Origin of the sequence: Jannaschia sp. S6380 (assembly GCF_023015695.1) — a bacterium.
Lineage (GTDB): Bacteria > Pseudomonadota > Alphaproteobacteria > Rhodobacterales > Rhodobacteraceae > Jannaschia.
Genome location: NZ_JALKAS010000002.1, coordinates 893474 through 947194, shown reverse-complemented (window position 1 = coordinate 947194; position 53721 = coordinate 893474). Strand labels below are relative to the sequence as shown.

Annotated in this window: 63 protein-coding genes and 2 tRNA genes (2 of these 65 only partly in view); 25 read left to right on the top strand and 40 right to left on the bottom strand. The window is 66.5% G+C overall.

Annotation, left to right across the window (positions count from 1 at the left end; all coding sequences use genetic code 11):
* The 3 genes in view from MWU52_RS17800 to MWU52_RS17790 are tightly spaced (at most 3 nt apart) and all read right to left on the bottom strand, a layout consistent with a single transcriptional unit that may run on beyond the window.
* Positions 1–44, bottom strand: partial view of a M48 family metallopeptidase gene (locus MWU52_RS17800; protein WP_246954568.1) — the 5' end (the start) only. 1081 nt of this gene lie to the left of the window's left edge; 44 of the gene's 1125 nt are visible here — the first part of the coding sequence; the start codon lies at positions 42–44; its stop codon lies off the left edge, out of view.
* Entirely contained in the window at positions 41–1222 is a 1182-nt protein-coding gene (locus MWU52_RS17795; protein WP_246954565.1) for a DUF898 family protein, read from the bottom strand. The genes MWU52_RS17800 and MWU52_RS17795 overlap by 4 nt, the downstream gene beginning before the upstream one ends.
* A 3-nt stretch (positions 1223–1225) precedes the next feature.
* Positions 1226–3532, bottom strand: a complete 2307-nt coding sequence (locus MWU52_RS17790) for a DNA topoisomerase IV subunit A (RefSeq protein WP_246954562.1) — start codon at positions 3530–3532, stop codon at positions 1226–1228.
* Between the two features lie 183 nt (positions 3533–3715).
* Between MWU52_RS17790 and MWU52_RS17785 the strand changes: the two genes are divergently transcribed.
* From MWU52_RS17785 to MWU52_RS17760, 6 genes are all read left to right on the top strand, one after another.
* Positions 3716–4261 carry an SH3 domain-containing protein gene (locus tag MWU52_RS17785; RefSeq protein ID WP_246954559.1) on the top strand — a complete coding sequence of 182 codons (546 nt, stop codon included), beginning with the start codon at positions 3716–3718 and terminating at the stop codon, positions 4259–4261.
* A gap of 52 nt (positions 4262–4313) precedes the next feature.
* The gene (locus MWU52_RS17780; protein WP_246954557.1) at positions 4314–5135 is read left to right on the top strand and encodes an SDR family NAD(P)-dependent oxidoreductase; all 822 of its coding nucleotides are present in this window, start codon (positions 4314–4316) and stop codon (positions 5133–5135) included.
* Positions 5136–5179: 44 nt separating this feature from the next.
* The gene (locus MWU52_RS17775) at positions 5180–5383 is read left to right on the top strand and encodes a twin transmembrane helix small protein (protein WP_246954554.1); all 204 of its coding nucleotides are present in this window, start codon (positions 5180–5182) and stop codon (positions 5381–5383) included.
* A 3-nt stretch (positions 5384–5386) separates the two neighbouring features.
* Positions 5387–5977, top strand: coding sequence for a cob(I)yrinic acid a,c-diamide adenosyltransferase (locus tag MWU52_RS17770; protein WP_246954551.1), 591 nt, complete (start codon positions 5387–5389; stop codon positions 5975–5977).
* A 111-nt stretch (positions 5978–6088) separates the two neighbouring features.
* Positions 6089–6847: an electron transfer flavoprotein subunit beta/FixA family protein gene (locus MWU52_RS17765; protein WP_246954548.1), complete on the top strand. Its 759-nt coding sequence runs from the start codon at positions 6089–6091 to the stop codon at positions 6845–6847.
* Positions 6847–7773 (top strand): FAD-binding protein, encoded by a 927-nt coding sequence (locus tag MWU52_RS17760; RefSeq protein ID WP_246954545.1) that lies wholly within the window; start codon positions 6847–6849, stop codon positions 7771–7773. The genes MWU52_RS17765 and MWU52_RS17760 overlap by 1 nt, the downstream gene beginning before the upstream one ends.
* Positions 7774–7877: 104 nt before the next feature.
* Here the strand turns inward: MWU52_RS17760 and MWU52_RS17755 are convergent, their stop codons facing one another.
* Positions 7878–8696, bottom strand: a complete 819-nt coding sequence (locus tag MWU52_RS17755; RefSeq protein WP_246954542.1) for a DUF6473 family protein — start codon at positions 8694–8696, stop codon at positions 7878–7880.
* Between the two features lie 160 nt (positions 8697–8856).
* On the opposite strand from MWU52_RS17755, the gene MWU52_RS17750 reads away from it, so the two are divergent.
* A complete protein-coding gene (locus tag MWU52_RS17750) occupies positions 8857–9732 on the top strand; it encodes a 3-hydroxybutyryl-CoA dehydrogenase (protein ID WP_246954539.1) in 876 nt (291 codons plus the stop codon).
* Here the strand turns inward: MWU52_RS17750 and MWU52_RS17745 are convergent.
* The 7 genes from MWU52_RS17745 to MWU52_RS17715 form a co-directional block, all read right to left on the bottom strand.
* Entirely contained in the window at positions 9729–10592 is an 864-nt protein-coding gene (locus MWU52_RS17745; protein ID WP_246954535.1) for a lysophospholipid acyltransferase family protein, read from the bottom strand. The two genes, MWU52_RS17750 and MWU52_RS17745, sit on opposite strands and share 4 nt — an antisense overlap.
* Positions 10589–10858 (bottom strand): HPr family phosphocarrier protein, encoded by a 270-nt coding sequence (locus MWU52_RS17740; protein ID WP_246954533.1) that lies wholly within the window; start codon positions 10856–10858, stop codon positions 10589–10591. Before MWU52_RS17740 ends, MWU52_RS17745 begins: the two co-directional genes overlap by 4 nt.
* A 26-nt stretch (positions 10859–10884) precedes the next feature.
* Positions 10885–11277: a PTS fructose transporter subunit IIA gene (locus MWU52_RS17735; protein ID WP_246954531.1), complete on the bottom strand. Its 393-nt coding sequence runs from the start codon at positions 11275–11277 to the stop codon at positions 10885–10887.
* On the bottom strand, positions 11274–12194 hold the full coding sequence (gene rapZ, locus MWU52_RS17730) for an RNase adapter RapZ (RefSeq protein ID WP_246954529.1): 921 nt from the start codon (positions 12192–12194) through the stop codon (positions 11274–11276). The genes MWU52_RS17735 and rapZ overlap by 4 nt, the downstream gene beginning before the upstream one ends.
* Before the next feature lie 79 nt (positions 12195–12273).
* The gene (locus tag MWU52_RS17725; RefSeq protein WP_246954526.1) at positions 12274–12702 is read right to left on the bottom strand and encodes a serine kinase; all 429 of its coding nucleotides are present in this window, start codon (positions 12700–12702) and stop codon (positions 12274–12276) included.
* A gap of 45 nt (positions 12703–12747) precedes the next feature.
* Positions 12748–14496 carry a sensor histidine kinase gene (locus MWU52_RS17720; RefSeq protein WP_246954524.1) on the bottom strand — a complete coding sequence of 583 codons (1749 nt, stop codon included), beginning with the start codon at positions 14494–14496 and terminating at the stop codon, positions 12748–12750.
* 11 nt (positions 14497–14507) lie between these two features.
* On the bottom strand, positions 14508–15209 hold the full coding sequence (locus MWU52_RS17715; protein ID WP_246954522.1) for a response regulator transcription factor: 702 nt from the start codon (positions 15207–15209) through the stop codon (positions 14508–14510).
* 297 nt (positions 15210–15506) lie between these two features.
* On the opposite strand from MWU52_RS17715, the gene MWU52_RS17710 reads away from it, so the two are divergent.
* The gene (locus MWU52_RS17710; protein WP_246954519.1) at positions 15507–17102 is read left to right on the top strand and encodes a phosphoenolpyruvate carboxykinase; all 1596 of its coding nucleotides are present in this window, start codon (positions 15507–15509) and stop codon (positions 17100–17102) included.
* On the top strand, positions 17087–17605 hold the full coding sequence (locus MWU52_RS17705) for a DUF3859 domain-containing protein (protein ID WP_246954517.1): 519 nt from the start codon (positions 17087–17089) through the stop codon (positions 17603–17605). Before MWU52_RS17710 ends, MWU52_RS17705 begins: the two co-directional genes overlap by 16 nt.
* On the opposite strand, the gene MWU52_RS17700 is transcribed toward MWU52_RS17705, so the two are convergent.
* Positions 17602–18360 (bottom strand): sulfite exporter TauE/SafE family protein, encoded by a 759-nt coding sequence (locus MWU52_RS17700; RefSeq protein ID WP_246954514.1) that lies wholly within the window; start codon positions 18358–18360, stop codon positions 17602–17604. The genes MWU52_RS17705 and MWU52_RS17700 overlap by 4 nt on opposite strands.
* A 133-nt stretch (positions 18361–18493) precedes the next feature.
* Between MWU52_RS17700 and MWU52_RS17695 the strand changes: the two genes are divergently transcribed.
* Entirely contained in the window at positions 18494–20179 is a 1686-nt protein-coding gene (locus MWU52_RS17695; protein ID WP_246954512.1) for an acyl-CoA dehydrogenase family protein, read from the top strand.
* Positions 20180–20184: 5 nt separating this feature from the next.
* The gene (locus MWU52_RS17690; protein ID WP_246954510.1) at positions 20185–20586 is read left to right on the top strand and encodes an META domain-containing protein; all 402 of its coding nucleotides are present in this window, start codon (positions 20185–20187) and stop codon (positions 20584–20586) included.
* 10 nt (positions 20587–20596) lie between these two features.
* Here the strand turns inward: MWU52_RS17690 and recO are convergent, their stop codons facing one another.
* The 11 genes from recO to folK form a co-directional block, all read right to left on the bottom strand.
* Entirely contained in the window at positions 20597–21319 is a 723-nt protein-coding gene (gene recO, locus MWU52_RS17685) for a DNA repair protein RecO (protein WP_246954509.1), read from the bottom strand.
* On the bottom strand, positions 21319–21648 hold the full coding sequence (locus MWU52_RS17680; protein WP_246954507.1) for a DUF1491 family protein: 330 nt from the start codon (positions 21646–21648) through the stop codon (positions 21319–21321). The genes recO and MWU52_RS17680 overlap by 1 nt, the downstream gene beginning before the upstream one ends.
* Positions 21645–22565, bottom strand: coding sequence for a GTPase Era (era, locus tag MWU52_RS17675; RefSeq protein WP_246954505.1), 921 nt, complete (start codon positions 22563–22565; stop codon positions 21645–21647). Before era ends, MWU52_RS17680 begins: the two co-directional genes overlap by 4 nt.
* A complete protein-coding gene (gene rnc / locus MWU52_RS17670) occupies positions 22558–23241 on the bottom strand; it encodes a ribonuclease III (RefSeq protein ID WP_246954502.1) in 684 nt (227 codons plus the stop codon). The genes era and rnc overlap by 8 nt, the downstream gene beginning before the upstream one ends.
* Positions 23238–24023 (bottom strand): signal peptidase I, encoded by a 786-nt coding sequence (lepB, locus tag MWU52_RS17665; RefSeq protein WP_246954499.1) that lies wholly within the window; start codon positions 24021–24023, stop codon positions 23238–23240. The genes rnc and lepB overlap by 4 nt, the downstream gene beginning before the upstream one ends.
* A gap of 84 nt (positions 24024–24107) precedes the next feature.
* Positions 24108–24518, bottom strand: a complete 411-nt coding sequence (acpS, locus tag MWU52_RS17660) for a holo-ACP synthase (RefSeq protein WP_246954673.1) — start codon at positions 24516–24518, stop codon at positions 24108–24110.
* A 40-nt stretch (positions 24519–24558) separates the two neighbouring features.
* Complete coding sequence (locus tag MWU52_RS17655) at positions 24559–25305, bottom strand: pyridoxine 5'-phosphate synthase (protein WP_246954497.1); 747 nt, start codon at positions 25303–25305, stop codon at positions 24559–24561.
* Positions 25298–25996, bottom strand: a complete 699-nt coding sequence (locus tag MWU52_RS17650) for a DUF2062 domain-containing protein (protein WP_246954495.1) — start codon at positions 25994–25996, stop codon at positions 25298–25300. The genes MWU52_RS17655 and MWU52_RS17650 overlap by 8 nt, the downstream gene beginning before the upstream one ends.
* A gap of 18 nt (positions 25997–26014) precedes the next feature.
* A complete protein-coding gene (locus MWU52_RS17645; protein ID WP_246954493.1) occupies positions 26015–28150 on the bottom strand; it encodes a bifunctional (p)ppGpp synthetase/guanosine-3',5'-bis(diphosphate) 3'-pyrophosphohydrolase in 2136 nt (711 codons plus the stop codon).
* Between the two features lie 19 nt (positions 28151–28169).
* Positions 28170–28523 carry a DNA-directed RNA polymerase subunit omega gene (rpoZ, locus tag MWU52_RS17640; protein ID WP_246954491.1) on the bottom strand — a complete coding sequence of 118 codons (354 nt, stop codon included), beginning with the start codon at positions 28521–28523 and terminating at the stop codon, positions 28170–28172.
* Between the two features lie 33 nt (positions 28524–28556).
* Complete coding sequence (gene folK / locus MWU52_RS17635) at positions 28557–29144, bottom strand: 2-amino-4-hydroxy-6-hydroxymethyldihydropteridine diphosphokinase (protein WP_246954488.1); 588 nt, start codon at positions 29142–29144, stop codon at positions 28557–28559.
* 121 nt (positions 29145–29265) lie between these two features.
* On the opposite strand from folK, the gene MWU52_RS17630 reads away from it, so the two are divergent.
* Positions 29266–29826, top strand: coding sequence for an NYN domain-containing protein (locus MWU52_RS17630; RefSeq protein WP_246954485.1), 561 nt, complete (start codon positions 29266–29268; stop codon positions 29824–29826).
* 2 nt (positions 29827–29828) lie between these two features.
* On the opposite strand, the gene MWU52_RS17625 is transcribed toward MWU52_RS17630, so the two are convergent.
* From MWU52_RS17625 to def (MWU52_RS17585), 9 genes are all read right to left on the bottom strand, one after another.
* Positions 29829–30452, bottom strand: coding sequence for a trimeric intracellular cation channel family protein (locus tag MWU52_RS17625; protein ID WP_246954483.1), 624 nt, complete (start codon positions 30450–30452; stop codon positions 29829–29831).
* Entirely contained in the window at positions 30449–30907 is a 459-nt protein-coding gene (gene rnhA, locus MWU52_RS17620; protein ID WP_246954671.1) for a ribonuclease HI, read from the bottom strand. The genes MWU52_RS17625 and rnhA overlap by 4 nt, the downstream gene beginning before the upstream one ends.
* Positions 30904–31359 carry a DUF3429 domain-containing protein gene (locus MWU52_RS17615; RefSeq protein WP_246954481.1) on the bottom strand — a complete coding sequence of 152 codons (456 nt, stop codon included), beginning with the start codon at positions 31357–31359 and terminating at the stop codon, positions 30904–30906. Before MWU52_RS17615 ends, rnhA begins: the two co-directional genes overlap by 4 nt.
* A 260-nt stretch (positions 31360–31619) precedes the next feature.
* Complete coding sequence (gene ispH / locus MWU52_RS17610; protein ID WP_246954480.1) at positions 31620–32570, bottom strand: 4-hydroxy-3-methylbut-2-enyl diphosphate reductase; 951 nt, start codon at positions 32568–32570, stop codon at positions 31620–31622.
* Positions 32571–32640: 70 nt separating this feature from the next.
* The gene (locus MWU52_RS17605; protein ID WP_246954477.1) at positions 32641–32877 is read right to left on the bottom strand and encodes a hypothetical protein; all 237 of its coding nucleotides are present in this window, start codon (positions 32875–32877) and stop codon (positions 32641–32643) included.
* A 3-nt stretch (positions 32878–32880) separates the two neighbouring features.
* Positions 32881–33795, bottom strand: a complete 915-nt coding sequence (fmt, locus tag MWU52_RS17600) for a methionyl-tRNA formyltransferase (protein ID WP_246954475.1) — start codon at positions 33793–33795, stop codon at positions 32881–32883.
* Positions 33786–34277 carry a peptide deformylase gene (def, locus tag MWU52_RS17595; protein WP_246954473.1) on the bottom strand — a complete coding sequence of 164 codons (492 nt, stop codon included), beginning with the start codon at positions 34275–34277 and terminating at the stop codon, positions 33786–33788. The genes fmt and def (MWU52_RS17595) overlap by 10 nt, the downstream gene beginning before the upstream one ends.
* On the bottom strand, positions 34274–34717 hold the full coding sequence (gene def, locus MWU52_RS17590; RefSeq protein WP_246954471.1) for a peptide deformylase: 444 nt from the start codon (positions 34715–34717) through the stop codon (positions 34274–34276). Before def (MWU52_RS17590) ends, def (MWU52_RS17595) begins: the two co-directional genes overlap by 4 nt.
* A 66-nt stretch (positions 34718–34783) precedes the next feature.
* Positions 34784–35302 carry a peptide deformylase gene (gene def, locus MWU52_RS17585; protein ID WP_246954469.1) on the bottom strand — a complete coding sequence of 173 codons (519 nt, stop codon included), beginning with the start codon at positions 35300–35302 and terminating at the stop codon, positions 34784–34786.
* Positions 35303–35385: 83 nt separating this feature from the next.
* Between def (MWU52_RS17585) and MWU52_RS17580 the strand changes: the two genes are divergently transcribed.
* Positions 35386–36570 (top strand): PatB family C-S lyase, encoded by a 1185-nt coding sequence (locus MWU52_RS17580; RefSeq protein ID WP_246954467.1) that lies wholly within the window; start codon positions 35386–35388, stop codon positions 36568–36570.
* A 94-nt stretch (positions 36571–36664) separates the two neighbouring features.
* Positions 36665–38728: a calcium-binding protein gene (locus tag MWU52_RS17575; protein WP_246954465.1), complete on the top strand. Its 2064-nt coding sequence runs from the start codon at positions 36665–36667 to the stop codon at positions 38726–38728.
* A 21-nt stretch (positions 38729–38749) separates the two neighbouring features.
* On the opposite strand, the gene MWU52_RS17570 is transcribed toward MWU52_RS17575, so the two are convergent.
* Together MWU52_RS17570 and MWU52_RS17565 are read right to left on the bottom strand one after the other, a co-directional pair.
* A tRNA-His gene (locus MWU52_RS17570) sits at positions 38750–38826 on the bottom strand.
* A gap of 81 nt (positions 38827–38907) precedes the next feature.
* Entirely contained in the window at positions 38908–39396 is a 489-nt protein-coding gene (locus MWU52_RS17565; protein ID WP_246954462.1) for a GNAT family N-acetyltransferase, read from the bottom strand.
* 47 nt (positions 39397–39443) lie between these two features.
* Here MWU52_RS17565 and MWU52_RS17560 point away from each other — a divergent pair, with 47 nt between their 5' ends.
* Positions 39444–39629 (top strand): DUF6324 family protein, encoded by a 186-nt coding sequence (locus tag MWU52_RS17560; RefSeq protein ID WP_246954459.1) that lies wholly within the window; start codon positions 39444–39446, stop codon positions 39627–39629.
* Here the strand turns inward: MWU52_RS17560 and MWU52_RS17555 are convergent.
* Both MWU52_RS17555 and MWU52_RS17550 read right to left on the bottom strand, forming a co-directional pair.
* Positions 39626–40078: an MmcB family DNA repair protein gene (locus MWU52_RS17555; protein ID WP_246954456.1), complete on the bottom strand. Its 453-nt coding sequence runs from the start codon at positions 40076–40078 to the stop codon at positions 39626–39628. The two genes, MWU52_RS17560 and MWU52_RS17555, sit on opposite strands and share 4 nt — an antisense overlap.
* 324 nt (positions 40079–40402) lie before the next feature.
* Complete coding sequence (locus tag MWU52_RS17550) at positions 40403–40993, bottom strand: 2-hydroxychromene-2-carboxylate isomerase (RefSeq protein ID WP_246954453.1); 591 nt, start codon at positions 40991–40993, stop codon at positions 40403–40405.
* An 88-nt stretch (positions 40994–41081) separates the two neighbouring features.
* On the opposite strand from MWU52_RS17550, the gene MWU52_RS17545 reads away from it, so the two are divergent.
* Together MWU52_RS17545 and MWU52_RS17540 are read left to right on the top strand one after the other, a co-directional pair.
* On the top strand, positions 41082–42107 hold the full coding sequence (locus tag MWU52_RS17545) for a ribose-phosphate pyrophosphokinase (RefSeq protein WP_246954450.1): 1026 nt from the start codon (positions 41082–41084) through the stop codon (positions 42105–42107).
* On the top strand, positions 42100–43218 hold the full coding sequence (locus tag MWU52_RS17540) for a class I SAM-dependent RNA methyltransferase (protein ID WP_246954446.1): 1119 nt from the start codon (positions 42100–42102) through the stop codon (positions 43216–43218). Before MWU52_RS17545 ends, MWU52_RS17540 begins: the two co-directional genes overlap by 8 nt.
* 21 nt (positions 43219–43239) lie before the next feature.
* Here the strand turns inward: MWU52_RS17540 and MWU52_RS17535 are convergent.
* Positions 43240–43316, bottom strand: a tRNA-Arg gene (locus tag MWU52_RS17535).
* Between the two features lie 136 nt (positions 43317–43452).
* Here MWU52_RS17535 and MWU52_RS17530 point away from each other — a divergent pair.
* Positions 43453–44622, top strand: coding sequence for an aminoacetone oxidase family FAD-binding enzyme (locus MWU52_RS17530; RefSeq protein ID WP_246954444.1), 1170 nt, complete (start codon positions 43453–43455; stop codon positions 44620–44622).
* Positions 44623–44833: 211 nt separating this feature from the next.
* Here MWU52_RS17530 and MWU52_RS17525 read toward each other — a convergent pair whose 3' ends face one another.
* The 3 genes from MWU52_RS17525 to MWU52_RS17515 form a co-directional block, all read right to left on the bottom strand.
* Positions 44834–46216 carry a HAMP domain-containing sensor histidine kinase gene (locus MWU52_RS17525; protein WP_246954442.1) on the bottom strand — a complete coding sequence of 461 codons (1383 nt, stop codon included), beginning with the start codon at positions 46214–46216 and terminating at the stop codon, positions 44834–44836.
* A gap of 70 nt (positions 46217–46286) precedes the next feature.
* The gene (locus MWU52_RS17520; RefSeq protein WP_246954668.1) at positions 46287–47699 is read right to left on the bottom strand and encodes an FAD-dependent oxidoreductase; all 1413 of its coding nucleotides are present in this window, start codon (positions 47697–47699) and stop codon (positions 46287–46289) included.
* Positions 47700–47754: 55 nt separating this feature from the next.
* The gene (locus MWU52_RS17515) at positions 47755–48492 is read right to left on the bottom strand and encodes a TVP38/TMEM64 family protein (RefSeq protein WP_246954440.1); all 738 of its coding nucleotides are present in this window, start codon (positions 48490–48492) and stop codon (positions 47755–47757) included.
* A gap of 273 nt (positions 48493–48765) precedes the next feature.
* Here MWU52_RS17515 and rpmH point away from each other — a divergent pair, with 273 nt between their 5' ends.
* The 7 genes from rpmH to yidC form a co-directional block, all read left to right on the top strand.
* Positions 48766–48900, top strand: a complete 135-nt coding sequence (rpmH, locus tag MWU52_RS17510) for a 50S ribosomal protein L34 (protein WP_050929300.1) — start codon at positions 48766–48768, stop codon at positions 48898–48900.
* Positions 48901–48923: 23 nt separating this feature from the next.
* Positions 48924–49286 carry a ribonuclease P protein component gene (locus MWU52_RS17505; RefSeq protein ID WP_246954438.1) on the top strand — a complete coding sequence of 121 codons (363 nt, stop codon included), beginning with the start codon at positions 48924–48926 and terminating at the stop codon, positions 49284–49286.
* On the top strand, positions 49283–49504 hold the full coding sequence (gene yidD / locus MWU52_RS17500) for a membrane protein insertion efficiency factor YidD (RefSeq protein ID WP_246954436.1): 222 nt from the start codon (positions 49283–49285) through the stop codon (positions 49502–49504). Before MWU52_RS17505 ends, yidD begins: the two co-directional genes overlap by 4 nt.
* Positions 49505–49813: 309 nt before the next feature.
* Positions 49814–50035, top strand: a complete 222-nt coding sequence (locus MWU52_RS17495) for a hypothetical protein (protein WP_246954434.1) — start codon at positions 49814–49816, stop codon at positions 50033–50035.
* Positions 50036–50116: 81 nt separating this feature from the next.
* Positions 50117–50977 (top strand): tRNA 2-thiocytidine(32) synthetase TtcA, encoded by an 861-nt coding sequence (gene ttcA, locus MWU52_RS17490; RefSeq protein WP_246954432.1) that lies wholly within the window; start codon positions 50117–50119, stop codon positions 50975–50977.
* Between the two features lie 73 nt (positions 50978–51050).
* The gene (locus tag MWU52_RS17485; protein ID WP_246954430.1) at positions 51051–52667 is read left to right on the top strand and encodes a bifunctional diguanylate cyclase/phosphodiesterase; all 1617 of its coding nucleotides are present in this window, start codon (positions 51051–51053) and stop codon (positions 52665–52667) included.
* A 134-nt stretch (positions 52668–52801) separates the two neighbouring features.
* Positions 52802–53721, top strand: the 5' portion of a protein-coding gene (yidC, locus tag MWU52_RS17480) for a membrane protein insertase YidC (RefSeq protein WP_246954428.1). It continues 946 nt past the right edge of the window; 920 of the gene's 1866 nt are visible here — the first part of the coding sequence; its start codon is at positions 52802–52804; its stop codon lies beyond the right edge, outside the window.

Below are 53721 nucleotides of genomic sequence, written 5' to 3'. Positions count from 1 at the left end.
TCGAAATAATCCGCCCAGATCTGCGGCGAGGATGAGAAGGTCATATGCCGGATCCCATGTCGAACAGGTTCGCGAAGCCGTCCGCATCGGCCATATGGGCCGACGCGCCGCGCCGGACCTGCGCCACCTCGATCGAGTTGCCGATCACCAGTGTGTCGGCGACGTGGCGAAACAGCGGGAAGCTGACCATCGCGATCCGCAGGGCGCCGCGCAGAACGAAGAAGGTCAGGTAGAACAATGCGCCGCCGGCCGCGACGACGTAGGGCGACAGCGATTCCAGCGACTGAAGGTCGAACTGCGCCTGCGCCCCGCGCGCGAAAAAGCCGAAACCGAACAGACCGACGATCCCGATGCCGACGAACAGCATCGCCATGAGGATCCATCCGACCAGATGGATCCCGATGACCGAACGGGTTCGCGGCTCGACACGCAGGCTCATGTGATCGCCCAGCCGTAGACCGGAGGCCAGGATCTGGAACGATGCGACCCGCCAGTTGATCCAGCCAAAGAATAACAGCAGCAACATCGGCAACAGGATCAGGACGGTCGTCAGATCGTTCGTCGCAATCAGGCCCCAGATGCTCAGTCCCGATACGGCGGCCCCGATCAGCACCGGAACGAAAGGCGCATAGAGGGCGCCGGCGCCAACCGCGAGGCGGAACCGGCTTTCGCCGTAGAACGTCCGCTCCGCGCGGTATTTCCAGAGGCGATGCGTCCGCACCGGGAGCAGGATCCCGCAGGTCAGGATCGTGGCGATGGACCAGAACGCCGCGCGGGCCGCATACCCCCAGGCCCCAGCTTCCATCGAGAAGGCCACGCCCCGCCAACGCGTATGGTTAAGAAGGTATCGTTGTCCGCGATACTTCGCGATCCAGTAGACCGGCACCAGAAGGAGGAGGGCAGCCCCGGTCCCCGCCCCCGGCCCGCCCGTGAGGTTCAGCGAGGCAAAAATCAGCAGCATGACGATCAGGCCCAGATAGACCCCGACGATCACCGCCGCGATGACGAAGCCCATCAGCTTCTCGAGCGGTCGGCCCGCATATTCGAACGGCACGCCGCCGATCCGAAGCGAGGACCAGAGCCACCGGCGAATGCGCGTCCGCGCCCAGAAGCTGTAGAGCCCCAACGTCGCGACCGTCAGCACCGTCGTCTTGACGACGAGGCCGAGGAGGTTTCCACGCGTGCCCGCCATTTCTCCCGAAAGGGTATCGGGGGCGATCATGCGTCAGGCAAACCGGTTGTTCCGCGGAAAGCCGCGAGGCGCCATGCGCCCAGCCTGCGCCCGTGCGCCCAACCACTCCGACAGGTCAGGTTCGTGCCGGACCCGACCGGCCGGGTCGGACCATTTCAGCCCTTCAGCCAGAGTGAGGACCGTGACGTCGGACAGGCCGCCATCCTTGAACTTCTGCAATCGCACGCCCTTGCCGCGCGGCATCTCGGGCAGGTCGGCCAGCGGGAAGACCAGCATCTTGCGGTTGTCACCGATGCAGGCGACGTGGTCGCCTTCGGCGGTGACGGGGCGCAGCGCGCCAACGCCCGGCTTGCAGTTCAACACCTGCTTGCCCGCGCGGCGCATCGCGACCATCTCCTCCTCCGGGCAGACGAATCCGTCCCCCGCGGTCGACGCTAGCAGCAGATTGCGGCCGGGTCGGTGGATCAGGATATCGACGATATCGGTCTCGTTGGGCAGGTCGATCATCAGGCGCAAAGGCTCGCCCATGCCGCGTCCACCCGGCAGCGCACTCGCCTGCAGCGTGAAGGCGCGCCCGTCGCTGCCCCACACGATCAGCTTGTCGGTCGTCTCGGCATGGAAGCGGAAGGCCGGGCCGTCGCCGTCCTTGAACTTCAGCTCCTTGTCGAGCGGCTGATGCCCCGAGAGCGCCCGGACCCATCCCATGCGCGAGCAGACGACGGTGATCGGCTCCCGCTCGATCATCGCCTCCAGCGGCACATCCGCCACCTCGACCGCCTCGGCGAAGTCGCTGCGACGACGGCCCAGTTCGGTGGCCTTTCCGAACTGCTTGCGCGCCTCGCGCAGCTCGTCGGCGATCGTCTTCCACTGGATCGTCTCGCTCTCCAGCAGGTCCTGCAGACCCGCGCGCTCCTCCATCAGGGCGTCGCGTTCGCGCAGCAGGGCCATCTCCTCCAGCCGGCGCAGCGCGCGCAGGCGCATGTTCAGGATCGCCTCGGCCTGGACCTCGGACAGGGTCGGCTGGCGATCCGTCGGCAAGGGCGAGCGATAATCGGAATCGTCCTTGGCGCGGACGTAGCCCTCGCCCCAGGGCTCGTGGATCAGCGCCTCCTTCGGGGCGTCGTCGTAACGGATGATGTCGATCACACGGTCCAGGTTCAGAAAGGCGATGACGAAGCCTTCCAGAACCTCCAACCGGTGGTCGATCTTCTGCATTCGATGCCGCGAACGGCGCAGCAGCACATCGCGACGATGGTCGAGAAACGCCTGCAACACCTCGCGCAGCGAACAGACCTTCGGCGTCACCCCGTCGATCAGCACGTTCATGTTCAGCGAGAACCGCGTCTCCAACTCCGACAAGCGGTAGAGCGTGTTCATCAGCACGTCTGGATCGACGTTCCGCGACTTCGGCTCCAGCACGATGCGGATGTCGTCGGCGCTCTCGTCGCGGATGTCGGCCAGGATGGGGACGCGTTTCGTCGTTACCAGTTCGGCCAGCTTTTCGATCAGCTTGCCCTTCTGCACCTGGTAGGAGATCTCGGTGACGATGATCTGCCACTGGCCCTTGCCCAGATCCTCGACATGGTGACGCGCCCGCAGGCGGAAGGCGCCGCGACCGGTGCGGTAGGCCTCCAGGATATTCTCGCGCGGCTCCACGATAATGCCGCCAGTCGGGAAGTCGGGGCCGGGGATATGCTCGATCAGGGTTTCATCGCGCGCGTTCGGCGCCTTGATCAGATGCAGACAGGCCGCGATCAACTCATCGAGGTTGTGCGGCGGGATGTTCGTGGCCATTCCCACGGCGATACCGGCGGCACCGTTGGCCAGCAGGTTCGGAAACGCCGCGGGCAGGACGACGGGTTCGCGCAACGTTCCGTCGTAATTGTCACGCCAGTCGACCGCATCCTCGTCGAGGCCCACCAGCAGGGCTTCGGCCGCGGCGGTCATCCGCGCCTCGGTGTATCGGCTCGCGGCGGGGTTGTCGCCGTCGATGTTGCCGAAGTTCCCCTGGCCGTCGACCAGCGGGTAACGGACCGCGAAATCCTGGGCGAGACGCGCCATGGCATCGTAGATCGCGGCGTCGCCATGGGGGTGGTAGTTGCCCATCACGTCGCCCGAGATCTTGGCCGACTTGCGAAAGCCGCCACCGGACGAAAGCCGCAGTTCCCGCATGGCGTAGAGGATCCGTCGATGCACCGGTTTCAGCCCGTCGCGCGCATCCGGCAGCGCGCGATGCATGATCGTCGACAGCGCGTAGGTCAGGTACCGGTCACCGATCGCCCGCCGCAGCGGTTCGGAGACGACCTCTTCGGGGGTGGGCGTGTCGTTCGGGTCACTCATGGCGACCGATCTATCCAGCCCGACTCCGCCGCACAAGCGGACCCGGACGACCCCGCGGATCGAGAATGCGCTATGGCAGATGGGTCACGCGTGTTAACCTTGACGTAGCGTCCGCGGAACCCCGGCCAGGGTCATCGTGTTGTCGGACGAGTTGTTTTCGCGGGTCTTGGGGGACCGACGACCATGATCAAGCTTGTTTTCACGCTGGCCGCCGCGCTCTACGCCGGATTCGTGATCTGGGGCCACCCAACGGATGTCGTCGCGCCGGAGAAACAGGGCGCCGTGTCCATTGCCGCCGACGCCGCGGAGTTCGACCGCCCCGTCATCCTCCAGAACGCCAGTTCACCCGAGCCCCACGTCACCCGTGCCGTCGCGTCCGAGGCACTCGTGCCCGATGCCGCCGCGATCGCGGCCTCTGCCCCGGCCCCCGCCGGCAGCTTTCCCGAACCGCGTCTGATCGGCGAACCGCTCGTGGTCAGCCTCGTCGAACCCCGTGACGCCCCGGAGGCGACGGCAGAGCCGACCGCCGAGCGCATGCTGCGCGTGACCGGGTCGCGGGTGAACATGCGCGCGGGCCCGTCGACCGCGAACCGCGTCGTGGACAGCCTCCCCCAGGGCACATTGGCGGAACCGCTCGGGCCGCCCGAGGGTGGCTGGCAGGAGATCCGCGACATCGCGACGGGTCGGACGGGGTTCATGTCCGCCCGTTTCCTGGAGCCCGCCGTCTGACGATCGAAAGGGGGGGCTTGCGCCCGCCCCGTTGCCTGTTAACGCAGGCGCCATGGTGCGTACGATCCTGATCACCGGGTGTTCCAGCGGCATCGGCCGCGACGCCGCTCTCACGATGCGGGACCGTGGTTGGCGGGTCTTCGCAGCCTGCCGCCGCGCGACCGATTGCGACGGATTGCACGCCCTCGGGTTGGAAAGCCCCCGGATCGACTATGAGGACCCGCAGTCGATCGAGGCCGGGTTGGGCGAAGTTCTCGAATCGACGGGCGGCCGTCTGGACGCCCTGTTCAACAATGGGGCCTACGCGATCCCGGGACTGGTCGAAGACCTGCCGACCGACGCCCTGCGTACGATATTCGAGGCCAACGTCTTCGGCTGGCACGACCTGACCCGCCGGGTGATACCGGTCATGCGGCGCGCCGGGTCGGGACGCATCGTGCAGAACTCCTCGGTCCTCGGCTTCGCCGCCGCCCCCTGGCGCGGTGCCTACAACGCCACGAAATTCGCGGTCGAGGGGCTCACGGACACGCTTCGCATGGAACTGCGCGGCACCGGCATCGATGCGATCCTGATCGAGCCCGGCCCCATCACGTCCCGCTTCCGCGCGAACGCGCGCGCGCAGTTCGAGCGTTGGATCGACTGGCGCGGCGCGGCGCGCCGTACGGAATACGAGGCGATGATGGGCCGTCTCTACGAAGATCGAACCGCCCGTTTCGAGTTGCCGCCCGCCGCCGTGACCCGCGCCCTGATCCATGCGGTCGAGGCCCGGCATCCCAGGGCGCGATACCGCGTGACCGTGCCGACGACGTTGGCCATGATCCTGAAACGCGCGGCGCCGACGCGGATGGTAGACAGGATCGTCTCGAATTCCTGACGCGGGATGTTATGTCCCGACCCGACCCGTGAGGAGGAATGCGGATGCGAGACGACCCCCTGTTCTACGTCGTGGCCGGCGCTTGCCTGCTCGTCCTGCTGATCCTGCTGACGGGGATCGGCGGGTTCGCCAAGGGCGGCGACTTCAATCGCAAGCATGCCAACCGCTTGATGCGCTGGCGCATCTATGCCCAGCTCGCGGCCGTGATCCTGCTGATCGGCTTCGTCTGGATCCGTTCGAAAGGCTGAACCATGGTCGTACTGTCCAAGATCTACACCCGAACCGGTGATGCGGGGACCACCGCGCTGGGCGACGGGACCCGAGTGCCCAAGACATCGGCACGCGTCGCCGCCTACGGAACCGTGGACGAGGCGAATGCGACGATCGGCATGGCGCGTCTGCACGCCGAGGGGGAGATCGGCGCGCAGTTGGCCGTCATCCAGAACGATCTGTTCGATCTGGGCGCCGACCTGTGCCGCCCCGGCCAGGACAAGGATGCCGAGGCGGAATACCCGCCGCTGCGGATGACGGCGGACCAGGTGGACCGGCTGGAGCGCGAGATCGACGCGATGAACGCCGCGCTCGAGCCGCTGCGCAGCTTCGTCCTGCCGGGGGGGACGCCGCTCGCCGCGCATCTGCACCTGTGCCGGACCGTCACACGGCGCGCGGAACGACTGTCGGTCGAACTCGCCGGGCAGGAGAATGTGAACCCAGCCGCGATCAAGTATCTCAACCGCCTGTCCGACTGGTTCTTCGTGGCATCCCGGATCGCCAACGACGACGGACGCGCCGATGTGCAATGGGTTCCGGGCGCCAGCCGTGCATTCCGGGATGCCGAATGACGTGAACGTCAGAACGGTGCGTCACATCGTGCCGACCTGTCGTTTTCGACCTGTCCCGGCCCAGAAGCATCCGATAGACCCCGGGGAAAGCTGTCCAAGGAGGAGCAACCGATGAAAATCCTCGTGCCCGTCAAGCGGGTGATCGATTACAACGTCAAGGTGCGCGTCAAGGCGGACGGGTCGGGTGTTGACTTGGCGAATGTGAAGATGTCGATGAACCCGTTCGACGAGATCGCGGTCGAGGAGGCCATCCGCCTCAAGGAGGCCGGGACTGCCGAAGAGGTCGTCGCGGTGTCGATCGGCGTGAAACAGGCGCAGGAAACGCTACGCACGGCGCTGGCGATGGGCGCGGATCGCGCGATCCTCGTCGTGGCCGCCGACGACGTCCACCAGGATATCGAGCCGCTGGCCGTTGCGAAGGTCCTTAAAGCCGTCATCGACGAGGAGGAACCCGGCCTGGTGATGGCCGGCAAGCAAGCCATCGACAATGATATGAACGCGACCGGTCAGATGCTATCGGCGCTGCTGGGCTGGTCGCAGGCCACCTTTGCGTCCGAGGTGAAGATCGAGGGTGACCATGCCGTCGTCACCCGCGAGGTCGATGGTGGATTGCAGACGATCAAGGTCAAGATGCCGACCATCGTCACCGTCGATCTGCGACTGAACGAGCCGCGATATGCTTCGCTGCCGAACATCATGAAGGCCAAGAAGAAGCCGCTGGAGGAGAAGACCCCCGCCGATTACGGCGTGGATGTCGCACCGCGGCTTGAGATCGTGAAGACCGCCGAACCGGAGGCTCGAAAGGCCGGCGAAATGGTTCAGTCGGTCGATGAACTGGTGTCGAAACTCAAGGAAGCGGGGGCGGTCTGATGGCGGTTCTTCTGATCGGCGAAGTCACCAATGGCGAACTTAACGTCGATGCGACGTCCAAGGCGCTGACGGCCGCAAAGCAATTGGGTGACGTAACGGTGCTCTGCGCGGGCGCGTCGGCCGCTGCGGCGGGCAAGGCCGCGGCCAAACTGGAAGGCGTGGCCAAGGTCCTTGTGGCCGAGGATGCGTCGCTCGGCCATCGCTTGGCCGAACCGACCGCGGCACTGGTCGTGTCGATGGCGGGGGATTACAGCCATATCGTCGCGCCCTCGACAACGGATGCGAAGAACGTGATGCCCCGCATCGCAGCGCTTCTGGATGTCATGATCCTGTCCGATGTCACGGCGGTGGTCGATGCCGACACGTTCGAGCGTCCGATCTATGCCGGCAACGCGGTGCAAACCATCAAGTCGTCGGACGCGACCAAGGTCATGACGATCCGGACATCCACCTTCGATGCGGCCCCCGAGGGCGGCGCCGCCCCCGTCGAAACGGTGAGTGCTGTCGCCGATCCCGGCCTGTCGGAATGGGTCGAGGACAAGGTGGCGGAGAGCGATCGGCCGGAGCTGACCTCGGCCGGGACCGTCGTCTCGGGTGGGCGGGGCCTCGGTTCCGAGGAGGACTTCGCCCTGATCGAGAAGCTGGCCGACAAACTTGGCGCCGCCGTCGGCGCCTCGCGCGCGGCGGTCGACTCGGGTTATGCGCCGAACGACTGGCAGGTCGGGCAGACCGGCAAGGTCGTCGCGCCGGACCTGTATCTGGCCGTGGGAATCTCGGGCGCGATCCAACACCTGGCGGGGATGAAGGATTCCAAGATCATCGTCGCGATCAACAAGGACGAGGAAGCCCCGATTTTTCAGGTCGCCGACTATGGCCTGGTCGCCGACCTTTTCACCGCCGTGCCGGAACTGATCGAGAAGCTCTGACGGCCAGTTCGACGACATCGCTTTCGACGCATCCAAGCGCGGCCGCCGGTCTGTCCGGCGGCCGCATTCCGTTCATGCGCTGCGGCATGACGCAGAACCCGGGGTCAGGCCGCGACATCGCTCGCCCTAGCGACCTCGGGTATCAGAAGTTCGGCCAGATGTTCGTGCACGGGGGCCGGCAGGCAATGAGACGCCACTTCGCGGTCGGTTTCGGGGAAGACCATCCCTTCCAGCCGGAAACGTCGCGACATTTCGCCGACATCGCAGCGCACGATGCGGTCGGCACCATGCCCGACCTCGTCCAGCATTTCGGGCGTCACGAACAAGGGCTCCGCCCCCAGCCCCCGACCCGCATGGCTTTCGAGCGAGAGCAGGATCCGGCGCCCCGGAATACGCGAGAGCATCGTCCGCATCCGGGCCGTCCATGCCTCGACCAACTCGGAGCGAAGGGCCGCGAAACGGTCCGGGCAGCGCGAATGCAGGGCCATCAGCATGTGACGCGTGAAGGTGAAATCGCTGAAATCGACGTCTCGATACAACATCCGAAGCGCGTCCGAAGGGCGCAAGAACCGGTCGTTTCGGCGGGGGTGCACGGTATAGAACCGGTTCGACATGTTCTGCGCACCAAGTGCCTGTATTACCACGGCATGCGCCCCCGAGATGACTTGCATCAGCGCGTCGTCGCTCAGGAACACGTCCAGTCCCGCATTCATCACGCCAAGGTTTACGACCCGCCGCCCGGTTCGATCGGCGATCTGATCCGAAAACGGGTCCTCGACAAAGCGTCCATAGACCTCGGCCCCGCCCAAGACCGCGATGTAGCCGTCATCCAGCGGAACCGCCGGGCCGCGAAAGACAGTTCGCGACCGACCATAGCGGCAGGGATAATAGTTCAGCTGTGCGCCGCGTCCTTCGAAGCTCATATCCGGTCCACCACGATTCGTCGTCATGCTCGGGTTTTCCCAAGTCGCGCTTACCGAATGGTTGAACCCGACATTCATATCGAATTGTCGCGGACATGCGCCTTGGTTGCCCCGCCCCGCGCCGCTGCTATGGTCGCCCGGAATCGACAGGGGCAGGCATATGGAAATCGGCAGCATCGGGATCGTGGGCGCAGGGCAGATGGGGAACGGCATCGCCCATGTCTGCGCGCTCGCCGGCTACGACGTGCTGCTGACCGACGTGCGGCAAGAGGCCCTCGACCAGGCGATGGACCTGATCGGGCGTAACCTCGACCGGCAGGTCAGCCGTGACAAGATTTCCGCCGCCGATCGCGATGCGACCATGGGCCGGATCCGTACGACGCTCGCCGTGACCGACCTCGGCCCGTGCGACCTGATCATCGAAGCGGCCACCGAGCGGGAGGAGGTCAAGCACGCGATCTTCGCGGAACTGGGCCCGGCCTTGGCCGATCACACGATCCTCACGTCGAACACCTCCTCCATCTCGATCACCCGGCTGGCAAGCCGGACCGACCGGCCCGAACGGTTCATGGGGTTCCATTTCATGAACCCGGTCCCCGTCATGCAGCTGGTCGAACTGATCCGCGGCATCGCCACCGACGAGGCGACCTATGCCGCCTGCCAATCCGTCGTCGCGCGGCTGGAAAAGACGTCGGCGACGGCCGAAGACTTCCCCGCCTTCATCGTCAACCGCATCCTGATGCCCATGATCAACGAAGCGGTCTACGTCCTCTACGAAGGGGTCGGCACGGTGACGTCCATCGACACGTCGCTCAAACTCGGGGCAAACCACCCGATGGGCCCGCTGGAACTGGCCGATTTCATCGGGCTGGACACATGCCTGGCGATCATGAACGTTCTGCATGACGGGCTGGCCGACACCAAGTATCGCCCCTGCCCCCTGTTGACGAAATATGTCGAGGCAGGATGGCTCGGCCGAAAGACGCAGCGCGGTTTCTACGACTATCGCGGCGATACGCCGGTGCCGACCCGCTAACCTTCAAGCGTCCGCGCGCGCAGCCAATCCATGAAGGCACGGGTGTTGCCCGCATGGGGATGCCATTCCTCCGGCTCGATTGCCGGTCGGACGATGGGCGCCTGGGGCTGGTCGAGCGCATGGACGACTTCGTGCAACAGAAGGCCCTGACGCAACGTGGCGGAGAGACGGTTCGCGATTTGGTAGATGCGGGAATTCGCCCCCGCGAAACAGATCGGGACGACCTTGGCGCCGCTGCGCCGGATCATGTTGGCGGTGAACGGTGCCCAGGGTTTTTCGACTGCCCGGCCGAACGCCGTCTCCGACGCGGCCACCGCGCCTGCCGGAAAGACCACGACGGCCCCTCCGGCCGCCAGATGCCCCATCGCCGCCTTGCGCATCGCCAGGTTCCTCGCATGGGCGTCCGCCTCGTGCGGGAAGGGCACCGGGATCATGAAATCCGCGACCTCCGGCACGCCCGTCAACAGCGATCGGGTGAGGATCCGATAGTCCTGCCGCACGCGCCCGACGAGTTCGGCCAGGACCATTCCGTCGACAAGCCCGTGCGGGTGGTTCGCGACGACGACGAGCGGGCCCGATCGCGGGATCCGCGCGATCTGCGCCGCCGGCGTGTCGATGCGAATACCCATCACCCGCAGCGCGTGGGCGAAGAATGGTTGTCCGGTCTCCACGCCCTCCCGCTCGAACCGCCGGATCAGCGACAGCAGGCGGATCTTGCCCGTCATCCATTCCAACGCCCGGATGGTGCCGGCCTTCCAAGGGTTCTTGAACGTCCCGGCATAGCTGAGCTTGCCGCGGTCATAGGCCTGATAGTCGGATCGTTCCCGTGGGCTCGTTCGAAAGAACGAGATCTCCGTCACATGCCTTCCCCGAAAAAATCCGCCACCAGCTCCGCCAGCGCCTTCATCAGCGGATCGGCGTCGGGCCCGGATGTCTCCACCTCGATCGTGCTTCCGCGGGCGGCGGCCAGCATCAACATGCCCATGATGGAGTCGCCCGAAGCTTCCAGCCCATCTCGCCGCACCTGGGCGCGGGCGTCGAACCGCTCGACCGTCTCGACGAACTTGGCCGATGCGCGGGCATGCAGCCCCTTCTCGTTCACGATCTCAAGCGTTCGCGTTGGCATCCGTCCCCCCGGCGCTCGGACGACCCTCAGGCGGCCGGACCCTGTGCGACGTCCATGTAACGCGTCCCGGCGGCCTTCGCCAAGGCCAGCGCCTCCGCCAGGGGTTTGGTGCGGCTGCGTGCCAGCTTGATCAGCGCCGGCAGGTTCGCCCCGTAGAATATGACCCGGTCGGCCGGCGTACAGGCACCCATCGAAAGGTTGGAGGGGGACCCGCCGAAGATGTCGGTGACGACGACAACGCCGTCGCCCGTATCGACGCTGTCGGCGGCCTCGCGGATCTCGTTTTCCTTGCCCTTACGGTCGCAGGTCGCCGCCACGGAAATCGAACGCAGACCGTCCTGCGGGCCGATCACATGCTCGACCGCGCGGCGATATTCCTCGGCGAGCCCGCCATGGGCGACGATGACGATGCCGATCATGCGGCCGATTCCCCGTGGTCCGGATCCTGCGGACCCTTGTCGACCGCCCCCGAAATACGGCGGTCCAATTCCCGATGACGTTTAGACACCTGCCAACCGTGCTCGGCAAGGGCTTCACCGAGGAGTTCCGTCACGGCAACCGAACGATGGCGTCCGCCCGTGCAGCCGAACCCGATGGCAAGATGGGCACGCCCCTCCTCCCGATAGGCCGGCAACAGCGACAGGATCAGATCGCGGGTCCGCCCGAAGAAGTCGTCGAACCGCGGATCCGCCATGACATGCGCGCGCACGTTTTCGTCGCGACCCGTTCCGTCCCGCAGGCCGGCCACCCAATGCGGGTTCGCCAGGAAACGCACGTCGAGCACGATATCGAGGCCCCGGGGAACCCCGCGCTTGTAGCTGAAGGACTGCACCGAGATCGCCAGCCGTCGCGCGTCGCCGCCGAACCAGCGCAGCAGTTCCGCCTTCAGGTCGTGCACCGTGAGCGACGACGTATCGACCACGATATCCGCATGATCCGCCAGGCCGCTGACGATGGACAGCTCGCGGCGCACGCCGGTCTCCGCATCCTCGGACGGGGCCAGCGGGTGACGCCGCCGCGTCTCGGAAAAGCGTGCGACGAGAATGTCGGGCGCGCAGTCCAGATAGAGCAGGCGTAAGGCGATCCCCGGGTCCGATCGCAGACGCGCGACCAGAGACAGAAGGGCGTCCACGCTGAAATCGCGATTGCGAACGTCGAGGCCGAGGGCCAGCGGGCGATCCGTCCCCGTCTCGAGTAGACGCGAGGTGAGGGACAGCGGCAGGTTGTCGATCACCTCGAACCCCGCGTCCTCCAGCACATGGATGGCCGTCGTCCGCCCCGCACCCGAAGGGCCGGTCACGAGAATCAAGTCGATGGGGTCGGTCGCAGGGGTCATGATCGGGATGTGGCTCCTGGCACACACATAGTCGATCGGGCGGGCGATTTTAGGGCGGGCACGGTTCCGTGATGTCGCATCACCGCGCTGCCAGCCAGAGAAGGATCTTGGCCGCCAGTCCCGGCGCCGCCGGGTGCCGCAGCAGGGGAAGGTCATGCCCAGCCATGACGATATTCGTCGGTTCCGGAAGGCGCCCGGCAATGGGTTCGAGGGACAGGACGGCATGAAGGTGGTGCGGCCCCGCATCGCGGGTGTTCACGATCCCGATCCCCCGGAGTTCCAGGGCCGGCGGGGCGCCCGTTGGGCGTGACGCGACCAGGCGGCCACCCGTATCGGTCAGGACGACGAGATCATCGGAGATGAGCGCGCCCCCAAGTGCCACCAGTTCGGCGGCGAGACCGCTCTTGCCGGCTCCGGACGCACCGAGGATCAGAAGGCCCCGGCCTCCGCTGGTGACCGCGGTCGCATGCAGGCAATGGCGGCCGTCTCCCATCGGGGTCAGCCGCATGCGCGTCGAAGGGGCGGCGGGGTCGGGGCCCGACACCCGGCGACCTCAGACCGGAAGGCCGACGACGAACCGCGCGCCCAGCGGCTCCGAGGTGATGTCCATGTCGGTGGGTCGAATGTTCTCGGCCCAGATAACGCCGCCATGGGCCTCGACGATCTGCTTGGATATGGCGAGGCCCAGACCGGAATGGTTGCCGAACTGCTGCACGGGCCGTTCGGAATAGAACCGGTTGAACACCTTGGTCAGCGCGGCCTCGGGGATGCCCGGGCCGGTATCCTCCACCACGACCAGAACACGGTTCTCACGGCGCCGCATCCAGACGCGGACGGCGTCCCCTTCCTCGCAGAAGGACAGCGCGTTCGTAATCAGGTTCACGAATACCTGCGCGAGGCGAGCTTCCAACCCCATGATAACGATCGGCTCCTTCGGGAGGTCGGTGATGAAGTCGATATTCTCCAGCTCGGCCTCCTGTGCGTGATAGACGCCCAGGTTGGAGATCATCTTGACGAGGTCGAAGGGCTCTTCCTCCTCCTTCACAAGTTCGCTGTCGAGCCGCGAGGCGTTGGAGATATCGGAGACGAGGCGATCCAGGCGTCGGACGTCGTGCTCGATCACTTCGAGCAGGCGTCCGCGCTGCTCGTCATTGCGTGCCAGTCGCATCGTGCCAACCGCCGATCGCAGCGAGGCGAGCGGATTCTTGATTTCATGGGCGACGTCGGCGGCGAACTGTTCATTCGAGTCGATCCGGTCGTACAGTGCCGCGACCATACCGCGCAAGGCACCCGACAGTCGCCCGATCTCGTCGGGGCGGGCTGTAAGGTCGGGGATGCGGACCCGCTGCGGCGACATCTTGCGGGCATGCTTGTCGCGCCCGAGTTCCGCGGCCGCGGACAGGTCCGAGAGCGGATTGGCGATCGTTGAGGCGAGCACCAGGCTGAGGCCGATCGAGACGAGGAGCGCGATGACGAACATCTGGAGAAGCTGTTCGCGTTCGACCCGCACCAGCGCGTCGATCTCGCCGGCGCGCGTGGTCACGGCGATGGTGCCCATCGGAACCTCACCCGCTGAAATCGGCGTCACGACCGTATAGAGCTTCCCTTCCTCGCCATCGTATCCACGGATCGCCGTCTCGCCGGGCGCGGACTGCGCGACCAGGTTTCCGGCGATCTCGACGGGGCGGGGCAAGGTCTCGGGATCCCGGGAGAAGATCGAGGACAGAAGTTCCCAAACGCCGTTCAGCGCCGAGGTGATGATGGTGGTCTTCTGCACGGCGGCGTTCAGCCCCGTGACCTCCGCGGCCGCATCTTTGCCGATCTGCGCGGCGATCAGGTTGCCGCCAACGTCGAACACATGGACTTCGACCCCTCGCGGAAGCTCGATCGCGGACAGGCGGTCGTCGACCTCGACACCCTCGCCGGCAGCCAGACTCACCGGGGCCCGGTCGGGAACCGACGCTTCGAACACGTCGGCGATCAACCGCGCCTCGGTCACCAGCCCCTGTTCGCGCTGAACCAGCAGGCTGTCGCGAGAGGGGTTGAGGAACAGGACGCCCGCGACCAGCATCAGGATGGCCAGCAGGTTGAACAGGATGATCTTGCGCGCGAGTGGCGAGCGATCCAGCGAGAACATGCCGCGCCGCTCCCGTGCGGCACTCAGTTCCGTTTCAAGGCTGCCGACCGGGCGCTCCCAGTCTTCGCCGAGCACGACCTCGCCACCGCCGGCAGGACGATCCCGGCGGAAGCGGCGGCGCTTGGGCGCATCGAGAGTCGCGTCCAGATCGGTCACGGCGGCCATTATAGCCCCGCCTATTCTTCGTTGTAACGATACCCGATGCCGTAAAGCGTCTCGATCGCGGAAAATTCCGGATCAGCCGAGCGCATCTTCTTGCGCAGGCGCTTGATGTGGCTGTCGATGGTGCGATCGTCCACGTAGACTTGGTCGTCGTAGGCCACGTCCATCAGCTGATCGCGCGATTTCACGAAACCCGGACGCTGGGCCAGGGCCTGCAGGAGCAGGAACTCGGTGACCGTCAGCGTGACGTCCCGCCCCTTCCATTTGACCGCATGGCGCAGCGGATCCATCGACAATTCGCCGCGAACCATCACCTGCGTATCCTCGGGCGTCTCGGTTTCGTCGGAGGCGATCGCCTCCTGCCGGCGCAGGATAGCCCGGATCCGCTCGACCAGCAGTCGCTGGCTGAAGGGTTTGCGAACGTAGTCGTCCGCGCCCATCCGCAGGCCCAGAACCTCGTCGATCTCGTCATCCTTGGAGGTCAGGAAGATCACGGGGACACTGGATTTCTGCCGCAGCCGCTGGAGCAGGTCCATGCCGTCCATGCGGGGCATCTTTATGTCGAACACGCCGAGATCCGGCATCTGACGGCTGAACGCGTCGAGGGCGGACTGTCCATCGTTGTAGGTTTCAACCTCGAAGCCTTCGGCCTCGAGGGTCATGGAGACGGACGTCAGGATGTTCCTGTCGTCGTCGACGAGCGCGATCCGCGACATGTCAATGTCCTTTGGTTGCCTGTGTTTTTTTCACTGCCGTCTTTTTTTGCCAACGTCTCCGAAAAACACGGTCCAGATCAACACATTTCGCGAATCGGCTGATTCGCGACCTCGACTGTGGCCCGCGTGCAATTAAGGCAAGGTAAAGGGACTGTCGTCGAACGTGCACAAGATTGCGCTAACGCCGGGTGATGGTGGCGCTAACCACCCCTGCCGCAGAGTCGGCCTGGATGCTATCGTTGCAGAAGGGAACGACGTGCCGCCGGACATGTCCTTTCCTTCGACAGGAGCCTGACCATGACTGATCGCGTGAACCCCGAACGCACTCTGGAACATCAAGGCATCGAGGGGCTTGGAACGGCGCGCTACAACCTCCTCGAACCCGCGATCATTCAGGAGGCGCTTGCCCGCGGCGAGGGGACGCTGGGCCTAGGCGGTGCGTTTCTTGTGACGACGGGCAAGTTCACCGGCCGCTCGCCCAAGGACAAGTTCGTCGTCCGCTCCGACGCGACGGAAAACACCGTCTGGTGGGAGGCGAACCCCCCGCTATTGCCAGAGAGCTACGACCGGCTGCGCGCAGACGTTCTGGCGCATATGAAGGGCCGCGACTATTTCGTGCAGGACCTCTTTGGCGGCGCCGATCCGGCGCACCGCCTCGACGTGCGCGTGATAACGGAGCTGGCTTGGCACAGTCTCTTCATCCGCCACATGCTGCGGCGCCCCGACGCGGCCGAGTTGCGGACGTTCGACCCGGAATACACGGTCATCAACTGCCCGTCCTTCAAGGCCGACCCCGACCGCCACGGCGGGCGGTCCGACGTGATGATCGCGCTCAACCTCGACGCGAAGGAAATCCTGATCGTCGGAACCGAATATGCCGGCGAGAACAAGAAATCGGTCTTCACGCTGCTCAACTACATCCTGCCCGAGAAGGGCGTGATGCCGATGCACTGCTCGGCCAATCACGCCATTGGCCGGCCGACGGACGCGGCGGTGTTCTTCGGCCTTTCCGGTACGGGCAAGACCACCCTCTCGGCGGCGCCCGACCGTGTGCTGATCGGCGACGACGAACATGGCTGGTCCGATCGCGGCATCTTCAACTTTGAGGGCGGCTGCTACGCCAAGACGATCAGCCTGTCGCCCGAGGCCGAGCCCGAAATCTTCGCGACGACGTCCAAGTTCGCCACCGTGGTCGAGAACATGGTCTTCGACCCGGACACGCTGGAGCTGGATTTCGAGGACGACAGCATCACCGCCAACATGCGCTGCGCCTATCCGCTCGACTACATCTCGAACGCGTCGCAGACGGCGCTCGGCGGCAATCCCCGAAATGTCGTGATGTTGACCTGCGATGCCTTCGGCGTCCTGCCCCCGATCGCGCGGCTGACGCCGGCGCAGGCGATGTATCATTTCCTGTCGGGCTTCACCTCCAAGGTGGCAGGCACCGAACGCGGCGTGACCGAGCCGGAGCCGACATTCTCGACCTGCTTCGGTGCGCCCTTCATGCCGCGGCGGCCCGAAATCTACGGCAATCTGCTCAAGGAGAAGATCGCCCGGAACGGGTCCGACTGCTGGCTGGTCAACACCGGATGGACCGGTGGGGCGCACGGAACCGGCAGCCGGATGCCGATAAAGGCCACGCGCAATCTTCTCTCGGCCGCTCTCTCGGGCGCACTCTCGCGCGGGCAGTTCCGCCGCGACCCGAACTTTGGGTTCGACGTGCCCGTAAGCTGCGAGGGCGTGCCCGATCTGCTGCTCGATCCGCGCCGCACCTGGGCGGACAAGGACGGCTATGACGCACAGGCGCAAAAGCTGGTGGACATGTTCGCCGCCAACTTCGAAAAGTACCTCGATCACATCGACGAGGACGTCAAGGAATGCGCCATCGGCTGACCGCCGCCCTGATCCCGCTTCTGTTCTGCGCCGCGGCCGCGCAGGCACAGGTCCGGCTGGTCGAGGCGGGCATCATCTGCCCGCGCGAGGCCCGCGGCGAACTGATCGAGGCGCCGGGGACCGAGGCCGGCCACATCCGCCGCATCGAGGAAGGCATGTCCTTCGACCTGCTCGACCGCATCGTGCCGACGATGGATGACCTCTCCTTCGGTTTTCGAACCGCGCTGAAGCCGGGTGCGACGACGCGCGACGTCACCGTCGTCGTGACCCATCCGCCGATGGGCCCCCGCGGCGTCGAGCGCGAGGAGTGGGACGACGTGATCGAGGCCGGCACGGAAAGCCTGAATCTCTTCACGTTCGAGGAGGATTACGAAAAGGTGCCGGGCCGCTGGACCTTCGCGATCGAGATCGACGGCGAACCGGTCGTCACCGTTCCGTTCGAGGTGACCGAGGACACGGGCCGCGGCCGGGTCGAGCAAGCCTGTTTCCAGTTCCTGTCCTAGCCGATCAGACCTTTCCGGATCAGGTTCGCCCCGGCCAGCACGAGAACCAGAAGCGTGAGCCTGCGGAACTGGTCCTGATCCAGACGATCCTGGATGCGAAAGCCAACGGCCATGCCGATCAAGGCCGCCGGCAGAAGCGCGACCGAGAACCAGACCGTCTGCCTGTCCAGTATGCCTGATCGAAGATGCGCCGCCACCAGAACGACAGACGCGGCGCTGTATATCACACCCTGCACCACCATCTGACGCCGCTTGGGCGTGTCGATCGCCAACAGGTAAAGCGCCGTCGTCGGCCCCCAAATCCCCGCCAGCCCGCCGAGGGTCCCCGAGATCAGCCCGCCGACCCAATCGGCCGCACGATGCCAGCGAGGCGGGATCCGCAGACGGAGCCCCGACAGCTGCAGCAGGGAAAGCCCGACGATCGGTCCGCCCAACAGCAGATAGTAGACCCGCGCGGGGATCGCCGAGACAGTCTGAGCCGTAAGGGCAACCATCACCAAGCCGACCGTCAAGAACCGCCAATGCCGCTGGACGGCCTCGCGTGCCGCGACGGCGCCGTACCGCGTGACCTGCCAGACATTCGTGGCAAGCACCGACAGCAGGATCCCCGCAAGCGCCAGCCGGGGTTCGAGGAATGTCGACAGACCCGAAATCATGATCAACGGCACCGCAAAGCCGACCGCGCCCTTAACAACCCCCGCACCGAGAGCGACGGCCAGGGACAGTATCCAGAAGGGCGGGGTGATGGCGTCCATCCCCTGCCCTACCCTTAACGCATACGCACTGACCAGCGCGCTGCACGGGTCATTTTCTGCGCTTGTGTACCCGCTACAGGGCAACTAAGTTTCGCTGCAACTGCAAACAATTTCAGCCGACAGGACGATCTCGATGCCCCATGATGGTCAAGCCTTGCCAAGTCAGCCCGCGGCGGTTCTGCCGGACCTTCTGGCCATGACCTCGGATGCCGTCGTTGCATTGGAGACCTTGCTCGAACGGGCCAAGGCGTCCGTCGGCGAACGCGTGCGGTCGGATGGGCGGCTCGATCCGGATCGTATGGAGGTCGAACAGACTGCGACGCATGGGCTCGCCTGGGTCGCCACCTATGCGCAGGCCTTGCGGCAGATGCAGCATTGGGCCGAGGGCCTGACCGAGACCGGCACGTTCGGCGAGATCGAGGCGCTGATCCATCAGATCGCTTTCGGGGAATACCTCTGGCAGGTCTATGGCGGACTGCCGATGAGTCAGGGCGAAATCCTGCGCCCGCAGGACATGGGCCTGACGCAGGACGACCAACGCGGCATGATGGTGTCGGCCGTGATGACGCTCTGCAACCAAGGCAACACGCAGGCCGCACGCATGCGCCTCGTCGAGCTGATGCGCGATCGCAAGGCAAATGCGACCTTCGGCGCCACGGGCCTCGATGACGAGCTGGAGATGATCCGCGACCAGTTCCGCCGCTGGTCCACCGAGCGGGTCGGGCCGCATGCCCATGGCTGGCACCTGCGCGACGAGTTGATCCCCATGGAGATCATCGACGAGATGGCCGGCATGGGCGTCTTCGGCCTGACCATCCCCGAAGAGTACGGCGGCCTCGGCTTACCCAAGGCGGCGATGTGCGTCGTGTCCGAGGAACTGTCGCGCGGCTATATCGGCGTCGGCAGCCTGGGCACCCGGTCGGAAATCGCGGCCGAGCTGATCCTGGGCGGCGGGACCGACGAACAGAAAGCCAAATGGCTTCCCCGCCTTGGATCGGGGGAGACGCTGCCCACCGCCGTCTTCACCGAACCCAACACCGGGTCCGACCTCGGCGCGCTCAGGACCCGGGCGACGCGAGACGGCGACGACTGGACGGTGACCGGCAACAAGACCTGGATCACCCACGCCGCGCGCACGCATATGATGACGCTGCTGGCGCGGACCGATCCCGCGACCAGCGACTATCGCGGCCTGTCGATGTTCCTGGCCGAGAAGACCCCCGGTACCGACGATGCCCCCTTCCCCACCGACGGCATGACCGGCGGAGAGATCGAGGTGTTGGGCTATCGCGGCATGAAGGAATACGAGCTGGCCTTCGACGGTTTCCACGTCGCGGGCGACAACCTGTTGGGCGGCGTGACCGGGCAAGGTTTCAAGCAACTGATGCAGACCTTCGAAAGCGCGCGCATCCAGACGGCGGCGCGGGCCATCGGCGTGGCGCAAGCCGCGCTCGACGAGGCGCTTGCCTATGCCGAGACGCGCAACCAGTTCGGCAAGCCGCTCATCGCCTTCCCGCGCGTCGCCAACAAGCTGGCCATGATGGCGGTCGAGATCATGGTGACGCGGCAGCTTACCTATTTCTCCGCCGCCGAGAAGGACGCGGGCCGGCGTTGCGACCTGGAAGCCGGGATGGCGAAGCTGCTCGGGGCGCGCACCGCCTGGGCCGCCGCCGACAACGGGTTGCAGATCCATGGCGGCAATGGCTTCGCCCTCGAATATCCGATCAGCCGCCTGCTCTGCGACGCGCGGATCCTGAATATCTTCGAGGGCGCGGCCGAGATCCAGGCGCAGGTGGTCGCGCGCCGCCTCCTGTCCTGACGCAGGTGCCCGGCGATCTCGCACCTCTGCCATTCCTCGTGCTCGGCCTCGCGCTGGCGGCCTGCCAGCGGGACGAGACGATCTCCGGCTATGTCGATCCCGAGACGATCTGGCAACTCAAGGAATTGAACGGGCAACCCTTCCCCGCGACCGCAACGCTGACCTTTCCAAGAATGGGCGAAGTCGCGGGCAACGGTCCCTGCAACGCCTTCCGCGCGAACCAGTCGGCGCCGCTCCCGTGGATCGACATGGACGGGATCACCGCAACCCGCCGCACCTGCGCGGACCTCGCGGCGGAGACGCGGTTTCTGGACGCCCTGCGCGTGATGACCCTGGCCGAGGTGGCAGGCGACACCCTGCTGCTCAGCAATGACGCGATGGAGGAGATGGTGTTTCGCGCGCGCTGATCGGCGCCGATCAGGCCTCATCCCGCAGCGCCGTCAGAAAGCGGGATCGCGCCGCCGGCACGGGACGGTCGCCCAAGGACGGGGCGAGGCGGCGTTCGAGGAAATGCCCCGTCAGGTCCAGTGCCGCCAGCACCCCTTCGAGCGAGGATGCCCCCCCGATCAGCATGTCGGGCAACGGCAACAGCCGCGATGTCCATTCCCCCGCGCCCTGACGGCTGACGGCGCGTCCACTGCGCGGGCTGACGAAGGCCAGATCGTTCGCCCCCCCCGAGACCGCACAGGCCGAAAGATCCAGTCGGAAACCGGATATCTCGAGCAGCGACATTTCCCAGAACACATAGTCGGTGAGCCAACCCTCCCCGTCCACCATCGCGTCGCACAACGCCTCGGTACGCTCGTGGAACGCCGGCAGCGCCTCGCGCTCGGGCAGTGCGAACGAGGCGAGACTGCAGACCGCGTTCAGCGCCGCCAGCCGCAAGGGATCGGACATGATCGCCGCAGCGCGCGACCGCCGCAATTCGAGGGACCAGCCCCCCATATGCGACGGCAGGCGCGCCCGCCACACCGCGTCCAGTTGATTGCCCGGCTGAAGCATCGGTGCCTTTTTGCGCGACCGGCCACCATGCACGACGCCCAGATGGCGCCCATGCGCGCGGGTGAACATCTCCAGTATGACGGCGGTCTCGCCATGAGGTCGCGCGGCAAGGACGATGCCGTCGTCGCGCCATTCCATCAGGCCAGACCCTCCTCGTCCAGAAGATGCCGCCCCGCGCGATCCTCGACCTCGAGCACCCAGATATCGGGGTCGAACCCGGACTGGCGTCGAATGGCCTCGTCGCAGCCGGGCTCCGGTCCTTCCGTCAACACGACCCAGGCGCGTTCGCCGGTCATCAGGTCAAAGCTCCGCTGGAACACCCGGGCCTCGCCGTCCAGGGTGTTCAGCTTGATCAGGACGGCCCCGCCGGTATCGTCGCCATGGCGCACGACGAAACAGGGGATGCCGTACATTTCCAACCGCTTGCGATAGGCGGCGACCCAGAAGGCGGCCGTCAGACGTGTCACGCGTTGCCATCCTTGAAATCGAGGCCCATCGCGTCGAACCGCTCGGCCTCCTCCAGCCAATTCGGGCGGACCTTCACCTGCAGGAACAGGTGGACCCGATGGCCCAGGAATTCCTCCAACTCCTCCCGCGCGGCCTTGCCGACCGCCTTGGCCGTCTCGCCCTTGCGGCCCAGCACGATCCCCTTGTGACCGTCGCGGACGACATAGATCACCTGGTCGATCCGAACCGATCCGTCCGGTCGCTCCTCCCAGGCCTCGGTCTCCACCGTCATCTGATAAGGCAGTTCCTGATGCAGACGCAGGGTCAGCTTCTCGCGCGTGATCTCGGCCGCGATCATCCGCACCGGAAGGTCCGCGATCTGGTCTTCGGGATAGAGCCAGGGATGCGCCGGCATCCGGACGGCGAGGTCCTTCCTCAGGTCGCTCACACCATGACCCTTCTCCGCCGAAATCAGGAAAGTGGCGGCGAAGCCGAACCGCGCGTTGAGCCGCTCCGTCAGGGCCAGCAGCTTGTCGGCCTGGACGCGATCGATCTTGTTGATGGCCAGGATGACAGGCTGGCCCGTGTCGCCCCGGTCCTCAAGCGACGTCAGGATCGTCTCGACGCCTTCGGTCAGGCCGCGATGCGCCTCGACCAGCAGGACGACGACATCCGCATCCGCGGCACCGGTCCAGGCCGCGGCGACCATTGCCCGGTCCAGCCTCCGCCTTGGCCGGAACAGGCCGGGCGTGTCGACGAAGACGATCTGCGCCTGCCCCTCCATCGCGACGCCGCGGATGCGCGCGCGCGTCGTCTGAACCTTATGCGTGACGATCGAGACCTTGGCTCCGACCATCCGGTTCAGCAGCGTGGACTTGCCGGCGTTCGGCTCTCCGATCAGGGCCACGAAGCCCGCGCGCGTGATGTCGTCATTCATGATTCAAACCTTCCAGCAGGGCCCGCGCCGCCGCCTGTTCCGCCGCCCGCTTGGATGTTGCGCGGCCCTCGGCCTCTCTCCCATCCTCCAGCTTCGCAGCGACGCGAAAGACCGGCGCGTGGTCGGGGCCGGACCGCTCGGCGACGTGATAATCCGGCGGCGACATGCCCCGCGCCTGCGCCCATTCCTGCAACGTGGTCTTCGGATCACGCGCGTCGACGGCGACCGTGGAGATACGTTCGCCCCAAAGACGCAGGATCAGCTCGCGTGCCGTCTGCAAGCCGGCATCCAGATAGACCGCCGCCAGCAGCGCCTCCAGCCCGTCGCCCAGAAGCGCCATCTTGCGGCGACCGCCCGTCACCTGTTCGGACTTGCCCAGCTTCAGCACCGCGCCCAAGTCGATCTCGCGCGCGACGTCGGCGCAGGTCTCCTTGCGGACGAGGGCGTTGAACCGCGGCGCGAGCTGTCCCTCGTCGGCCATGCGATCGTCGCGCATCAAGGTTTCGGCGATCACGAGGCCCAGGACCCGGTCGCCGAGGAATTCGAGCCGCTGGTTGTCGGGGCGCGTGTCCGACGCGATGGACCCGTGCGTCATGGCACGCACCAGCAGGTCGGGCTCGGCGAACTCATGCCCGATCCGCGCCTGGAATGCGATCAGATGCTTCGACAGCTTCAAACGATCTCCTCGAAGAAGCGGTCCAGGCGCCACGTCCAGAAGAACAGCATCCGTGAACCGGCGGACGAGAAGATCACGCGGTCGGCCCGACCGATCAGGTTCTCGTAGGGCACGAAGCCCACCCCGCCGATCGAGCGGGGCACCCGGCTGTCGCGCGAGTTGTCGCGGTTATCGCCCATGAAGAAATACTGTCCTTCGGGCACCGTGTAGACCGGCGTTGTGTCGGTGCTGGACCGCCCGATATTCAGGGTCGAGTAGGGCTTGTCGGCGCCGGGAAGCGCCTCGGCGAACCGCTCCTTAATGCAGTCGCCGCCAAGTCCGACCGGATCGTTCGCACAGCGCGGCGTCAGGCGCTGCGGCCCCTGCGGGGCCTTGTCCTCGACGAAGGGGTCCACCTCTTCCCGTGGCACCGGTTCGCCGTTCAGATAGAGGGCGCCGTCGCGCATCTGCACGGTGTCGCCGGGCAGGCCGATCAGGCGCTTGATGAAATCCGTTCCGTTGACCGGGTGGCGAAAGACGATGACATCGCCGCGCGCAGGCTCGGACCCAAGTATCCGGCCCGAGAACGGGCACATCGAAAACGGACAGGAGTGGCGGCTGTAGCCATAGGCCATCTTGTTCACGAACAGGAAATCGCCGATCAGCAGCGTGTCTTTCATCGACCCCGAGGGAATCCAGAACGGCTGGAAGAACAGCGTGCGGAAGACCCCCGCGATCAGCAGCGCCCAGACGACGGTCTTGATCGTCTCCAGGAAGCCCTCCTTCTTTTCGGCCTTTGCCATGCGCATGTTCCCGATCCTTTTGGCATCCCCTGCCCCCTGCCCCGGATACTGTCAACCGGGCCGGGCGGCGCGGGGTCAGGGTGCTTACCGGGGTCGCGCCTCGATCACGACGATGGCGTGGGCCCAGGGGTGGTCGTCGGTCAGCGAGACATGGATCAGGGCCTCGTGCCCCTCGGGCGTCATGCGGGCCAGTCGCGCCTCGGCCCAGCCGGTCACCGCCATCACCGGCTGGCCGGTGCGCAGGTTGGTGACGGCCATGTCCTTCCAGGCGATCCCCATGCGCAGCCCGGTGCCCAGCGCCTTGGAACAGGCTTCCTTCGCGGCCCATCGCTTGGCATAGGTCGCGGCCTCGCCCAGCTCGCCCTGCCCGCGATAGGCCGCCTTGCGTCTTTCGCGTTCGGTGAAGACACGGTTCCGGAAGCGGTCGCCGAACCTGTCGAGGACCCCTTGCATCCGCTCAATATTGGCCAAATCCGTTCCGATACCCAGGATCATCGGGCGGCGGTGCCCTGCCACGCGGCCGAACTGGCGCGCGTCATGCCGCCGACCTCGCCAGATCCATCAGGCGGCGCATCTCGGCGATAGCCCCGTCGAGGCCGCGGAAGACCGCCTCACCGATCAGGAAATGCCCGATGTTCAGCTCGACCACCTGCGGGATCGCCGCCAGGGGGCCCACACTGTCATAGGTGATGCCGTGCCCCGCATGGACCTCCAGCCCGAGTTCGTCGGCCGCTTTCGCGGCGGCCGCCAGCCGATCCAGCTCGGCAGCCGCCTCGTCGTGGCGGTCTTCGGCGACCGCGTCGCAATAGGTTCCGGTATGCAGCTCCACCACCTGCGCGCCGACCCGGAACGCGGCCTCGACCTGACGTGGATCGGGCGCCACGAAGAGCGAGATCCGTGCACCGGCATCGACCAGCGGGGCGATGAAGCCGGTCAGCCGGTTCGCATCGCCCGCAACTTCCAGCCCGCCTTCGGTGGTCCGCTCCTCCCGACGTTCAGGGACGAGGCAGATCGCGTGCGGACGGGTGGCCTGCGCGATCCGGGACATCTCCTCGGTCGCGGCCATCTCGAAGTTGAGCGGAATGTCGATGGCCTCCGCGATCGCGGCCATGTCGGCATCGCGCACATGCCGCCGATCCTCGCGGAGGTGGGCGGTGATCCCGTCGGCGCCCGCGGACTGCGCGGCCAACGCGGCGCGCACCGGGTCCGGCGTCGCACCACCCCGCGCGTTCCGGATCGTGGCGACATGGTCGATGTTGATGCCCAGTCTCAGCCTATCCATGCCCTTTTTCCTTCAATGACGCTACACCGGCCTTGGTCTGTTCGCGGGCCTTCTTCTCGGCCGCCCGTGCCGCGGCCTTGCGTCGGATCTCGTCGAGCTTCTTCTTGAGCGCCCCGCGCCGGCGCCTCTGGTAGGCCTCGATCAGGGGCAGGCATATCGTATAGGCGGCGATGCCGGTGAATATTCCCGGGATGATGCCCCCGACCATCCATGGAAGAAACACGTCGTCATAGAAGATCGCCGTGGCCGTCCAGTCGACGGGATGCCCGGTGACCGCGTACCAGCTGTTCCAGAACAGATCCTCGCCCGCGCCGAAGAACTTGCCGAAAATGTTCTCGTCCACCTCGCGGTCCATCCGACTGCCCAGCATCCAGTGACCCAGGTTCAGCGAGACGACGGCGATCGGAACGTAGGTCAGCGGATTGCCGAAGAACGTCCCCAGAAGGGCCGCCATGACATTGCCGCGCACGATGAAGGCCAGCCCCGCCGCGACGAAGAAATGCAGCCCGTAGAAGGGTGTGAATGTCGTGAACACGCCGACGAGAATGCCACGACTGATCTTGCGCGGCGTGTCGGGAAGGCGCCGCAATCGGTGCTTGACGTAGATCGCCGCCCGCGCCCAGCCGCCGCGTGGCCAGATCGCCTGCCAGAGGACCTGGCCGATCGGCAGTCTGTCGCGGCGCTTGAACACGTGGGACTCCTCTGGCGGTCAGACCTCGAGCGCCTCGGCAACCCGTTCCTGCCGGTGGCGGCGGACCTGGGCCACGTCGTTGTCGGTATCGGCGGCCATGATCAACCCGTGGAGATGTTCGCGGTCGCGCACGTCGACGTCAATCAGCACCCTGAAGAAATCCGGCTTGCGGTCCACGAACCTTAGATCGGAAATATTTGCGTTTTGTTCGGCGATCAGAAGGCAAATTCGGCCCAAAACGCCCGGCGCGTTCGAAATCGTCAGATCCAGCGTCACGGCGTTGCGCGGCGCGTGGTGGCCGGGAGACCACTGCAGGTCGATCCACCGGTCGGTCTGATCCTCGAATTCGGCCATGAGAGGGCAGTCGATGGCGTGGACCGTCACGCCGTGTCCCTTGTTGGTGATGCCCACGATACGCTCGCCCGGGACTGGCTGGCAGCAGGGTGCGCGGTCGTAATGCGCCCGCGGGTCCAGGCCGACGATGGCCCGCTCGGGCGGCACGTCCGGGGCCGGCGGGGCCTGCGCGATCTCGGGATAGAGGGTCGAAACGACGGTACGCGCGCTGACCTCCGATGCGCCGATCGCGGCCAGCAGATCGCCGTCGTCATCGAAGCCCAGGGCCTTCGCCGCGGTCTCCAACGCCTTGTCGGTCGCCCGCTTGCCGACCTGCGCGAAGGCCGCCCGGGCAAGCTCCCGCCCCAGGCGGACATGGCCAGACCGCCGCTCCGCCTTCAGGGCGCGACGGATGGCGGACTTGGCGCGGCCCGTCGTGGCGATGTCGATCCACGTCACCTGCGGCGACTGGGCTTCGGCCGTGACGATTTCGACCGACTGGCCGTTGCGCAACCGGGTCCAGAGGGGGACGCGCATGCCATCGACCTTCGCCGCCACCGTCCGGTGTCCGATGCGGGTGTGGATGGCATAGGCGAAGTCGATCGGCGTGGCCCCCTTCGGCAGCTTGATCACGTCGCCCTTGGGCGTGAAGCAGAACACTTGGTCGGTGTACATCTCCAGCTTTACGGCCTCCATGAACTCGGCGTGGTCGCTGGCCTCCTCGAACCGCTCGGTCATCGAGCGCAGCCAGTCGGCAGGGTCGACGGCGAACGGGTTCTCCGCCCGCACGCCGTCACGATAGGACCAATGCGCCGCCACACCCCTCTCGGCCACCTCGTGCATCGCACGCGTGCGGATCTGGACCTCGACTCGCTTGCCGTCGCGGCCCGACACCGTCGTGTGGATCGAACGGTATCCGTTGGATTTCGGCTGGCTGATGTAGTCCTTGAAGCGCCCTGGCACGCTGCGCCAACGCCGATGGATCACGCCGAGCGCGCGGTAGCAGTCCGCGTCTTCCCCGACCACGATACGGAAGCCGTAGATGTCGGACAGGCGCGAGAAGCCGACCTCCTTCTGCTCCATCTTGCGCCAGATGCTGAACGGACGCTTGGCGCGACCCATGACCGTCGCGTTGATTTCCGCGCGGTCCAGTTCGACCTCGATGTCGTCGGTGATGCGGCGAATGACATCGCCGGATTCGCGCTGGAGCGTCACGAACCGGCGCAGGATCGAGTTGCGCGCCTCGGGGTTAATGACCGCGAAGCACAGGTCCTCCAGTTCCTCGCGCATCCACTGCATGCCCATACGCCCGGCCAGCGGCGCGTAGATCTCCATCGTTTCATGCGCCTTCTGGGCCTGCTTCTGCGCCGTCATGTGACGGATGGTCCGCATGTTGTGCAGCCGGTCCGTCAGCTTGACCAGGATGACCCGCAGATCCTTGGACATGGCCATGAACAGCTTGCGGAAATTCTCGGCCTGCTTGGTTTCCGACGACGTCAGTTCCAGATTCGTCAGCTTGGTGACGCCGTCGACCAGTTCCGCGATCTCTTCGCCGAAACGGGTCGCGATCTCGGCATAGGTCGAGCGCGTGTCCTCGATCGTGTCATGCAGAAGCGCCGTGACGATCGTCGCGTCGTCCAGCCGCTGCTCTGTCAGGAGGCTGGCAACCTCGACGGGATGGGTGAAATAGGGTTCGCCCGAGCGGCGGGTCTGGCCGGCGTGCATCTCGGCCCCGTAGGCGTACGCGCCCCGGATCAGCTCGGCATCGGTGCGGGGATTGTAGGCGCGCACCAGTGCGATCAGGTCCTCGACCTCGATCATGTCGCGCGCGCCTTTCGTATCAGGGCTGGCCCTGCGCCTCCATCAGCGCGCGCAGCAGCTTCTCCTCGGACATGTCGTCCTGCACCGGCGCATCCTTCTCGACGCCCATCAGCAGGGCCATCGAGTCCTCCTCCGGCTCGTCGACCTCGATCTGGGTCTGGTTCGATTCGATCAGACGCTCGCGCAGGTCGTCGGCGTTCTGCGTCTCCTCGGCGATCTCGCGCAGGGCCACGACCGGGTTCTTGTCGTTGTCGCGATCCACCGTCAGCGGGCTGCCGGTTGCCACCTCGCGGGCACGGTGCGCGGCGAGCATCACGAGCTCGAACCGGTTGGGAACTTTGTCGACGCAGTCTTCGACGGTCACGCGGGCCATGGTCGCACCTCTCAGGAAGTCGGAAAGCCGTATCTAAGCGCGGATTTTTCTGTTGACAACCCCGGTCAGGGTGCCGATCGGCCGCACCCCCTTTCGTGCGCTTGCCGGCAGCGCAGCCGCCATCGCGCGGACGGTTCGCCCCGTCAGGGGATGCCGCCAACCGGGTGCGATCCCGGCCAGCGGCAGCAGGACGAAGGCGCGTTCCGCCAGGCGGGGATGCGGCAATATCAGGCGCTTGGGCACTTTTCGTGATTGCTGGACCGGCGACAGCGACATCCAGGCGCGGACCACGGCGCCGTTCGGACGCACCGCGCGACCGCTCGCCAGAAGGTCCAGGTCCAGGACCCGCGGCCCCCAGCGCCGCGGCCGGACGCGGCCCTGCAGGGCCTCGATCCGATGAAGCCGATCCAACAGATGCGCCGGTGGCATGGGCGACCAGAGTGCCAGCGCCGCGTTGACGAAATCGGGGTCGGAAGGGTCGGGCCAGGCCGGTGTTCGGTAGGGTCGTGATATGGCCTGCACGCGGCTCGGCATCCGCGCGACGGCGCGGGCCAGGGCCATGACGTTCGCCGAACGCGACACGCCCGAATTCGCGCCCAGCGCAATAAGGTGTAGCGTCATGGCCCAGATATCAGCAATATGGTAACCATAAATTGATATCGACAGTGCCCGCGAGAGGGAAGAGGCCGTTCACGCCGGGAGCACTCCGAGGGCCGGGACCCATTCCCGGAGGGATGACAGGATGTTCTACCGCGATGAGCGTCTCGCGCTCTTTATTGATGGTGCTAACCTCTATGCCGCCGCCAAAGCGCTTTCATTCGATATCGACTACCGTCTCCTGCGTCAGGAGTTCGTCCGCCGCGGCAAGCTGCTGCGGGCCTACTACTATACGGCGCTGATGGATTCGGAGGAGTATTCGCCCATTCGCCCGCTGGTCGATTGGCTGCAATATAACGGGTTCACGATGGTAACGAAGCCGGCCAAGGAATACACGGACAGCCAGGGGCGTCGCAAGGTGAAGGGCAACATGGATATCGAGTTGACCGTTGATGCGCTGCATACCGCGGAACATGTCGACCATATCGTGCTGTTCTCCGGCGACGGGGATTTCCTGCCGCTGGTCGCGGCCCTGCAACGCAAGGGCGTGCGCGTCTCGGTCTGTTCGACGCTGCGCAGCCAGCCCTCGATGATCTCGGACGACCTGCGGCGCCAGGCGGACAACTTCATCGAGCTGGACGAGTTGCGCGAAGTCATCGGCCGTCCTCCGCGCGAAAGCGACCAGGCCGCCGTCGCCAACGGGTGACGTCAGGGCTTGGGCGGGCGGGCGCGAAACGACGGCAGACGCCAGCCATATCGGATCGACCCCGCACGCAGGATGAATGTCATCGACACGCAGGCTGACTGCGTCAGCGGGCCGGGGCCCACCAGATCGCGTGTCAGCACCGCCGCAAGGCCACCTGCCAAAGCTGCCGTGACGTAGAGTTCGCCTTGGCGAAGCACCAGCGGAACCTCTCCGACGACGACGTCGCGCATCAAGCCGCCGAAACAGCCGGTGACCACGCCCATGACCAGTTGAACCCAGACCGGGTGGCCCAATCCATGCGCCACGCCGACACCCGCCGCCACAGCGATGGACAGCGCGATCGCGTCAAGCCAGATCAACACCATCAGGCGCGAGGCAAGCAGATGGTGCGTGAAGAAAACGGCCGTAGCCGCGGCGCCCGCGACGGCGACCGGAAGGGGATCCTCGATCCAGAAGACCGGCTCCCGCCCCAGAAGCAGATCCCGGATCGTCCCGCCGCCCACGGCGGTCAGGCAGGCCACGAAGACGAATCCCACGGGGTCGAGTTGCGCCCGCGCCGCCACGAGCGCCCCCGTCACCGCGAACACCAGGACCGCGGCCAGATCCAGCAGCGCCGGCAGGATCATCCCCCCGCCTTGAAAGGCGCCATCCCGGCGCGCGCCAGAGCGTCGGCCCTTTCGTTCTCGGGATGACCGGCATGGCCCTTGACCCATTCCCACCGCACGTCATGCCGGGCCTGCGCCGTGTCCAGCCGTTTCCAGAGATCGGCGTTCTTGACCGGCTTGCGGGTCGAGGTCTTCCAGCCGTTCCGCTTCCACCCGTGCAGCCATGCGGTGATGCCGCCTTTGACGTAGGCGCTGTCGGTTACGACGCGCAGGGACGACGGCCGCTCCAGCGCCTCGAGCGCATGGATCGCCGCCAGAAGTTCCATCCGGTTGTTGGTCGTATCGGCCTCGCCGCCCTTCAGCTCCCGCTCCTTGATGACCTCTCCGTCCCGTGACGCGACGAGCAGCGCCCCCCACCCGCCGGGGCCGGGATTGCCGGAACAGGCGCCATCCGTATAGGCGACCAGATCCATCAGAGCGCCACCGGCAACAGGCACAGCAGCACGCAGGCCGTCAGGATCAGACGCAATTTCATCCACCATTCCGGCGCCAGCCCGTACTTCCAGAACAGCCAGTCGAGGCACAATAGACCCGCGAACCCTGCCATCAGCGAAATTGCCGCCGCCTCCGGGCCGCCCCCGGTCATGAAGAATGCCCAGAGCGCAGGCAGCACCGACAGGGCATAGCCCGTCGCCGCAATTCGCCCCTCGGCCCGCGTGGCGAAACCCCACAGCACGCCGGACATGAAGGCCAGGATCACGGCCCCGTAAAACAGGCCGACATAGGGCCCAGTGAAACGCGAACCTGCCAGGCTGACCGTCATGCGTGCAGCCGGCTCCGACCAGATGGTCACGAGGCCCCAGGCGAACGGGATGACGCCGGCCAAACCGAGCACCAAGGCGGAGGTGGGGATGCGCGCATTGAACATGGCCGTCAGATGCCACGCGCTTTGGGCCGGTGGAACCCCCGCCGGGCCACGATGCGCTCGAATGGACCCGTAGGCCGGATACGGCGAGCCATCTTCGAGGGACGTGGCGAAAAGGTTCAATACGACCCGGCCGTTGGTTCGCCGGAACGTACGCAACGGCCCCGCTGTAATCATGGCCACGCCGCTGCGGGCACGGATGCGAGAGGCGCCCGCGGTCCCGCCCGGCAAAGGTCGCGCGGCCGAACGCCCGGCCGTTCGGCTCAGGCCGTTTCGCGAAGGACCCGCGGCACCTTGAACTCGACGTTCTCCTCGGCGGTGACGACCTTCTCGACAGTCACGTCGTAGCGGGTTCGGAAGGCGTCGATGACCTCGTCGATCAGCACTTCAGGCGCACTTGCCCCGGCCGTGATCCCGACCGAGCGGATCCCCGCAAGCGCGCGCCAATCGATATCGGTCGCACGTTGCACCAATTGCGCATAGGGGCAGCCTGCACGCGTCCCGACCTCGACCAGCCGTTTCGAGTTGGAAGAGTTCGGGGCGCCCACGACGAGCATGGCGTCGCAATCGGGCGCCATTGCCTTGACGGCCTCCTGGCGGTTGGTCGTGGCATAGCAGATGTCTTCCTTGTGCGGCCCTACAATCGCCGGGAAGCGGGCCTTCAACGCGGCCACCACCTCCGCCGTGTCGTCGACCGACAGCGTCGTCTGGGTGATGAAGGCAAGGCGTTCCGGATCGCGCGGCGCAAGGTCCGAGACATCGGCCGGCGTTTCCACCAAAAGCACTTCACCCTCGGGCAGCTGCCCTATGGTACCGATCGTCTCGGGGTGGCCGGCATGCCCGATCATGACCATCTGCAGGCCGTTCTCGTTATGCCGCGCCGCTTCGATGTGAACCTTGCTGACCAATGGGCAGGTCGCGTCGACATAGACCATCTCCCGCGCCGCAGCCTCGGCCGGGACGGCCTTGGGAACACCGTGCGCGCTGAAGATGACGGGCCGGTCCGGCGGGCATTCGTCGAGTTCCTCGACGAAGACGGCGCCTTTTTCGCGCAGCCCGTCCACGACGAAGCGGTTGTGCACGATCTCGTGGCGCACATAGACCGGAGCGCCCCATTTGCGCAGCGCCATCTCGACGATCTTGATCGCCCGGTCGACCCCCGCGCAGAACCCGCGGGGCGCGGCCAGATAGAGCGTCAGCGGAGGCTTCGACATTATCCTGCTCCTTCGCGTTCCAGTTAGGAAACCACGGCGCGCCCGTCCAGCCCAGCGGATTCGAACCCGGCTAGCGGCGCCAATGCGTCGGCACGATCACCAGGGCACCGATCGACGCGACGATCGCGTTCAGGCCCTGCGTTCGAAACCCGAACCCGAACATCAGCGCGACGAAATAGAACAGGAAGGCCCCGCCGACGCAGATGATGATGCTTTGCAGGTAACCGTTATGCGTGAACGCCATGCGCTCGGACGCGTAGCCGACCAGCCCCGCGATCACGACCGTCCCGATAAGTGTCGGAAACATGCGCTATCCCTCCAACCGGTCGCCGGGCGCGAGATGCGCGCCGTTTCGATAGTCCGCCCCCGACATGGCACCCTTGCCGGCCGGTTGCACCTCCAACAGGCGAACGGCCCCCTGCCCCGTTGCCACGACCAGCCCGGTCTCGTCCAGGACGGTGCCGGCCTCACCCGTGCCGGGCACGGGATCGGCGCGCAGCAGCTTTACCCTCGCCCCGTCACGTTCGATCCATGCCCCCGGAAAGGGCGACAGGCCGTTGACGTGCCGCGCGACCGTCTCGGCGTTCCAGGTCAGGTCGGTCCGTGTCTCGCCCTTGTCGATCTTGGCGGCATAGGTCACGCCCTCGGCGGGCTGCGCCACGGGCGACAGGCGGTCGATCTGGGCCACCGCCCGCGCCGCCAGCCTGGCCCCCATGTCGGATAGCCGGTCGTGCAGATCGCCGGTCGTCTCGGTCGGGCCGATCGCCGTCTCTTCGCGCAGAAGGACGGGTCCGGTATCCAGCCCCGCCTCCATCCGCATGATACAGACGCCGGTGCGTGCATCCCCCGCCATGATCGCGCGATGGATCGGCGCCGCGCCGCGCCACCGGGGCAACAGGGATGCATGGACGTTGATGCAGCCATGGGCCGGCGCATCCAGAACCGGCTGCGGAAGGAGCAGCCCATAGGCCACGACGACGGCAATATCCGCATCGAGCGCGGCGAATGCCGCCTGCGCCTTCGCGTCCTTCAGCGATCCGGGCGTCCGCAGTTCGATACCCAGCGCCTCGGCGCGCACCTGCACCGGCGACGGGCGATCTCGCCGACCGCGCCCGGCAGGACGCGGGGGCTGCGTGTAGGCGGCGACGATCTCGTGCCCCTCGTCATGCAGCGCATCGAGGACCGGGACGGAAAAATCCGGGGTTCCCATAAAGATCACGCGCATTTCGACGCCTTCCTGAGCAGCATGTCCCGTTTAAGCTTGGACAGGCGATGGAAATACATCCGACCGTCCAGATGGTCGATCTGGTGCTGGACACTGGTCGCGCCCAGATGGACGAACTCGGCCTCGCGGGGCGTTCCGCCCTCGTCCAGGTAGGCGACGATGACGGCCCGCGGGCGCGCCACCACGGCCGAAACACCCGGCAGGTTCGGTGATGCCTCCTCATGCTCGCGCATCCGGGTGCTTGCATGCAGGACCCTCGGATTGGCCAGCCGCGTGACGCCCGTGCCGTCGCCAGCATCGACGACGGCGAGACGCTGCATGATGCCCAGCTGCGGGGCGGCCAGACCCACGCCCGGCATGGCGCGCATCGCGGCGATCATCTCGTCCCAGATGGCACGCGTCGCATCTGTGACCGCATCGACGGAGTCGGCCGGGCGGCGCAGGCGCGGATCCGGCCAACGAAGGAACGGGCGATGCGTCATGCCACCTCGGGATGGTCGAGGATCAGGACGCCGTCGAGATGGTCCAACTCATGGCAGATGCATGCGGCGGCGAAACCCTCGAACACTTCCTCGCGGCGGCTCAGCGCGCCGTCGAACGCAAGCGTCACGGCGGCCGGACGCGCGATCCGCCGGGGCGTGTCGGGAATCGAAAGGCATCCTTCGGTGTTCACCTGTCGGCCTTCCGACGCCACGATCTCGGGGTTCACGAAGACCCGCGGGTCGGGCACGCCGTCCTTCCAGCCGACATCGGTCACGAAGATCCGGGCATCCACGCCGATCTGCGGCGCAGCCAGACCGCGCCCCGGCGCAGCATACATCGTATCGAGCAGATCCCGCGCCAGCGCGGTCGGATTTTCCGTGATCGGACGACACGGCGTCCGAAGAAAAGGATCGGGATGAAAGACGATGTCCCGTATCACGACGCGGCCATGGCGTTGCACCGGCACCACGAGCGGGCTCGCCCAGCCGGTCTGGCCAGGCCCTTTCTATCCACGCGCCATCTCGCGCTTCAGCTTCTGCATCTTACGGGTGATCATCTGTCGCTTCATCGCGCCAAGGTAGTCGATGAACAACTTCCCCTCCAGATGGTCGATCTCGTGCTGGATGCAGGTCGCCCAGAGACCGTCGAAAGCTTCGGTCCGCTCGGCCCCGGTCTCGTCGATCCATCGCGCCTCGACCTCGGCGGGGCGTGTCACCTCGGCATATTGATCCGGGATCGAAAGGCACCCCTCCTCGTAGGTGTTCGTCTCCGCGCTGCTCGCCAGGATCTCGGGGTTGAACATGACCAGGGGGCGGGGGCTCTCCCCCTCCTCCTTCACACAATCGACGACGACCAGGCGCGCATCCACGCCGACCTGCGGCGCGGCCAGCCCGATGCCGGGTGCGTCGTACATCGTGGCAAGCATGTCGTCGGCGAGCCGGCGAAGCTCGTCTGACAGGTCCGCGACCGGCCTGGCCACCTGCTTGAGGCGCGGATCGGGATGGATGAGGATCGGGCGTTTCATCGCGCCCGATCTAGTCGGGGCCCCGCCGCCTTGCAACCGGCGCGGGCGGGGCTAGGGTCCCCGCGACCTGACGGAGATATGCCATGAATGCCGACCCCCGCTTCGACCAGATCATCGACCGCCGCGGGAGTCACTGCGTCAAGTGGGACATGATGGAACAGATCTATGGCGTACCCGGCGACGACGGCCTCGCCATGTGGGTCGCCGACATGGATTTTCGCCCGCCCGCCTGTGTGTTGCAGGCGCTGCAGGACCAGGTCGACCATGGCTTCATCGGGTATTTCGGCAATGACGGTCCCTATCGCGAGGCGATCCGCTGGTGGATGCAGGAACGCCACGGCTGGAACGTCGAAGCAGGCGCGATCTTTACCACGCACGGGTTGGTCAACGGGACGGCGATGTGCGTCGAAACCTGGTCCGAGCCGGGCGATGGTGTGGTCCTGTTCACCCCCGTCTATCATGCCTTCGCTCGCGTCATTAAGGCAAACGACCGGCATGTCGTGGAATGCGAACTGGCCCGCGAGAGCACGCGCTACGTCCCCGATTTCGACAGCTGGGACGAGATTGTCGCGCGCGAGGGCGCGACGATGATGATCCTGTGCTCGCCACACAACCCGAACGGTCGCGTCTGGACCCGCGAGGAACTGGACGGGTTCGCAGCCTTCGCGAAGCGCCACGACCTCACCCTCGTCGCGGACGAGATCCATCATGACCTCGTCTACCCCGGATCCCGCCACATCCCGATGGCCGACGTCGACGGCATCGAAGACCGGCTGGTGATGATGACCGCCCCGACCAAGACGTTCAACATCGCCGGGACCCATTCGGGCAACGTCATCGTGCAGGACGACAAGCTGCGCGCCCAATTCGCCAAGCGGATGAGCGCGCTCGGGATGTCGCCCAATTCCTTCGGCCTCTTCATGACCATGGCCGCCTATTCGCCCGAAGGTGCGGCCTGGGTCGACGACCTGATGACCTATCTCGACGGAAACCGGCGGCTGTTCGATGAAGGCATCGCCGCGATCCCCGGCCTGCGCTCCACCCCCTTGGAGGCGACCTATCTGGGCTGGGTCGACTTCACCGATACCGGCATGTCACGACAGGAGTTCACGGCCCGTGTCGAAAAGGACGCCAGGATCGCCGCGTCCCACGGCACGACCTTCGGCAAGGGCGGCGAAAACTTCCTGCGGTTCAACCTTGCCACGCCGCGCGCGAACGTGATGGCGGCGACGGAAAGGCTGCGCGCCGCCTTTTCGGATCTCCAATGAGCGCACGCCCGCCCGACACGTGACGTTCACGTCACTTGACGTTGCGTAAACTTTAACCGCGTAATCCTCTGAATCTAAAGCGGGGGATCAGATCATGACGACAGGCAACGCGTTCGCGCGCAAACAGGCGCGTTTCACCGAGGATGTCGTCGCGATGACCGACCTGGTCGGGGATGTGTCGAAGGGACTGACGCTCCTCAAGGCCGGGCTCGACACGCCGGCGGCGATCGCGGCCGAACTCAACGGGATCGCCGCGCCGCTCGATCTGCCGAAGACGCTGATCACTCCGCTGTCCGCGATCCCCTATGGGATCGGCCGCGCGGTCAAGACATTCGACCGCGTCGCCGGCACGACGGTCGAGCGGATGAACGAGCAGGCCGACATCCTGTGGGACCTGGACATCGACCTGCGCCCCGCCAAGAACCTGACCGACAAGGGCGTCAAGGTCATGACGGCGGTCAAGGGCGCGGCCACGGCACTGAGCGTCGTGAACGACCTGCAGACGACCGAGGCGGAAAACCTCAAACTCAGCCTCGGATCCGAGAATGTCGACGGCACGCGCCTCGGCTTCCGGATGGACGACTACAAGGATCGTCTGGACGACTATTTCGCGCTGCAGGATTCCATTCTCGATCCGCTGCGCGATGCCCGGGGTGCCGTCGACGACGCGGCGCGGCAGATCGCGAACCTGATGCCGGATCTGTCCCTGCTCGACGATGCCGGCGACGTCATCGACGCGGCTTTCGCCCCGATCAAGGACGCGTTTACCACGATCGAGACCGCGCTGTTTCAGGACTATACCGTGATCCCGGCGGTGACGGTCATTCCGTCCGTCTGGGTCCCGCGCGTCTGGGTGCCCTTCGTCGGCTGGACGGGCGGCTACTGGACCGATCCGGTCATCACGCCCGCCGTGGTCGTCAACCCGGGCGAGATCATCGCGACGATCGGGAATGCCATCGCGGTCGTACAGAACTTCGTCGAGGACCTGGTGCTGGACCTGTTGGCCGGGCTGGGCTTCGATCTGAATGCCGCGGTCAATTCGCTGGGCGACAAGCTACTGGCGCCGCTGCAGCCGATCTTCGACATCATCGACGACCTCAGGGACGCGCTGCAGCCGATAATCGACCGCGTCTCGGACGCCGTCGACCAGATGACCGGCAAGCTGGGCGAATTGCGCGAGTTGCTGGAGAACATGACCGGTCTGGGCAGCATCTTCGACAACACCATCACCGGGGACCAGTTCGACGACCCGAACGACGTCCTGGTCGGCACCGCCGCCGCGGACGCGATCTTCGGTCTGACCGGCAACGACACGATCACGGCGGTGGGTGAGGGCGATATCCTGCTGGGTGGCGTGGGCGACGATTCCCTGACCGGCGGCAGCGGAACCGAGATGTTCGGCGGCGACGGCGACGATATCCTGCGGGCGACCGGCGACGGCGGCAGCTATCTGTCGGGCGGGCGCGGCGACGACCGGGTGTTCGGCGGCGACGGGGTCGACACGATGACCGGCGGCAACGGCGACGACACCCTGAACGGTGGCCACGGCCATGACGAGATGGCGGGCGGCAAGGGCAGCGACCTCTACATCGTGCGCAGCCGCAAGGACCGCGTCGAGGAGGAAGCGGATGCCGGGATCGACATCGTCCGGTCGCGGTCGGATTACGAGCTGTCCGAAAACGTCGAACGCCTTATCCTGACCCGGTCCGGCGACCGACCCGACGGGCTGCACGGCGTCGGCAACGCGCAGGACAACTTCATCAAGGGCAGCTTCGCGGATGACCGGCTTGACGGCGGCGGGGGCGCGGACAGGATGCGCGGACGCGATGGCGACGATGCCTTCATCTTCCGCGAAGCATTCGGCAACAGCCGCGCGGACAGCATCGTCGATTTCAACACCAACGGGCCGGACGAGGCCGACCGTCTGGAAATCGCGCTCTACCTGACGGACGGATCCGGGCTGAACGCCGGGACGCTGGCCGGTGCACGGTTCACCGAAGGGTTGGTGGCCGGCGATGCGAACGACAGGTTCGTCTTCCACCAGGAAAGCGGACGGCTTTGGTTCGACGAGGACGGGACGGGCATCGCGGGCAAGCGCCTGGTCGCACGGTTCGAGAACGACGCCGAGGTTCAGGCGGGCGATATCGTCCTGTTCTAGCGAAACGGAAGTGTCGGAGGATGGTACCAGCGCCCCGGCTCGAACGGGGGACCTCCTGATCCACAATCAGGCGCTCTAACCAACTGAGCTACGCCGGCACTCGGGGCCGTTTAGCGAAGCGTCCTGCGCGGCGCAAGGGCGTCGGAAGACCCATCGGCACGTGCCGGACACCTGATCGATCAGAGCGGAAGTTCCCAGTTCTGTTCGACCGTGGGCTGCCCAAACGCGACCACCGGCAACTCGTCGACCATCCGAAAGCCGTTGCGCGCGTAAAGACGGCCGGCCGCGACATGGCTCGCATGGGTCCAGAGGATCAGGCGCTGGGCCGCGTTGGCGCGGGCATGCAGCAGCAGTTCGTCCAGCATTCGCTGCGCCAGACCCGACCCGCGCATCGCGGGCTCCACCAGGAACATGCGCAGCTTGGCCGTCGCGTCGTCGGGCCAGACGCAGAACACGCAGCCCTGCCGCACCCCGTCTGGATCGACCGCGATCCAGGCGCGATCCTTGGTGCCGCGATAGGCGATGAAGTCCGACAGGATCCCTGCCACCAGCCCCTCGAACCCGATGTCATAAGACTCGTCGGCCGAATAAAGCTCGCCGTGACGCATAGCCACCCAGCCGGCATCGCCGGGCTCCAGATCGCGCAAGGTGATGGTATCGCATGCCATGGCGTGCAGCCTTGCGCGCGACCAGAGCGATGTCTAGACCCGGACCCATGGGCATAAACGATCAATCCGACGCCGTGGCGAACCTGCAAATCGGACCGACCGATCAGGGGATGGTCCGCATCTTCGTGGAAAGCGGGGGCGCCGAGATCTCGATGGATTTCGACCCCGACGAAGCCCGCGAGATCGCCGAGGAGATCCGCGCCGCGGCCGCCATCGTCGACACCGCCGGCTAGGCCCCTTCCCGCGTCGCCAGCATCGGATCCCGCAGCCCGTGCAGGCGACCGGCGGCACAACGTGCGAACTTCATCAAAAGGGCCCTGCGACGCGCGGGCGCGACCGGTGTGACATCGGGCATGCGCACGACCTCCGCACCGAACGGGTCGGCCAGGATCAACCCGGTCTCGGGCGGCAGAAGATCGACGGGGAACGCCGTGTCGACGGCCCAGAAATACCGGTCCGACCATTCGAGATAGCCTTGCCATTTCGTGTCGGAAGTAAAATCGGCCCGGCTCGACTTGCACTCGACGATCCAGAACTCGCACTTGGGACCCAGCGCCATGACATCGACCCGTTTGCCGCGATCGGGCGTAAACTCCTCCAGGCACATGAAGTCCCGGTCCCGCAGATGGCGGGCCACGCCCCTGGCGAGCAACTGTCCGGGCTGAAGCATCTCGGGCGTCATCCGGGCTGTGTGAATGAAAGGTGAACAAAAGTCCAGTCGCCCGCCGCCCTTGCGGGGTGCGGCCGCGGCGCCTACATCGGGCGTGCGGTGCTTCTGTGCTTCCCGTCGCCTGGGCAAAATTCCGGTGGCCTTAAGCAATTCCGAGGGAGCTGGCTCTGTCGCGGTCCTGGCCGCGTTATCCGGCGCCCACCTGTATATACAGGTCCTCGGGAATACTTGCCTGACGGTCGCCATGGTTCGCCGCTGGGTCGACCCCCTAGAGGGTCGACCCGTTTGCGCCGAAGGGACCTTTCACGGCGTTTCCTTTCGCCGTCCCTGCGGAATTCAGGCCCGGGCGAGATGAGTGTCGAGGTCGTCGATCCTGTCCTGACCCCAGAACTTTTCGTCGCCGACGATGAAGAAGGGCGCACCGAACACGCCGGCCGCGACCGCTTCCTCCAGGTTGCGGGCATACGTCTCCGCCCCCGCCATCATGCCCTTGTCGACCAGACCGCGATCGAACCCGGCGGCCTGCAGGCAATCGGCGATGACGTCGTCCTCGGCGATGTCGCGTTCCTCGACCCAGCAGGCCCGCGTGATCCCGGCCACGAGTTCCGCCATATCGCCGGATCCGTCCCGACTCGCGGCGATGATCGCATAGGAGGACGGGGCCGGGTTCGTGGGCCAGTGCGCCGGCTGCAGGTTGATGGGCATGCCCAGCTTGGCGGCGGAGCGGCGCATCTCGATCAGGCGGTATTCCCTGCGGCTTTCGTGGCGATCCTTCGGGGGGGTCCCGCCGGTCCGGGCGAACAGGTCCATGATCGACAGCGGCTTGTAGTTCAGAGTCGCGCCGTGACGGGCCGCGACCTCGGCCGGGCGGGTGCCCGCGAGATACGTATAAGGCGAAATCGTCGCGAAGTAGTAATCGATCTGCATGGCCCGCTCCGTGGTTGTGGCTGGCCGGAGGGTAAGCGCGGTGCTAGGCGAGGCGCAATTGCGCCCGGGACGATTCGCGAGGACACCGATGCCCAGCCCCGATCCGAAGATCATCTCCGGCAACGCAAACCGTCCCCTCGCCCAAGCCATCACCCGACGGATGTCGATGCACCGCGGCGTTCGGACCGGCCTGGTCGATGCCAGGGTCGAGGTATTCAACGACCAGGAAATCTTCGTCGAGGTGTTCGAGAACGTGCGCGGCGAGGACATGTTCATCGTCCAGCCGACCTCGAACCCCGCGAACGACAACCTGATGGAACTGCTCATCATCGCGGACGCGCTGCGCCGGTCCAGTGCGGCGCGGATCACGGCGGTCATCCCCTATTTCGGCTACGCCCGGCAGGATCGTCGCACGAAGGCACGGACGCCGATCAGCGCCAAGCTGGTCGCCAACCTGATCGCGAGCGCCGGGGTCGAGCGGGTCCTGACGATGGACCTGCATGCCGCGCAGATCCAGGGGTTCTTCGACATCCCCGTCGACAATCTCTATGCCTCGCCGATCTTCGCGCTCGACATTCTGCACCATTTCAAAGGCGCGATGGACGATGTCGCGGTCGTGTCGCCCGACGTGGGCGGCGTCGCCCGGGCGCGCGAGTTGGCCCAACGGATCGGCGCCCCGCTGAGCATCGTCGACAAGCGGCGCGAGAAAGCGGGCGAAGTCTCCGAGATGACCGTGATCGGCGACGTCTCCGGCAAGAAGGTCATCATCGTCGACGATATTTGCGACACCGCCGGGACGCTGTGCAAGGCCGCCGACGTGCTGATCGACGCGGGCGCGACCGAGGTGCACGCCTACATCACCCATGGCGTCCTGTCGGGCCCCGCCGTCGGACGGATCACCAAGTCGCAATTGAAGTCGCTGGTCATCACCGACTCGATCGAGCCGCCGCAGCCGGTGAAGGATTGCCCGAACATTCGTATCGTGCCGACCGCACCGATGCTGACCCAGGCGATTCTGAACATCTGGAACGGGACATCGGTGTCCTCCCTCTTCGACACCGCGACGCTGGAGCCGATATACGAGCCGCTCTATCCCGGCCTCGCCTTTGGCTGACGGCGGATCTTTCGAGATTTTCCTGGCCTGCCCGCCCGGGCTGGAGGGCGCCCTGGCCGACGAGGCCCGAGAGGCCGGCTTTCGGGACCCGCGTCCGGATCGCGGCGGAGTCGTGATCGAGGGCGGCTGGCCGGAGGTCTGGCGCGCCAATCTGACGCTGCGCGGCGCCGTCCGCGTCCTGACCCGCATCGGCGCGTTCCGTGCCTTCCATCTGGCACAATTGGACAAACGGGCGCGAAAGTTCCCCTGGCTGACGGTTCTGCGCGCCGACGTCCCGGTGCGCGTGGACGTGACGACAAACCGTAAATCCAAGATCTATCACGCCGGCGCCGCGCAGCAGCGGATCGAGACGGCGCTGGCGGAGAGTGCGGGGGTCGCGGTCTCGGCCAAAGCGGAGGTCACGATCAAGGCACGGATCGACGACAACCTCGTGATCCTGAGTGTCGATACCTCCGGCGAGAGCCTGCACAAGCGAGGTCACAAACCCGCCATCGGCAAGGCCCCCATCCGCGAGACGATGGCGGCCATGTTCTTGAGGCAATGCGGGTTCTCGGGGGATGAACCGGTCTTCGACCCGATGTGCGGCTCGGGCACCTTCGTTCTGGAGGCGGCGGAAATGGCGGCGGAGCTGCTGCCCGGGCGCGGACGGACCTTCGCATTCGAGCAGCTCGCGAGTTTCGACGCCGCGCAATGGACCGAGATGCGCCAGCCGGTCGACAGGACACGGACGACACAACGGTTCCGGGGATCGGACCGGAATGCCGGCGCCTTCACGGCCGCCCGCGCCAATGCCGAACGGGCGGGCGTGGCGGATCTGGTGACGTTCCAGAAAGCCAGTGTCAGCGAGATCGCCCCGCCCGAGGGTCCCCCGGGGCTGGTGATCGCGAACCCACCCTACGGCACGCGGATCGGGGAGAGGGCTAAGTTATTCCCGCTCTACAGTGCCTTGGGCACATCTTTGCGGGAGCGGTTCGGCGGCTGGCGGGTCGGCATCGTGACGACCGAGGCGTCACTGATCGGCGCGATGAACCTGCCCCTCGGCCCGCCGGGACCGGTGGTGCCGCACGGGGGCCTGAAAGTCAGGCTATGGCAGACGGGGCCATTGCCTTAAGACACTGAAATGTAGGGAAAATGGCGCGCTGGGGAGGATTCGAACCCCCGACCCCTTGATTCGTAGTCAAGTACTCTATCCAACTGAGCTACCAGCGCACGACTGAGGCCGCAGATAGCCCCCGTGCGCGGGGGGTGCAAGACCCGAATTGCAGGGAAATCCGCGTGCACCCCCTGCACGTCCACCGTACATACACCATGCACGCACAATGAAAGAAAGACGGGGCGCGCGGGCTTGGCCGACTACGATGCGATCATCCTCGGGGCCGGTGGCGCCGGGCTGCTGGCGGCGGCGACCGCCGGGCAGCGCGGCGCGCGCGTGCTGTTGCTGGATCATGCGGCGAAGCCCGGAAAGAAGATCCTGATTTCGGGCGGCGGGCGGTGCAACTTCACCAATCTCGGGACCGAGGCGGCATGCTTTCTGTCCGAGAACCCGCATTTCGCCAAATCGGCACTGAGGCGCTACACACAGTGGGACTTCCTTGCGCTGATCGAGGCCCACGGGATCGCCTGGCATGAGAAGACGCTGGGCCAGCTATTCTGCGACGGATCGGCGCGGCAGGTGGTGGCGATGCTGCTGGAAGAATGCGCGAAGGGCGGCGTCGAGATCCGGCTGAACACCCGGATCGGCGAGATCGACCATGCCGACGGCCGCTTCCGCGTCGCCGGCGCGTCGGCCCGACGACTGGTCGTCGCGACCGGCGGGCCGTCGATCCCCAAGATGGGCGCGACCGGTATCGCCTATGACATCGCCCGCCGCTTCGGGTTGGCCGTTGTGGCGCCGCGTCCGGCGTTGGTGCCGTTGACGCTGGGCGACGGGGACGCGGCCTTCTGCGGGATCGCGGGCGTCGCCTGCCCGTCGATCGCGCGGGTGGGCGATGTGGCTTTCGCCGAGGCGGCGCTGTTCACCCATAGGGGCCTGTCCGGCCCGGCCATCCTGCAGGTCTCGTCCTACTGGTCGCCGGGCACGCCCGTCGTGCTGGAGGTGCTGGCCGAGGCGGGCACACGGCTGCGTGCGGCGCGGCGCCGGATGCCGCGGGCGCATTTGAAGGCGGCGCTGGCCGAATGGCTGCCGACGCGGCTGGCCGACGCGCTGGCCACGCGGATCGGCCTGACGCGCGAGCTGGGCAACACCAGCGATGCCGAGCTGGACCGCGCCGCCGCCATGCTGGAGGCGCTGACGTTCCACCCCACGGGGACCGAAGGCTATGCCAAGGCGGAGGTCACGGCCGGCGGCGTCGACACGGCCGCCTTGTCGTCGAAAACGATGGAAGCGCGTGAGGTACCGGGCCTTCACGTCATCGGCGAGGCGGTCGACGTGACCGGATGGCTGGGCGGCTACAACTTCCAATGGGCGTGGTCGTCCGGGGTTGCTTGCGGCGAGGCGCTGGCCGCGTCGGCTTGACGCAGGCATCGCGAGGAGGCGATCGCAAACCTCGGGGCGGACCGTTTCCGGTACCGGATTTGGCGGCGCGCGATTCGATCAGATATGGCCGCGGCATGTCGCTCAGGTCCATGGCCGTCGGCCGAGGGACGCGGAAGTCCTGGGCCGTGCATGTGTTTCCTGGGCCGTCCTCAAACGCCATACGGAACCGCGATGCAGGCATATGGCCGGTCTAGCCGACTTCGCGCGGCAGGATGACGCGGAACACGGTGCCATCCGAACTCGTGCTTTCCAACTCCAGCGTGCCGCCATGGCCCCGGACCAGTTCGGAGGCGATCGCCAGGCCAAGCCCGGTGCCCCCCTTGCGCACATTGCCCTGGAACGCCTGGAACAGGTTCTCCTGCGCCTTGGGCGGCAGGCCGGGGCCGGTATCGCAGACCTTGATGTGCCACGCATCGGCGGTCTCGGACAGCGCGACCCCGACCTCGCCGGGGGTGCCGGTGACCTGAATCGCCTGGCGCGCGTTCCGGATCAGGTTGCCGATGACGCGGTGCATCTGCTCGGGGTCGCCGCGAAAGGTCACGCCGCGCGGCACATCGTGGTGGATGCGCACGGCGTCCGGCGCGACGGCCAGCTGTTCGCCCTCGCAGATCTCGTCGAGGAAGGGGGCGGCCTCGATCATCTGCAGCGCGGGGGGCGCCTCCTCGGCGCGGCCGAAGGCGAGCGTCCCTTCGGTCAGGTTCACGGCGCGGGTCAGGGAGTTGACGATCTTGGGCGCGACCCGGCGAACGGTCGGGTCATCCACCCGCTCCATCCGGTCGGCCAGCAGCGTCGCGGTGGTCAGGATGTTGCGCAGATCATGACTGATCTTGGCGACGGCGCTGCCCAGTTGGGCCAACCGCTCCTTCTGGCGCAGGGATTGCGTCAGCTGGGTCTCAAGGTCGCGCAGGGTCGTCTCGGCCTCTCGCAGCTCGCGGATGCGGGACCGGGGTTCGATCACCCGGCGCGAATCCTCCGGCGCGGCGGCGTAGCGATTCATCTGCCGCACGAGGCCCCGGATCGGCGCAACCATCAGCCGGCGCACGGCGAGGAAAAGGAACGCCGACGTGATGACCGAGATGACGAGACTGAGCCACAGGATGTTGAGACCGTAGTCGATCATCGCGGCATGCATGTCCGAAGTGTCGATCGCCGCCTCGATCTGGACGCCGCCCCCTCGCGCAGGCTCGGCGATGACGCGGATGATCTCCGACCCCGGCATGAAGAACCGGGCCATCGCGTCGCGTATCAGGACCGTGGCGGGCGGGTCGCGCAGGTCGACGGTTTTGGTGACCGGACGCGTCAGGTCCGACGACAGCACGAGTTGCCGCATCGCATCGCGTCGCAGAACGACGTTCAGCACGCCCGCATTGTCGAGGAGTTCGGCCTCCACCTCCTCGTCGATCATGTCGCCGGTGCCCAAAAGGGCCAGCGAGGCGATCTGCGCGCGTTCCATCCGGTCGGTCAGGTAGTCGAGGCGGAAGCGCGCGATGGAGGGCACGAAGATCAGAACCTCGGCCAGCATCACGAAGGCCACGGTCAGGATCAGGAAGCGGCCCGAGAGTGTCGTGAGCATGGAAGATCCGGTGTTTGGTGGCATCGGCAGGTTAACGTCCCCGCCGCCGGATGGCGACAGGGGCGCCGCATCAGGGCAGGAACCGCTGGACCAGCCGAACCACGGTCTTGACCGCCTCGCTCTGGAACAGGCGCGGGGCGAAGTACTGCCCGGCCGCGCGCTTGGAGATTTCACCCAGCGTGGGATAGGGCGCGACCATCTGCGCGACCTGGCCGATCTTCATGCGATTGGCGATGACCAGCGCCCAGAGACCGATGAGCTCACCCGCCTGCGCGCCGGCGATCGAGGCACCGACGATGCGCGCCCGCACGACCATCACCTTGATCAGACCCTCGGTCCGGCCGCTGGCGATGGCACGGTCGTTCTCGTGATACGGGAAGCGCAGCACCTCCAGCCTGTCGCCATGCGCCTCGCGGGCCTGCGCCTCCGTCAGGCCAACCTGGGCCAGTTCCGGGTCGGTATAGGTGGCCCAGGGGATGTGGTCGGTGCGTGCCTTCGCGGGCAGACCGAACAGGATCGGGCGGATCACCGTGGCGCCGTGATAACCCGCGACATGGGTGAACTGATACCCGCCGGCCACGTCGCCGATCGCATAGACCCGGCGGTTTGTGGTGCGCAGGTCGGACCCGACCTTGATGGCGCGGTCATGTTCCACGCCGGCTGCGTCCAGGTTCAGCTTCTCGACATTGGTTTTGCGCCCGACGGCCATCAGCAAATGCGTGCCGGCGACATCGCCCGCGGGCGTGTGCACCGTGATCGCCCCATCCCTGCCGGAAACCCGCGTCACCTGCGCGCCTTCCATGATTTCGACGCCCTCGTCCCGCAGCCGTTTCAACACGACCGCTGCCATTTCGGGATCGTCCTTGCCCAGGGCCTTGGCGCCCTCGATCACCGTGACCTTGCAGCCGAGGCGGATATGGGCCTGGGCCATCTCCATCCCGATGGGACCGCCGCCGACGACGATCAGATGGTCGGGCTTCTCCATCAGATCGAAGATCGTCTCGTTGGTATGGAAGGGCACGTCGGCCAACCCGTCGATCGGCGGAACCAAGGGTGACGAGCCGGTCGCGATCACGATCCGGCGCGCCGTGATCCGGTTGTCACCGGCGACAACCGTATCGCGGTCGACGAAGCGCCCGTATTCGCGGATGACGCGGACGCCCATCCCCTGGAACCGTTCCTGGCTGTCGACCGGGGCGATGGTTTCGATGACGTCGTGGACGTGGCGCTTGGCGGCAGCATAGTCGACCATCGGGTCGACCGGGGTGACGCCGAATCTCTCGCCGCCGCGCATGGCCTGTGCCTGCTTGGCCGCGGCGATCAGCGCTTTCGACGGCACGCAGCCGAAATTCAGGCAATCGCCGCCCATCTTGTGCCCTTCGAGGAGCGTTACGTCCGCGCCCATCTGCACGGCCCCGGCCGCGAAGCTGAGCCCGCCGGACCCCGCACCGATGACCAGAACGTCGGTCTTGATTTCCTGCATCGGGGGCTCCTTCGCGCGCAGCATTTCGTCCGGGGTGGCTTGGATGTTCATGTTCCTACCCCTTCCGGCGCAGTTTCTTGACCGCAATGGGCAGGCAGGCCAGCGCGACCAGTCCGATGATCGGGCCCAGGATATGCGGCTCGAAGATAATGCCGAGATCGGGGGTCTCGCCACGCGCGAAGACCTCGCCCAACCCGGCGCCGACCCAAGTGTAGACGACCGTGCCGGGCAGGATGCCCAGGAACGTCGTGACGACATACTTGCGCAGGCCCACCCCCACGAAGGCGGGCACCAGGTTGGCCACGAAGAAGGGGACCGCCGGAACCAGTCGCATGATGAACAGGTACGACGTCTCATCCTCGCGGATGCCCTCGCGCAGCCTGCGTGCGGCGCCGCCGGCGGCATCCATCTTGGCGGCCAAACGGTCGCCCAGCCCATGCTTTGCCGCCAGGAAGATCGCCGTCGCGCCCAGCGTCGCCGCCACCGCGTTGAAAAGCGCGCCCGGAAAGACGCCAAACAGGAACCCGCCCGTCAGCGTGGCGATTGCCGCGCCGGGCAGCGAGAAGGCCACGATCACGACATAGGCCAGTAGGACCACCGCCACGGTCGCCGGATAGTTCGCATCGCGGAACGCCAGCAGGGTTTCGCGATTCTCGGCCAGGGTCGCGAAGTTGAGATGCTCACGCAGCAGGAAAGCCCCGCCGAGCGCCACGACGCCGATCACCGCCAGCGGAAGGTAGCGGGCCACGCTGCGGGGATTGTCGGGGCGCGTGTTCATCGTTCGATCGGTCATCATTTCCATCCAGTCTGTCGAGGGGCGATGCAGGGGAGGTGCACCGGATCGCCGCCTGTGTGACGGCCGGGTGCCATTCGCGATATCCCCCCTCACGCCCGTTTGAGCGGTCGTGTCTGCAGGATGCCCCACAGGGCGCTTTGTTACAGGTTCGGATGGCCTCGGCGCTGCACGGGCGCCCGTTGACACCTGATTCCACGTGCCCTAGACGGCGGCTTCCAGTTTTCCCGGCGGCCGTGAGTGATTCCGGCCCAAGACCACGGAGTGAAGGCGATGAAACGTACCTTCCAGCCCTCGAACCTCGTCCGCAAGCGCCGCCACGGCTTTCGCGCCCGCATGGCCACCAAGGCCGGACGCAAGATTCTGAACGCGCGCCGGGCACGTGGCCGCAAGGTCCTGTCGGCGTAGATCCCCTGACAGGTCGGACAGACATGACGCCGGAGGGGGATGCCTCTCCGGCGTCTTTGCGCATTCTGCGGACCCGTCCGCAGTTCCTGGCCCTAAACCGCGGCATCCGGGTGCCCGCGGGTGCGTTCCTTCTCCAGGCCCGCGACCGGGGTGACGAGGATCCGGCAGTCGGTGTGGGGTTCACCTGTTCCAGAAAGGTCGGCAATGCGGTCGCCCGCAACCGGGCCAAACGCCGCCTGCGCGAGGCCGCGCGCATCGTCCTTCCGATGGCCGGTCGCCCCGGCTGGGACTACGCCCTGATCGGTCGGAAGGACGCGACGGCGGGCCGGGCCTTCGACGCATTGCTGGACGACCTGCGCGGCGCGCTGGACCGGGCGCATCGATGACCCCCCTCGCCCGCCTCCTCGCCATGCCGGTGCATGCCTATCGGGCGGTGTTCTCGCCCCATGTCGGGCACAACTGCCGCTATCAGCCCACGTGTTCGGCCTATGCGCTCGAGGCATTGGAGCGCCATGGCGGCCTGCGCGGCGGATGGCTGGCGGCGCGACGCATCGCGCGCTGCCACCCCTGGGGCGGATCGGGCATCGACAACGTCCCCGACTGAGACCCGGGCGCCACAGATTACCCCCCCGACATCGCGACTGTTGGCTGACGCGGCGTAATAGTGTACGGAAACCCCAGCGCCGCATCTGATCGAGGGAGGGGCCGTATGGATATGATCCAAGCATTTCACCGCCCCGGCGCGCGCATGAAGGTGTCCGTCCTTCGTTGGACCTGCACCGCCTGATCCCTCGCTGCCTTCGGGCATCCCGACAGAACCGGTCCTGATCGTCGTGCCCCAATGGGCGCGCGGCACGACCCATTCTCACAACCCATGACAGGGACCCGGGCCATTTTGCCCGGGATGTTGAATATGACAGCCTTGCGCATAACGTCGCCGCGTCCATCGCGCGACCTCATTGACCACGCGATCGCCCGGCACGGCGCCGGCCGCGTCCTCCTGGCCGCGCTTCTGGCGCTGCTGCGTCCGAAAGCGCGCCCGCCGGATGCGGCGAGCCTGCCTGACCATCTGCGCCGCGACGTCGGCCTGCCCGATATCGAGGCCCAGCGGCACTGGACGCGATACCTCCGCTGATGCCGCATCACCCGCGCTCGGTGGAAACCGGGCGCGGGATCGGCTATCGCCGCCCATGCGACCGCATCCACGAGGCACGTCATGTTGGACGAGGCAGACGATATCCACCCGCTGTTTTCCGGTGCGCCGAAGACGACGGAGTTCCGCAAGCTGCGCAAGCGGATCATCCGCGAAACGCGCGAGGCGATCGATCGCTACGGCATGGTCCGCCGGGGTGACCGCTGGCTCGTCTGCGTGTCGGGCGGCAAGGACAGCTATACGCTGCTGGCCGCGCTGACCGAACTGCAATGGCGCGGCGTGCTGCCGGTCGACATCCTGGCGTGCAACCTGGATCAGGGGCAACCGAACTTTCCCGCGACCGTACTGCCGGAGTTCCTGTCGCGGATGGGGGTGCCGCACCGGGTGGAGTACCGCGACACCTATTCCGTGGTGAAGGACAAGGTCCCGGCGGGGCGCACCTATTGCGCGCTCTGCTCGCGCCTGCGACGGGGCAACCTCTACCGGATCGCGCGCGAGGAGGGATGCGCCGCGGTGGTCCTCGGTCATCACCGGGACGATATTCTCGAGACATTCTTTCTGAACCTCTTCCATGGCGGCAAGGTCGCTACGATGCCGCCAAAACTGGTGAACGACGAGGGTGACCTCGGCGTGCTGCGGCCCCTGGCCCACGTGGCCGAGGAGGATTGCGCCCGCTTCGCCGCGGCGCTGGCCTACCCGATCATTCCCTGCGACCTCTGCGGCAGCCAGGACGGGCTGCAGCGGCAGGCCATCAAGGCGATGCTCGACGGATGGGAAGCGAAGGCCCCAGGACGGCGCGCAAAGATCTTCTCGGCGCTGATGAAGGTCCGGCCATCGCACATGCTGGACCCATCCCTGTTCGATTTCGCGGCGCTTGCGGCCGCGGATAACGAAAATTCGACGGAAATTCCGCGCCTGCGTTAAGGCTCTGCTCACGACTGTGCCCCAGGCATGTCCCGACGAACGATCGGAGACGAAGATGCCGGACGGGCCCGAAATGCCGAACCCTCCCGCGCCGCGGCGGGCCGCATGGCCACCGCGCATCGACTGGGCGCTGCTTTTTCCGGCGATGGCGGGCTTGGCCTGGGTCTGCGGTCAGGACGCTGTCGCGGTGACCCTGATGATGGTCTTTCCGCTGCTACTGGTCCTGGACGGTCGGCTGGGTTGGCGCGGCGTCCGGGCCTCGCAAGCAGGTGATACCGTATCCGTCCGTCCGCTGGCACGCGGGCCCATCCATGACATCATCGACGGCGTGCTTCGGGAATGCAGCCGTCAGGACCGCACGACGGCCGTGCTGCACGTCGTCGTCGACGACCTGCACGTGGCCGACGGCGCCTGGGACACCGATATCGGCGAGGCAGTCATGACCCGGCTCGTCCCACGCGTTGCAGCGGTGCTGCGGACCCCGGATGCGGTGCTGCGACAGGGCGAGGACGGGCTCGTCATCGTGCTCGCGCCGACACGACGGGCAGATCTGGATGTGGTCATGGCGATCGTCGACCGAATCCAGACGGCCGTGGCCGAGCCCGTGCTGGTCGACGGATGTTCGGTTCGCGTACATGCCTGCGTCGGCATCTGCAACGAGGGGATGGCACCGGCGCGGACGGGCGCGGCGATGCTGGCGGCGGCCGACTGTGCACTGCGTCTGGCCCGGCGACAGGGCGCCGAGGCCGTGCGCGTGTTCACGCCGGACATCCAGACGCGGGTGGAAACCGACCACCGCCTGTCGGCGCAAGTGGAAGACGCATTGATCGAAGGGCAGTTCCGCCCCTGGTTCCAGCCGCAGGTCGACGCGCGAACGGGGCGGTTGGCCGGGTTCGAGGCGTTGGCGCGATGGCACCACCCTACGCTTGGCGTCCTGACGCCGGGCCAGTTCCTGCCGGCGATCGCCGCCGCCGCCCGATGCGCCGAACTGGGCGAGCATATCCTGCGCGCAAGCCTCGAGGCGCTGGTCGCCTGGGACCGCGCAGGGCTGGAGGTGCCATGCGTTGGCGTGAACCTGTCGCTGGAAGAGTTGGCCGACCCGCGACTGTCGGACCGCATCATCTGGCAGCTCGATCGCTACGACATCCGCCCCGAACGTCTGGCGATCGAGATTCTGGAGACGGTCACGCTGCGTGGCGATGACGAGGCGATCATGCGCAACGTCACGATGCTGCGACGTGCGGGGTTCCGGCTGGACCTCGACGACTTCGGGACCGGTGCGGCCTCGATTGCGCATATCGCGCGGTTCGGCGTACACCGCATCAAGATCGACCAAAGTTTCGTGACCGGGATCGACGCGGACGCGACCCAGCGCGAGATCGTGGCCGCCATACTTGGCCTGGCCGAACGCCTTGGCATCGAGACCTTGGCCGAGGGGGTCGAAACGGTGGCGGAGCGCGCGGCGCTGGTCGCCCTCGGGTGCCCGCAGCTGCAAGGCTACGGCATCGCGCGGCCCATGCCGTTGTCCGACACCATCCCTTGGGCCCGCGGCCGACGGGCCGGAGACATTGAAAGCAGGGCGCTGCCTGCGGTCTCCGTCACGACTGCAGACCCAAGGCCCAGGAATTGCGCGCCGGGCGAGGGGGCCGGCCATGCCGGCAAAAGCGGCTCGGGCCCCTGCAAAGCCTGACCCGACGTCGCGGCGGACGCGATAGGCTGGCGGCCGCACGGGGCTGGATTGGCCTTGACGTTCGGGGGCGCGGTCTGTTGAACGGCGCGCAACCCCCGACACCGTACCCCTTCCGCGCGCAACAGGTCTTTCCGATGGACGATCAGAACAAGAACCTCATCCTCGCCACCGTGCTCAGCGCCGTGGTCCTGCTGGTTTGGTTCGTACTCTTCCCGCCGGAGCAGCGCTCGCCCGACATCGTCGAGGGGGACACGTCGGACGGCATCTCTGCTCCGCAACCGGGCGCCCTGGTCCCGCCCCCGTCCGCCGAGGGCGAGATCGCGGTCGCACCGGGTGCGCTCGAGGCATCGCCAGCCGAGAGCCGCGCCGCCGCTGTGGCCGCCTCGGCCCGCGTGCCCGTCGAGACGCCGCGCCTGACCGGTTCGATTTCGCTCGTGGGCGGCCGGATCGACGACATCTCGCTCAGGGACTACCGCGAGACACTGGACGACGACTCGCCGATCGTGACGCTGCTGTCGCCTGCGGGCGGGCCGGACGCCTATTACGCGCTGCATGGCTGGGTGCCGGCCGGAGACGTCCCGACCGAGGCGGTCCCGTCAGCCGCAACCCTCTGGCAGGCGCCGGAGGGCGCGGCCCTGACGCCCGATACGCCCCTGGTCCTGACCTGGGACAACGGTGCCGGCCTGATATTCCAGCGCACCATCGCGGTCGACGACGACTACATGTTCACCGTGTCGCAGTCGGTTGAGAACACCACCGATACGCCCGTCCGCCTTGCGCCCTACGGCCTCATCGCGCGTCATGGGGAACCCGAGACGGTCAACTTTTTCATCCTGCACGAAGGAGTCGTCGCGCGCACCGACGGCGAGTTGGCCGAGATCGAATACGACGACATGACCGACCTCGATCTCGTCCAGGCCGAAGGCGGACGCGTCCAGCGCATCGAAGGCACCCAGGACGGCTGGATCGGCTTCACCGACAAATACTGGATGACGACGCTGATCCCCCCCGCGGGCGTGCCCTTCGCCGAAGTGGTGAAATACGTCGATCGCGC

Excerpts from the sequence above, each read along its gene's own strand:
- MWU52_RS17795 (WP_246954565.1), bottom strand. The coding sequence starts at position 1,222 with ATGATCGCCCCCGATACCCTTTCGGGAGAAATGGCGGGCACGCGTGGA.
- MWU52_RS17790 (WP_246954562.1), bottom strand. The coding sequence starts at position 3,532 with ATGAGTGACCCGAACGACACGCCCACCCCCGAAGAGGTCGTCTCCGAA.
- MWU52_RS17785 (WP_246954559.1), top strand. The coding sequence starts at position 3,716 with ATGATCAAGCTTGTTTTCACGCTGGCCGCCGCGCTCTACGCCGGATTC.
- MWU52_RS17780 (WP_246954557.1), top strand. The coding sequence starts at position 4,314 with ATGGTGCGTACGATCCTGATCACCGGGTGTTCCAGCGGCATCGGCCGC.
- MWU52_RS17775 (WP_246954554.1), top strand. The coding sequence starts at position 5,180 with ATGCGAGACGACCCCCTGTTCTACGTCGTGGCCGGCGCTTGCCTGCTC.
- MWU52_RS17770 (WP_246954551.1), top strand. The coding sequence starts at position 5,387 with ATGGTCGTACTGTCCAAGATCTACACCCGAACCGGTGATGCGGGGACC.
- MWU52_RS17765 (WP_246954548.1), top strand. The coding sequence starts at position 6,089 with ATGAAAATCCTCGTGCCCGTCAAGCGGGTGATCGATTACAACGTCAAG.
- MWU52_RS17760 (WP_246954545.1), top strand. The coding sequence starts at position 6,847 with ATGGCGGTTCTTCTGATCGGCGAAGTCACCAATGGCGAACTTAACGTC.
- MWU52_RS17755 (WP_246954542.1), bottom strand. The coding sequence starts at position 8,696 with ATGAGCTTCGAAGGACGCGGCGCACAGCTGAACTATTATCCCTGCCGC.
- MWU52_RS17750 (WP_246954539.1), top strand. The coding sequence starts at position 8,857 with ATGGAAATCGGCAGCATCGGGATCGTGGGCGCAGGGCAGATGGGGAAC.
- MWU52_RS17740 (WP_246954533.1), bottom strand. The coding sequence starts at position 10,858 with ATGCCAACGCGAACGCTTGAGATCGTGAACGAGAAGGGGCTGCATGCC.
- MWU52_RS17735 (WP_246954531.1), bottom strand. The coding sequence starts at position 11,277 with ATGATCGGCATCGTCATCGTCGCCCATGGCGGGCTCGCCGAGGAATAT.
- rapZ (WP_246954529.1), bottom strand. The coding sequence starts at position 12,194 with ATGACCCCTGCGACCGACCCCATCGACTTGATTCTCGTGACCGGCCCT.
- MWU52_RS17725 (WP_246954526.1), bottom strand. The coding sequence starts at position 12,702 with ATGCGGCTGACCCCGATGGGAGACGGCCGCCATTGCCTGCATGCGACC.
- MWU52_RS17720 (WP_246954524.1), bottom strand. The coding sequence starts at position 14,496 with ATGGCCGCCGTGACCGATCTGGACGCGACTCTCGATGCGCCCAAGCGC.
- MWU52_RS17715 (WP_246954522.1), bottom strand. The coding sequence starts at position 15,209 with ATGTCGCGGATCGCGCTCGTCGACGACGACAGGAACATCCTGACGTCC.
- MWU52_RS17710 (WP_246954519.1), top strand. The coding sequence starts at position 15,507 with ATGACTGATCGCGTGAACCCCGAACGCACTCTGGAACATCAAGGCATC.
- MWU52_RS17705 (WP_246954517.1), top strand. The coding sequence starts at position 17,087 with ATGCGCCATCGGCTGACCGCCGCCCTGATCCCGCTTCTGTTCTGCGCC.
- MWU52_RS17700 (WP_246954514.1), bottom strand. The coding sequence starts at position 18,360 with ATGGACGCCATCACCCCGCCCTTCTGGATACTGTCCCTGGCCGTCGCT.
- MWU52_RS17695 (WP_246954512.1), top strand. The coding sequence starts at position 18,494 with ATGCCCCATGATGGTCAAGCCTTGCCAAGTCAGCCCGCGGCGGTTCTG.
- recO (WP_246954509.1), bottom strand. The coding sequence starts at position 21,319 with ATGGAATGGCGCGACGACGGCATCGTCCTTGCCGCGCGACCTCATGGC.
- era (WP_246954505.1), bottom strand. The coding sequence starts at position 22,565 with ATGAATGACGACATCACGCGCGCGGGCTTCGTGGCCCTGATCGGAGAG.
- lepB (WP_246954499.1), bottom strand. The coding sequence starts at position 24,023 with ATGGCAAAGGCCGAAAAGAAGGAGGGCTTCCTGGAGACGATCAAGACC.
- acpS (WP_246954673.1), bottom strand. The coding sequence starts at position 24,518 with ATGATCCTGGGTATCGGAACGGATTTGGCCAATATTGAGCGGATGCAA.
- MWU52_RS17655 (WP_246954497.1), bottom strand. The coding sequence starts at position 25,305 with ATGGATAGGCTGAGACTGGGCATCAACATCGACCATGTCGCCACGATC.
- MWU52_RS17645 (WP_246954493.1), bottom strand. The coding sequence starts at position 28,150 with ATGATCGAGGTCGAGGACCTGATCGCACTGGTGCGCGCCTACAATCCC.
- rpoZ (WP_246954491.1), bottom strand. The coding sequence starts at position 28,523 with ATGGCCCGCGTGACCGTCGAAGACTGCGTCGACAAAGTTCCCAACCGG.
- folK (WP_246954488.1), bottom strand. The coding sequence starts at position 29,144 with ATGACGCTACACCTTATTGCGCTGGGCGCGAATTCGGGCGTGTCGCGT.
- MWU52_RS17630 (WP_246954485.1), top strand. The coding sequence starts at position 29,266 with ATGTTCTACCGCGATGAGCGTCTCGCGCTCTTTATTGATGGTGCTAAC.
- MWU52_RS17625 (WP_246954483.1), bottom strand. The coding sequence starts at position 30,452 with ATGATCCTGCCGGCGCTGCTGGATCTGGCCGCGGTCCTGGTGTTCGCG.
- MWU52_RS17615 (WP_246954481.1), bottom strand. The coding sequence starts at position 31,359 with ATGTTCAATGCGCGCATCCCCACCTCCGCCTTGGTGCTCGGTTTGGCC.
- ispH (WP_246954480.1), bottom strand. The coding sequence starts at position 32,570 with ATGTCGAAGCCTCCGCTGACGCTCTATCTGGCCGCGCCCCGCGGGTTC.
- MWU52_RS17605 (WP_246954477.1), bottom strand. The coding sequence starts at position 32,877 with ATGTTTCCGACACTTATCGGGACGGTCGTGATCGCGGGGCTGGTCGGC.
- fmt (WP_246954475.1), bottom strand. The coding sequence starts at position 33,795 with ATGCGCGTGATCTTTATGGGAACCCCGGATTTTTCCGTCCCGGTCCTC.
- def (WP_246954473.1), bottom strand. The coding sequence starts at position 34,277 with ATGACGCATCGCCCGTTCCTTCGTTGGCCGGATCCGCGCCTGCGCCGC.
- def (WP_246954469.1), bottom strand. The coding sequence starts at position 35,302 with ATGAAACGCCCGATCCTCATCCATCCCGATCCGCGCCTCAAGCAGGTG.
- MWU52_RS17580 (WP_246954467.1), top strand. The coding sequence starts at position 35,386 with ATGAATGCCGACCCCCGCTTCGACCAGATCATCGACCGCCGCGGGAGT.
- MWU52_RS17575 (WP_246954465.1), top strand. The coding sequence starts at position 36,665 with ATGACGACAGGCAACGCGTTCGCGCGCAAACAGGCGCGTTTCACCGAG.
- MWU52_RS17565 (WP_246954462.1), bottom strand. The coding sequence starts at position 39,396 with ATGGCATGCGATACCATCACCTTGCGCGATCTGGAGCCCGGCGATGCC.
- MWU52_RS17560 (WP_246954459.1), top strand. The coding sequence starts at position 39,444 with ATGGGCATAAACGATCAATCCGACGCCGTGGCGAACCTGCAAATCGGA.
- MWU52_RS17555 (WP_246954456.1), bottom strand. The coding sequence starts at position 40,078 with ATGACGCCCGAGATGCTTCAGCCCGGACAGTTGCTCGCCAGGGGCGTG.
- MWU52_RS17550 (WP_246954453.1), bottom strand. The coding sequence starts at position 40,993 with ATGCAGATCGATTACTACTTCGCGACGATTTCGCCTTATACGTATCTC.
- MWU52_RS17545 (WP_246954450.1), top strand. The coding sequence starts at position 41,082 with ATGCCCAGCCCCGATCCGAAGATCATCTCCGGCAACGCAAACCGTCCC.
- MWU52_RS17525 (WP_246954442.1), bottom strand. The coding sequence starts at position 46,216 with ATGCTCACGACACTCTCGGGCCGCTTCCTGATCCTGACCGTGGCCTTC.
- MWU52_RS17520 (WP_246954668.1), bottom strand. The coding sequence starts at position 47,699 with ATGCAGGAAATCAAGACCGACGTTCTGGTCATCGGTGCGGGGTCCGGC.
- MWU52_RS17515 (WP_246954440.1), bottom strand. The coding sequence starts at position 48,492 with ATGACCGATCGAACGATGAACACGCGCCCCGACAATCCCCGCAGCGTG.
- rpmH (WP_050929300.1), top strand. The coding sequence starts at position 48,766 with ATGAAACGTACCTTCCAGCCCTCGAACCTCGTCCGCAAGCGCCGCCAC.
- MWU52_RS17505 (WP_246954438.1), top strand. The coding sequence starts at position 48,924 with ATGACGCCGGAGGGGGATGCCTCTCCGGCGTCTTTGCGCATTCTGCGG.
- yidD (WP_246954436.1), top strand. The coding sequence starts at position 49,283 with ATGACCCCCCTCGCCCGCCTCCTCGCCATGCCGGTGCATGCCTATCGG.
- MWU52_RS17495 (WP_246954434.1), top strand. The coding sequence starts at position 49,814 with ATGACAGCCTTGCGCATAACGTCGCCGCGTCCATCGCGCGACCTCATT.
- ttcA (WP_246954432.1), top strand. The coding sequence starts at position 50,117 with ATGTTGGACGAGGCAGACGATATCCACCCGCTGTTTTCCGGTGCGCCG.
- MWU52_RS17485 (WP_246954430.1), top strand. The coding sequence starts at position 51,051 with ATGCCGAACCCTCCCGCGCCGCGGCGGGCCGCATGGCCACCGCGCATC.